Source organism: uncultured Shewanella sp., from assembly GCF_947491715.1.
Classification (GTDB): Bacteria; Pseudomonadota; Gammaproteobacteria; order Enterobacterales; family Shewanellaceae; genus Shewanella.
The window spans coordinates 1-57,671 of record NZ_CANLKR010000030.1 but is presented as its reverse complement, the minus strand read 5'-3'; the positions used below and the strand labels follow the sequence as shown (position 1 = coordinate 57,671).

General features: G+C 40.9%; 42 protein-coding genes (1 of these 42 running past the window's edge). 21 read left to right on the top strand and 21 right to left on the bottom strand.

What is annotated here, in order from left to right; all coding sequences use genetic code 11:
• From Q0779_RS17820 to Q0779_RS17805, 4 genes are all read right to left on the bottom strand, one after another.
• A protein-coding gene (locus tag Q0779_RS17820; RefSeq protein ID WP_298774646.1) for an A24 family peptidase crosses the window boundary here: on the bottom strand, positions 1 to 147 show its 5' end (the start). Its footprint begins 771 nt before the window's first position; the window shows 147 of its 918 coding nt (coding positions 1–147); it begins with the start codon at positions 145 to 147; its stop codon lies off the left edge, out of view.
• A 48-nt stretch (positions 148 to 195) separates the two neighbouring features.
• A complete protein-coding gene (locus Q0779_RS17815; protein ID WP_298774643.1) occupies positions 196 to 1,452 on the bottom strand; it encodes a type II secretion system F family protein in 1,257 nt (418 codons plus the stop codon).
• 17 nt (positions 1,453 to 1,469) lie between these two features.
• Positions 1,470 to 3,299, bottom strand: a complete 1,830-nt coding sequence (gene pilB / locus Q0779_RS17810; RefSeq protein ID WP_298774639.1) for a type IV-A pilus assembly ATPase PilB — start codon at positions 3,297 to 3,299, stop codon at positions 1,470 to 1,472.
• Between the two features lie 95 nt (positions 3,300 to 3,394).
• Positions 3,395 to 4,006, bottom strand: coding sequence for a prepilin-type N-terminal cleavage/methylation domain-containing protein (locus Q0779_RS17805; RefSeq protein ID WP_367180822.1), 612 nt, complete (start codon positions 4,004 to 4,006; stop codon positions 3,395 to 3,397).
• A 641-nt stretch (positions 4,007 to 4,647) separates the two neighbouring features.
• Here Q0779_RS17805 and Q0779_RS17800 point away from each other — a divergent pair.
• Positions 4,648 to 5,289, top strand: coding sequence for an outer membrane beta-barrel protein (locus Q0779_RS17800; RefSeq protein WP_298774656.1), 642 nt, complete (start codon positions 4,648 to 4,650; stop codon positions 5,287 to 5,289).
• 248 nt (positions 5,290 to 5,537) lie between these two features.
• On the opposite strand, the gene nadC is transcribed toward Q0779_RS17800, so the two are convergent.
• Positions 5,538 to 6,440: a carboxylating nicotinate-nucleotide diphosphorylase gene (gene nadC, locus Q0779_RS17795; protein ID WP_298774637.1), complete on the bottom strand. Its 903-nt coding sequence runs from the start codon at positions 6,438 to 6,440 to the stop codon at positions 5,538 to 5,540.
• A gap of 158 nt (positions 6,441 to 6,598) precedes the next feature.
• Here nadC and ampD point away from each other — a divergent pair, with 158 nt between their 5' ends.
• From ampD to Q0779_RS17750, 9 genes are all read left to right on the top strand, one after another.
• The gene (ampD, locus tag Q0779_RS17790) at positions 6,599 to 7,201 is read left to right on the top strand and encodes a 1,6-anhydro-N-acetylmuramyl-L-alanine amidase AmpD (protein WP_298774635.1); all 603 of its coding nucleotides are present in this window, start codon (positions 6,599 to 6,601) and stop codon (positions 7,199 to 7,201) included.
• Between the two features lie 117 nt (positions 7,202 to 7,318).
• Positions 7,319 to 8,170, top strand: a complete 852-nt coding sequence (ampE, locus tag Q0779_RS17785) for a beta-lactamase regulator AmpE (RefSeq protein ID WP_298774634.1) — start codon at positions 7,319 to 7,321, stop codon at positions 8,168 to 8,170.
• Positions 8,171 to 8,506: 336 nt separating this feature from the next.
• The gene (gene pdhR / locus Q0779_RS17780) at positions 8,507 to 9,259 is read left to right on the top strand and encodes a pyruvate dehydrogenase complex transcriptional repressor PdhR (protein ID WP_298774632.1); all 753 of its coding nucleotides are present in this window, start codon (positions 8,507 to 8,509) and stop codon (positions 9,257 to 9,259) included.
• 120 nt (positions 9,260 to 9,379) lie between these two features.
• Entirely contained in the window at positions 9,380 to 12,040 is a 2,661-nt protein-coding gene (gene aceE, locus Q0779_RS17775; RefSeq protein WP_298774630.1) for a pyruvate dehydrogenase (acetyl-transferring), homodimeric type, read from the top strand.
• A gap of 12 nt (positions 12,041 to 12,052) precedes the next feature.
• Complete coding sequence (aceF, locus tag Q0779_RS17770; protein WP_298774629.1) at positions 12,053 to 13,951, top strand: pyruvate dehydrogenase complex dihydrolipoyllysine-residue acetyltransferase; 1,899 nt, start codon at positions 12,053 to 12,055, stop codon at positions 13,949 to 13,951.
• A gap of 166 nt (positions 13,952 to 14,117) precedes the next feature.
• Positions 14,118 to 15,548, top strand: a complete 1,431-nt coding sequence (lpdA, locus tag Q0779_RS17765; protein ID WP_298774628.1) for a dihydrolipoyl dehydrogenase — start codon at positions 14,118 to 14,120, stop codon at positions 15,546 to 15,548.
• Positions 15,549 to 16,110: 562 nt separating this feature from the next.
• Positions 16,111 to 20,511 carry an EAL domain-containing protein gene (locus Q0779_RS17760; protein ID WP_298774625.1) on the top strand — a complete coding sequence of 1,467 codons (4,401 nt, stop codon included), beginning with the start codon at positions 16,111 to 16,113 and terminating at the stop codon, positions 20,509 to 20,511.
• 35 nt (positions 20,512 to 20,546) lie between these two features.
• A complete protein-coding gene (locus Q0779_RS17755) occupies positions 20,547 to 22,763 on the top strand; it encodes a patatin-like phospholipase family protein (RefSeq protein ID WP_298774623.1) in 2,217 nt (738 codons plus the stop codon).
• 182 nt (positions 22,764 to 22,945) lie between these two features.
• Positions 22,946 to 25,006 carry a M13-type metalloendopeptidase gene (locus Q0779_RS17750; RefSeq protein ID WP_298774622.1) on the top strand — a complete coding sequence of 687 codons (2,061 nt, stop codon included), beginning with the start codon at positions 22,946 to 22,948 and terminating at the stop codon, positions 25,004 to 25,006.
• Positions 25,007 to 25,084: 78 nt separating this feature from the next.
• Here the strand turns inward: Q0779_RS17750 and Q0779_RS17745 are convergent, their stop codons facing one another.
• Together Q0779_RS17745 and Q0779_RS17740 are read right to left on the bottom strand one after the other, a co-directional pair.
• Positions 25,085 to 26,590, bottom strand: a complete 1,506-nt coding sequence (locus tag Q0779_RS17745; RefSeq protein ID WP_298774620.1) for a glycine-rich protein — start codon at positions 26,588 to 26,590, stop codon at positions 25,085 to 25,087.
• Between the two features lie 458 nt (positions 26,591 to 27,048).
• Positions 27,049 to 28,278, bottom strand: coding sequence for an SGNH/GDSL hydrolase family protein (locus Q0779_RS17740; RefSeq protein ID WP_298774619.1), 1,230 nt, complete (start codon positions 28,276 to 28,278; stop codon positions 27,049 to 27,051).
• Positions 28,279 to 28,619: 341 nt separating this feature from the next.
• On the opposite strand from Q0779_RS17740, the gene Q0779_RS17735 reads away from it, so the two are divergent.
• Positions 28,620 to 29,444, top strand: a complete 825-nt coding sequence (locus tag Q0779_RS17735; RefSeq protein WP_298774615.1) for an enoyl-CoA hydratase-related protein — start codon at positions 28,620 to 28,622, stop codon at positions 29,442 to 29,444.
• A 49-nt stretch (positions 29,445 to 29,493) separates the two neighbouring features.
• Here Q0779_RS17735 and Q0779_RS17730 read toward each other — a convergent pair whose 3' ends face one another.
• On the bottom strand, positions 29,494 to 31,071 hold the full coding sequence (locus tag Q0779_RS17730; RefSeq protein ID WP_298774613.1) for an ATP-binding cassette domain-containing protein: 1,578 nt from the start codon (positions 31,069 to 31,071) through the stop codon (positions 29,494 to 29,496).
• A 302-nt stretch (positions 31,072 to 31,373) separates the two neighbouring features.
• Here Q0779_RS17730 and Q0779_RS17725 point away from each other — a divergent pair, with 302 nt between their 5' ends.
• A complete protein-coding gene (locus Q0779_RS17725; RefSeq protein WP_298774610.1) occupies positions 31,374 to 32,513 on the top strand; it encodes a methionine aminotransferase in 1,140 nt (379 codons plus the stop codon).
• Between the two features lie 17 nt (positions 32,514 to 32,530).
• On the opposite strand, the gene Q0779_RS17720 is transcribed toward Q0779_RS17725, so the two are convergent.
• Positions 32,531 to 33,229 (bottom strand): alpha/beta hydrolase, encoded by a 699-nt coding sequence (locus tag Q0779_RS17720; RefSeq protein ID WP_298774608.1) that lies wholly within the window; start codon positions 33,227 to 33,229, stop codon positions 32,531 to 32,533.
• A gap of 353 nt (positions 33,230 to 33,582) precedes the next feature.
• On the opposite strand from Q0779_RS17720, the gene Q0779_RS17715 reads away from it, so the two are divergent.
• The gene (locus Q0779_RS17715) at positions 33,583 to 35,253 is read left to right on the top strand and encodes a solute carrier family 23 protein (protein ID WP_298774607.1); all 1,671 of its coding nucleotides are present in this window, start codon (positions 33,583 to 33,585) and stop codon (positions 35,251 to 35,253) included.
• Between the two features lie 103 nt (positions 35,254 to 35,356).
• Here the strand turns inward: Q0779_RS17715 and Q0779_RS17710 are convergent, their stop codons facing one another.
• Together Q0779_RS17710 and Q0779_RS17705 are read right to left on the bottom strand one after the other, a co-directional pair.
• Positions 35,357 to 35,539: a hypothetical protein gene (locus Q0779_RS17710; RefSeq protein ID WP_298774606.1), complete on the bottom strand. Its 183-nt coding sequence runs from the start codon at positions 35,537 to 35,539 to the stop codon at positions 35,357 to 35,359.
• Between the two features lie 94 nt (positions 35,540 to 35,633).
• Positions 35,634 to 36,050 (bottom strand): hypothetical protein, encoded by a 417-nt coding sequence (locus Q0779_RS17705; RefSeq protein ID WP_298774604.1) that lies wholly within the window; start codon positions 36,048 to 36,050, stop codon positions 35,634 to 35,636.
• A gap of 696 nt (positions 36,051 to 36,746) precedes the next feature.
• Between Q0779_RS17705 and acnB the strand changes: the two genes are divergently transcribed.
• Positions 36,747 to 39,344, top strand: coding sequence for a bifunctional aconitate hydratase 2/2-methylisocitrate dehydratase (gene acnB, locus Q0779_RS17700; protein WP_298774655.1), 2,598 nt, complete (start codon positions 36,747 to 36,749; stop codon positions 39,342 to 39,344).
• Between the two features lie 73 nt (positions 39,345 to 39,417).
• Here the strand turns inward: acnB and rsd are convergent, their stop codons facing one another.
• Positions 39,418 to 39,885: a sigma D regulator gene (rsd, locus tag Q0779_RS17695; RefSeq protein ID WP_298774603.1), complete on the bottom strand. Its 468-nt coding sequence runs from the start codon at positions 39,883 to 39,885 to the stop codon at positions 39,418 to 39,420.
• A 467-nt stretch (positions 39,886 to 40,352) separates the two neighbouring features.
• Between rsd and hemE the strand changes: the two genes are divergently transcribed.
• Positions 40,353 to 41,417, top strand: coding sequence for a uroporphyrinogen decarboxylase (gene hemE, locus Q0779_RS17690; protein ID WP_298774602.1), 1,065 nt, complete (start codon positions 40,353 to 40,355; stop codon positions 41,415 to 41,417).
• Between the two features lie 106 nt (positions 41,418 to 41,523).
• Here the strand turns inward: hemE and Q0779_RS17685 are convergent, their stop codons facing one another.
• Entirely contained in the window at positions 41,524 to 43,251 is a 1,728-nt protein-coding gene (locus tag Q0779_RS17685; RefSeq protein ID WP_298774601.1) for a hypothetical protein, read from the bottom strand.
• Positions 43,252 to 43,388: 137 nt separating this feature from the next.
• Between Q0779_RS17685 and Q0779_RS17680 the strand changes: the two genes are divergently transcribed.
• The gene (locus Q0779_RS17680) at positions 43,389 to 43,790 is read left to right on the top strand and encodes a type III secretion system chaperone (protein WP_298774600.1); all 402 of its coding nucleotides are present in this window, start codon (positions 43,389 to 43,391) and stop codon (positions 43,788 to 43,790) included.
• A gap of 26 nt (positions 43,791 to 43,816) precedes the next feature.
• Here Q0779_RS17680 and Q0779_RS17675 read toward each other — a convergent pair whose 3' ends face one another.
• From Q0779_RS17675 to purH, 5 genes are all read right to left on the bottom strand, one after another.
• The gene (locus Q0779_RS17675; protein ID WP_298774597.1) at positions 43,817 to 44,569 is read right to left on the bottom strand and encodes a response regulator transcription factor; all 753 of its coding nucleotides are present in this window, start codon (positions 44,567 to 44,569) and stop codon (positions 43,817 to 43,819) included.
• Positions 44,570 to 44,740: 171 nt separating this feature from the next.
• Complete coding sequence (locus Q0779_RS17670; protein ID WP_298774596.1) at positions 44,741 to 45,478, bottom strand: spondin domain-containing protein; 738 nt, start codon at positions 45,476 to 45,478, stop codon at positions 44,741 to 44,743.
• Between the two features lie 11 nt (positions 45,479 to 45,489).
• Positions 45,490 to 46,191: a spondin domain-containing protein gene (locus Q0779_RS17665; RefSeq protein WP_298774593.1), complete on the bottom strand. Its 702-nt coding sequence runs from the start codon at positions 46,189 to 46,191 to the stop codon at positions 45,490 to 45,492.
• A 161-nt stretch (positions 46,192 to 46,352) separates the two neighbouring features.
• Positions 46,353 to 47,642 carry a phosphoribosylamine--glycine ligase gene (gene purD, locus Q0779_RS17660; RefSeq protein ID WP_298774590.1) on the bottom strand — a complete coding sequence of 430 codons (1,290 nt, stop codon included), beginning with the start codon at positions 47,640 to 47,642 and terminating at the stop codon, positions 46,353 to 46,355.
• Between the two features lie 104 nt (positions 47,643 to 47,746).
• A complete protein-coding gene (gene purH / locus Q0779_RS17655; RefSeq protein WP_298774588.1) occupies positions 47,747 to 49,336 on the bottom strand; it encodes a bifunctional phosphoribosylaminoimidazolecarboxamide formyltransferase/IMP cyclohydrolase in 1,590 nt (529 codons plus the stop codon).
• A gap of 367 nt (positions 49,337 to 49,703) precedes the next feature.
• On the opposite strand from purH, the gene zntR reads away from it, so the two are divergent.
• Both zntR and Q0779_RS17645 read left to right on the top strand, forming a co-directional pair.
• Positions 49,704 to 50,183, top strand: coding sequence for a Zn(2+)-responsive transcriptional regulator (gene zntR / locus Q0779_RS17650; RefSeq protein WP_298774585.1), 480 nt, complete (start codon positions 49,704 to 49,706; stop codon positions 50,181 to 50,183).
• A 70-nt stretch (positions 50,184 to 50,253) separates the two neighbouring features.
• Positions 50,254 to 51,483 carry an SO_0444 family Cu/Zn efflux transporter gene (locus tag Q0779_RS17645; protein ID WP_298774584.1) on the top strand — a complete coding sequence of 410 codons (1,230 nt, stop codon included), beginning with the start codon at positions 50,254 to 50,256 and terminating at the stop codon, positions 51,481 to 51,483.
• Positions 51,484 to 51,562: 79 nt separating this feature from the next.
• On the opposite strand, the gene Q0779_RS17640 is transcribed toward Q0779_RS17645, so the two are convergent.
• The 3 genes from Q0779_RS17640 to Q0779_RS17630 all read right to left on the bottom strand — a co-directional run bounded on the left by Q0779_RS17640 (position 51,563) and on the right by Q0779_RS17630 (position 54,235).
• Positions 51,563 to 51,769 carry a cold-shock protein gene (locus Q0779_RS17640; RefSeq protein ID WP_298774582.1) on the bottom strand — a complete coding sequence of 69 codons (207 nt, stop codon included), beginning with the start codon at positions 51,767 to 51,769 and terminating at the stop codon, positions 51,563 to 51,565.
• 692 nt (positions 51,770 to 52,461) lie between these two features.
• The gene (locus Q0779_RS17635) at positions 52,462 to 53,193 is read right to left on the bottom strand and encodes a YebC/PmpR family DNA-binding transcriptional regulator (RefSeq protein ID WP_298774580.1); all 732 of its coding nucleotides are present in this window, start codon (positions 53,191 to 53,193) and stop codon (positions 52,462 to 52,464) included.
• A 100-nt stretch (positions 53,194 to 53,293) separates the two neighbouring features.
• Positions 53,294 to 54,235, bottom strand: coding sequence for a LysR family transcriptional regulator (locus tag Q0779_RS17630; RefSeq protein WP_298774578.1), 942 nt, complete (start codon positions 54,233 to 54,235; stop codon positions 53,294 to 53,296).
• Positions 54,236 to 54,329: 94 nt separating this feature from the next.
• Between Q0779_RS17630 and Q0779_RS17625 the strand changes: the two genes are divergently transcribed.
• The 3 genes from Q0779_RS17625 (at position 54,330) to Q0779_RS17615 (ending at position 57,581) form a co-directional block, all read left to right on the top strand.
• Positions 54,330 to 55,454, top strand: coding sequence for an HlyD family secretion protein (locus tag Q0779_RS17625; protein ID WP_298774576.1), 1,125 nt, complete (start codon positions 54,330 to 54,332; stop codon positions 55,452 to 55,454).
• A complete protein-coding gene (locus tag Q0779_RS17620; RefSeq protein WP_298774575.1) occupies positions 55,454 to 57,046 on the top strand; it encodes a DHA2 family efflux MFS transporter permease subunit in 1,593 nt (530 codons plus the stop codon). Before Q0779_RS17625 ends, Q0779_RS17620 begins: the two co-directional genes overlap by 1 nt.
• Before the next feature lie 88 nt (positions 57,047 to 57,134).
• The gene (locus Q0779_RS17615; RefSeq protein ID WP_298774573.1) at positions 57,135 to 57,581 is read left to right on the top strand and encodes a GNAT family N-acetyltransferase; all 447 of its coding nucleotides are present in this window, start codon (positions 57,135 to 57,137) and stop codon (positions 57,579 to 57,581) included.
• The last annotated feature ends 90 nt before the right edge of the window (positions 57,582 to 57,671 follow it).

Here is a 57,671-nt window from a genome sequence, read left to right as displayed (position 1 = left end):
GCACTCTTGCTGCCACTGCCTCTTCATCATCACGGGTAAACGGTGGATCACAACGTTTAAAAAGCTGCCTAAAATGGCGGCAAACACACAGCTAATCGCAATAAAAAGCCAAGGATATTGATTGAGTAGCGCTACAAATTCGGTCATTTTCTTCTTATTTCTAGTTATTCAACGTTAAACTTTTAATCAAATGGCTTAGCTAACGATTTTTCCCATCTGAAAAATCGGTAAATACATCGCAACAATTAAGCCGCCGACTAAGGTACCGATAACAACCATCATGACTGGCTCTATCAGGCTAGCGAGACCATCTACGGCATCATCCACTTGCATTTCATAAATATTAGCGACTTTATTGAGCATGTTGTCTAAAGAGCCTGATTCTTCACCAATCATGACCATTTGAACCAGCATATCAGGAAATAAGCCTGTGGTATGCATCGCCGTATTCATTTGCATACCTGAAATCACTTGTTCTCGCATTTTCAAAACAGCATGGCGGTACACTGCATTGCCGGATGCGCCTGCCGCCGACTCTAAACCATCAATTAATGGTACGCCTGCGCCAAAGGTTGTAGCCAGTGTTCTGGCAAAGCGAGCCATAGCGGCTTTATGAAGAATTTGGCCTATTACAGGTATTTTTAATATGAGTGCATCGACTTTATCTCTGAAAAGTAATGAACGACGATGCAGTCGTATCAGTATAATACTACTGATAATAAAGCCTATGAGTAAAAAATGCCAAGAGGCCTGTAAGCCTTTCGATATGTGAATAACGACTTGCGTAAACGCGGGTAATTCGGCACCAAAGCCATTAAATATCTCCTCAAATTGAGGTACCACAAACAAGAGCAACATTGAGGTGACGGCAATGGCCACTATGATGACAGTGATGGGATAAAATAAGGCTTTCTTTATTTTTGATTTTAATTGTTCAGCTTTTTCTTTATAAAGCGCGATGCGATCAAATACCGTTTCAAGCGCACCTGCATGTTCTCCTGCAGCCACTAAGTCGACAAATAAATCATCAAAATAAAGTCGGTGAGCACGAAGTGCGTCAGAAAGCGGTGTTCCTGATTGAATATCATCAAGGATCTGCCCAAGCAGTTCACGCATTTTTATTTTTTCATGGCCCCTTGCAATAAGTTCAATGCTAGTGACTAATGGCACGCCAGCCGTTAGCATAGTGGCAATTTGACGGGTCATCATGGCAATATCCATGGCTGAGACGTTAGGAGGAGGGAGTTTAAAAAGCGGTTTGGATTGCCGATGAACGCGCTTAGGTCTGATGCCTTGAGATTTTAATTTACTGCGAATTTCAGCCATACTGCTGCCGCGTAACTGACCAGAGACTTTGTCGCCTTGTTTGTTGAATCCTTGCCATTCATAGAGAGTAATGATGGGCGCGGGCTTTGGCTGGCGTTTAGCACTGAGACTATTACTTGCGCTCATGAGATGTCCTTAATTGTTTACCATTGAGTCACGCGATTAATTTCAGCAAGACTGGTGACACCTTCTATGACTTTGAGTAATCCTGATAAGCGTAAGTCCTGCATGCCTTGAGTTTTGGCTTGATTGACTATATCGAGTGAATTGCCTCCTTGCATAATAGTATCGGCAATGGCGTTAGACATAGGTAACATTTCATAAATGCCCACACGCCCTTTGTATCCCCCTGAACAATGCTCGCATCCTACGGCTTGAAAGCATTGTATGTTTTGCCTAATTTGTGTACTGGTAAACCCTAAACTCAGTAATTCATGTTCAGGGATCGCCTCTTGTTGTTTGCAGTGTGAGCAGAGCCGTCTGGTAAGCCGCTGTGCAATTATAAGTGAGACTGAGCTGGCAATATTATAACCCGGCACACCCATATTCAGTAATCGTGTGAGGGTTTCTGCTGCAGAGTTAGTGTGCAAGGTGGATAGAACTAAATGGCCTGTTTGAGCGGCTTTTATGGCGATTTCGGCGGTTTCAAGATCGCGGATCTCACCCACCATGATGACATCGGGATCTTGGCGCAAGAATGAACGCAATGTTGATGCAAAGGTCAGCCCAGCTTTAAGGTTGATATGGACTTGATTTACGCCTTCAAGATTGATTTCGACGGGATCTTCGGCGGTGGAGATATTACGCTCTGCGGTATTGAGTCTATTAAGCCCTGTATAAAGGGAGACCGTTTTTCCTGAGCCTGTGGGGCCTGTGACTAAGATCATGCCTTGAGGTTTGGCAAGCATATTTTGGTATAATTGTTTTTGTTTATCGTCAAAGCCGAGTTTTTCAATGCCTAACTGCGCCGAAGAGGCGTCGAGAATACGCATAACGATTTTTTCACCCCAAAGCGTGGGTAAGGTGCTGACCCTGAAATCGATAGAATGGGCTTTGGTTCGTTTTTTATGTTGATCTTTTGAGGCGTTGAGGCTGAGCTTGATACGGCCATCTTGTGGCAGGCGCCGCTCTGCAATATCAAGCTTTGCCATGACTTTTAAGCGCGCTGCAATGCGCGCGGCAAGCGCCACTGGTGGCTCGGCAATGAGATGTAAAATACCATCAATGCGAAACCGTATACGGTAGCTATGTTCGTAAGGCTCAAAATGCAGATCTGAGGCGCCTTTATGTATGGCTTTAGCTAAAGTGTTATTGAGGTAAACTACTATGGGAGCATCTTCTTTAGGGGCGTCAGCAAGATTTTGCTCATCATCGTTTTGCTCGTTAACGCGGGGATTATCATCAAAGGCATCTAAGCTAAGTAAGGCTTCTTCATCCACTTGGCTTAAATAATGGCTTTCGGTGTCCAAGTCCAATAAACGATTGATGTTTTGTGTGAGTTTGTCTTCTTCAACTAATATGGCCTCGGTATGCATACTGGCGCTGAATTGAAAATCCTCTAACGCGGCAATATTGGTGGGATCTGAGGTGGCTAAATACAGACGATTATTTTTTTTATACAAAGGTAAGCAATTATGTTTTTCGATGAGTTTTTTATTGAGAATAGAATCATCTAAGCTGTCGAGCTCTAGCTCATTGAGATCATATAAAGGGGTGCCGTATTCTTGATGTAACACTTGGGCGATGTCATAGGCATTGATGAGTTCATGGTGCACTAAATAAGGAATGAGGTTTTGCTGCTGTGCTTTCGCCTGTTGCTGGGCTTGAAGGAGTAAGGAAGGCTCAATTAATTCATGGCGAATAAAGAGAGCTGCAAGACTGGAAAAAGAAGAATTGTAAGCGCTAGTCGTTGAGGTGTTATCAATATTCGTTGCTGTATTGGTTGGCGTTGAATTTATAGCGGAAGTGGGCATTGCTGCATACCTGTTATTTGATAACTAACTCATTAATACTGACTTGAAGGATATTCAAGCCAGTATTGATTTTATATGAGAGAGAAGGTCACATGTTATGCTGGATCTGGTGTTGTAGGTGCATCGGCGCCTGAACCTTCTTGACACTGAGCATCATCGGCAGCGGCATCTTCACTGCTTGCTACTGAGGTATAGGCTAACGTACCGTCATCAGCAATGGTAGCCATGACACTACAAGTTCCTTCATTAAAGGTTAGTGTGCCGCCTGTACCTTCATCGAATCCTGACGTTGGAGCCACTGTTAGCTTTGAATCAGCATTGATCTCAGTTAATAAAGATGCACAAGATATGCCTGATTGCACACAAGTTACTGCTTTGGTGGTGTAGGAAGCCACGCCTTTCATTGCAGCGGCACCATGAGCGGAAGCGGTGTAATCCCGATAAGCAGGCAGGGCCACGGCGGCGAGAATACCGATAATGGCGACCACTATCATGAGTTCGATTAAGGTGAAGCCTTGTTGGCGATGGGGTTTTGAATGAGTGCGCCTATGTGTTAACCCATGTTCTAACTTATGCTCTGGAGCATAATGCTGATGCTGATGCTGATGCTGATGGTGAATGGCTGATGGGCGAATAGTCGATGGATTGATGGTGCGATGAGAATGAGCAGGTGTGGTTTTCCTGTCATCCGTGACGTGTATACTCATAATGCGCTCTCCAGTTACATAATTTTTACTGAGTTGTCTTCATTAGGTTCGTGTTCTGAATAAGTTATCCAGTATCAATGCTTACTCTTTATCAATGTTTAGTATCTATCAATGCTTACTATCAATCGATAAATGCTTATGTTTGACTGATGTACTATTTAAGCATTCGAACAAGCTGTTGAGATAGTATAAAGGTAGTACAAAAAAACAGTTTTTGAGATTTTTCTATATAGAATGACGTATTCAAACCAATTAATTTGATGTTAAAACATATTTTTCAATTCAGGTATTACTTATGTTATTGAATATATATAAATAAAAATAAGAGCATTCCACTTTTGGCATTTATTACATCTTATTACCGCTTATTAAGTCTTGTTAGGGGGAAGAGTGTACCTGCTGACTCAGCAGGTGGGATAAAACGAGTGTGTATTTTATCTGTGATGTTTAGCCTAATACTTGTTGAAAGTTTGCAGTGTTTACGTCTTTTATGCGGCAGCTTTATTAAAAGTAATATGTAAAGGTTATTAACTAAACAATAAATAAAGGCTTAAAACCATTAAGTTGGCTAGATCCAGTAGGAGGACAATAAAAAAGCCGTTAAATTAGGCTGCAAATATTAAAAAGAGAAGAATGATGTGATGAAATCTAAACTGCTTTTCATGCTATTGCTGATGTGTGTGTCTGTGCCCAGTATGGCAAGATCTGGTGATAATAGGCCCTTTGAGCGCGGTCCTCACCACGGTGACTCAAATGCGGGTTTTTATATTGGGACTGAGCTGGGGTATTCTAAAAATAGTCAAACTAATGCCTCTTACCAAAGTATTGATAATGCAGATTTAAATTTATTTGGTTCTGATAATCTTGGTGGTCGTTTGTTTGCGGGTTATCAATTTGATCGAAACTATGCCTTTGAAGTGGGCTATAACAATACCGTCGACATGAATGGCAGTGCCGACGTAGGAAATAACAGTGCTAACTGGCATTATCAGGTTCAAGGTATTGATGGCAGTTTTATTTATAACTATCCACTCGCCAACCATTTTAGTGTGTTTGCTAAAGCGGGATTAGGGCTTTATCAAGCCGATGTACATGATGAGTATGTGTATTCGAATACGGTTATCGATAAAAATCAAACCCGTATTGTGGGTATTGCGGGGACGGGAATTAAGTATAACTTCAGAAATCATGTGGGATTAGGGTTATCGGTGACCTATCAAACGGCGAATGATTATATTCCGGCCAATACCTTAATTGGTGTGCGTGCGTCTTATCGTTTTTAGTTTGACCCTGACCACATGATGCCTAGCGATTATGATGAATCGTCAGTGATCCCTTAAACATTAAATACTTGTTAGCCAATAGTCGGGAAAGGTTATCGTCATCTTTTTTCTATTGGTGATTCAATATAGTGATTTGTTGGGCGGGCTAGGTCGAAAGAATGGATAAATTGCCGAGTTTATATTACTTATAAATATAAAAACCACTTTAATATCAAGTGGTTTTTATATTTTTAGTGCTAGCTGCCGTGCTAATTTTGTAATCGTAATGACAAATCTAATGCGCGAACATGCTTGGTGAGCGCACCTACGGAGATGTAATCTACGCCTGTTTTAGCAAAGTTTGCAATGGTGTCTAAAGTCACATCACCAGACACTTCTAGTTTTGCGCCTTGGTAGCCTTGTGGATCCTCAGGTGTTTTATATTGATTGTTAAGCTCAACGGCTTCTAACATCCTATTGATATCGAAATTATCCAACATGATGATGTCTGCTTGAGCGTCGAGTGCTTGACTCAGTTCGTCAATATTTTCCACTTCAACCTCAACCACTTTATCTTGGTGCAAGTTTCTTGCGGACGCCACAGCATTTTTGATGTTACCGCAGGCCATAATGTGATTTTCTTTTATCAAAAAGGCATCATACAGACCGATCCGGTGGTTAACACCGCCGCCACAGGTTACGGCATACTTTTGAGCGGTTCTGAGTCCTGGCAGGGTTTTACGGGTATCAAGCAGCTGTGCATGAGTTCCTGCGAGCTTATCGACATAAGTTTTGGTGAGCGTGGCGACACCCGACAGCGTTTGAATAAAATTCATGGCCGTTCTTTCGCCGGTTAGAATGGTTCTGGCTGAGCCTGATAATTCACAAAGTACTTGGTTAGGTATGAGTAAATCACCGTCATCAACATGCCAAAGCAAAGCGACTTCACCACCGAGTTGATTAAAAACTTGTTCTGCCCAAGCCTTACCACAAAAGACGCCTTCTTCTCGAGTGATGAGTTTTGCTTGTGCGTATTTGTCGCTTGGGATCAGTTGCGCTGTAATATCGGCTTGACTGCGGTGATCTGACGTTTGATTGTGATTTGCATCTTGATGACCTAAGTCTTCGTCAAGTGCGGCTTTGACTGAAAGTCGAATGTCATTTTCAAGCATGATGAAATGTCCTTGCTGTATTCAAGCATTTGAAGGCGAAATATTGGCTTTAGAGTAGCATAGAATTGATTTGAGTTCAGGCAGATTTATTCGCCTTTTTACTTTGTCTTATGAGAGGAATATTGATAGAGTCATTTAAAATTATCATGGTTTTTTTCATGTCTGACTTAAATAAAGTTGCTACTCAGTTAACGACAGTGAAGGAGTCAATTCAATATCAAGTTGAACAGGGTTGGGTGAGTGTTGCTCGGCGTGTCAATTCTCCTCATTTTAATGCCAGACCCTATGGTGAGGTGAGCTTATTGGTTGTGCATAATATTAGCTTACCCGCAGGTTGCTTTGGCTTACCTTATATTGATCACTTATTCTTGGGCTGTCTTAATTGCGATGACGATATGAGCTTTCAAGCGCTTGAAGGGCTTAAGGTATCGGCACATTTTCTCATTCGTCGAGACGGTGAGCTTGTTCAGTATGTGTCTTGTGATGACAGAGCTTGGCATGCTGGTGTGTCAATGTTTGAGGGACGGGAAAACTGTAATGATTTTGCATTAGGGATTGAGCTGGAAGGCACGGATGATATCGCTTATACGGATGAACAATATTGTACTTTGATTGCGCTTAGCAACACATTAATGAAAGTTTATTCTAAACTGAATAAAGAACGGATTGTTGGACATTGTGATATTGCGCCAAAGCGAAAAACCGATCCAGGGCAGAGTTTTGACTGGAAACGTTATTTGACGGGCGTAATGTCGTCATGAACTTAATAATCTATTTTAATCAACTTGCTCTACGGGCTAAATGAGTCAGATGTGCTTGTGAAATGATAATAGCAAAATGGCTCATTGGATCGTAGTTTCTATGGGATAGGTAGCGTTATGACACTATTTGTATTATTAGTGGCAATTTTGATTGAACGTTTTCAAATCTTGCCAGCTTTTTGGCAGTTTAACCCCCTGATGGCACGTTATCATGGAATGCTATTTGGCGATGAACAGTTAAAATCAAAAGTTATGTTAGTACTGGCGGTGATATTTCCTGCGTTAGTAGTAGCCTTGATCAGCTGGTTGATCAGCGATTTTCTCTGGGGTAGTTTAAATTTACTGTTATGGTTAATCGTGGCTGTTATTTGTTTCAGTCATCAAGATCAAAGAAAAGCGTTTAAAGATTATATGCAGTCTGCTTGCCGAGATGATGTGCAGGGGTGCTTTCACCACGCTGAAGAATTAGAACCTAATCAGAACCTTGAGGCTGTGACTGAGTATGAATTAGGGGCAAAAGTGGGGCAAAGCGTTGCATGGATTAATTATCGTTACTTCGGTGCTATTGCACTTTATCTGATTGTTTGTGGACCCATAGGGGCATTATTTTATGGCACTGCTAGGTTTTACAGTGATTTAAATAAACGTAATGGGTTGAATTTACCTTGGATTGACTGCTTGTTATTTGTACTCGATTGGATCCCAAGTCGTATTTTCGCATTTGGCTATGTATTAAGCGGCAAATTTAACCAAGGGGTTTCTATGTGGTTATCGACAGCGATGGATATTAAATGTTCCGCAAGAGATATGGTCACTAAAGTGGCGATGGCGGCAGAAACTGTACCGCATGAGTCCAAAGAATCGGTTTGTGTTCAAGCGACTCTGGCACTATTGCAATTAAGTAAACGCAATTTTATTCTACTGATTATTATCGTTGCCCTGCTGACAATCTTTGGGGTGATTAAATAAGAGCCGTTATTTTGAGTCTTACTCAATTAATGGGAACTCCTTAGGGATCTCATTTTTATATTTGTTTATTAGTATGAGTGATTTTTAAGTATTTGATGTTTTAGGTTAATCAAGTGTTTTTAGTTAATTGTATTAATAATCAAATATGTAGAGTTTCTTTGTCTTCATTAAGTATAATGGTCGGGCCCCTTTCTCGACCTGTGTCAGTTATTCTCCTGTAATTGCGTCCCATTTCATCTACTTTTAGTTGGCTGGACATATAAACCTTGATTTGCTAAAGTTTGCTCAATTTATTTAAATTGGTAAGACCAATTTACAATGGGAGCTGAAAGGCCGATGGCTTATAGTAAAATAAACCAGCCAAAAATTTCAGATGTGATCATGAGCCAATTAGAGCAAATGATCTTGGAAGGAAGCATTCAACCTGGGCAAAAGTTACCCCCCGAGCGAGAATTAGCCTTGCAGTTTGAAGTGTCTCGCCCTTCATTGCGAGAAGCAATTCAAAAGCTTGAAGCGAAAGGTTTGTTATTACGTCGACAAGGCGGTGGCACTTATGTCAAGCAACAGCTTTGGCAAAGTTTGGCGGACCCGATTGTTGAGCTGATGCATAATGACTCTGAAAGTCAGTATGATCTGCTAGAATTTCGTCATGCTACAGAAGGCATGATGGCATATTTTGCGGCATTACGAGGTACGGATGCCGACATGCAAAATATTAAGCGCTCTATAATGGAAGTAGAGGCTGCAGATGAGATTAGTGAGCAAGCCGGTGCGATTGTGCAATTTCATCGTGCTGTCGCTGAAGCGTCTCATAATGTGGCAATGCTGCATTTAATTTTAAGTTTGACGCCTGTGCTGCATAAGAATGTGGAACAGAATTTGGCGTTGCTTCGTCGTCGAGAAGAAGCCTCGACGATGGCAAATGAACATAGGCGAGCCTTATTGGCGGCCATTGTTCGTCGCGATCCCGATGCAGCAAGAGCGGCTTCTAATGAGCATTTGAGCTACATTGAAGAAGTCATGCTCTCTGTGCGGGAAGAAGATAGTCGGTTGCAGCGTAGTTTGCGCCGTTTAAAGAGCGAAAATTAGTTGATATTCAAGTTACTTGGAAATGTGATGCAAATTTAATGCAGTGTTTCCAAAGGGTTTGGGTAACCAAGCTTAACTGATTTTCCAATGATAACCCTGTATATAGGAAAGGACAGTGTCATGTCTGAACATATGCTACAAGATTTAGATCCATCTGAGACCCAAGAATGGCTAGCGGCGTTAGAGTCAGTTGTTCGTGAAGAGGGTGTTGAACGTGCACAATATTTACTAGAGCAAGTACTTGATAAAGCACGCTTAGATGGTGTGGATATGCCTACAGGCATCACGACCAATTACATCAATACCATTCCAGCATCACAAGAACCTGCTTATCCAGGTGATACGACGTTAGAGCACCGTATTCGCTCTATTATTCGTTGGAATGCCATCATGATCGTGTTGCGCGCCTCGAAAAAAGATCTCGAGTTGGGCGGACACATGGCATCTTTTCAGTCATCGGCTGCTTTCTATGAAGTGTGTTTTAACCACTTCTTCCGTGCGCCGAATGAGGTTGATGGTGGTGATTTAGTTTATTATCAAGGGCATATTTCTCCTGGTATTTATTCTCGTGCTTTTGTAGAAGGACGTTTAACGGAAGAGCAGTTAGATAATTTCCGTCAAGAAGTGGACGGAAAAGGGATCCCATCTTATCCGCATCCTAAATTAATGCCTGAATTTTGGCAGTTCCCGACTGTGTCTATGGGCTTAGGTCCTATTTCTGCTATTTATCAAGCTCGCTTTCTTAAGTACCTTGATGGTCGCGGCATGAAAGATACCAGTGCTCAACGCGTATATGCTTTCTTAGGTGACGGCGAGATGGATGAGCCTGAGTCGCGTGGTGCGATTTCTTTTGCTGCCCGTGAAAAGTTAGATAACTTATGTTTCTTAGTGAACTGTAATCTACAGCGTCTCGATGGCCCTGTGATGGGTAACGGTAAAATTATTCAAGAACTCGAAGGCCTGTTTAAAGGTGCGGGTTGGAATGTCGTCAAAGTCATCTGGGGTAATAACTGGGATTCACTGTTAGCGAAAGACCATTCCGGTAAATTGTTACAGTTAATGAACGAAACCCTTGATGGTGACTATCAAACCTTCAAGTCGAAAGACGGTGCTTATGTTCGTGAGCATTTCTTTGGTAAGTACCCAGAAACGGCGGCCTTAGTTGCTGACATGACTGATGCGCAAATTTTTGAGCTTAAGCGTGGTGGTCATCAGTCCTCTAAGTTGTATGCGGCATTTAAAAATGCGCAGGATACCAAAGGTAAGCCGACCGTGATCCTCGCTAAGACCGTTAAAGGTTATGGCATGGGTGATGCTGCTGAAGGGAAGAACATTGCTCACCAAGTGAAGAAAATGGACATGAGCCATGTGCGTCAGTTGCGTTCACGTCTTGGCTTAGAACATTTAATTTCTGATGGAGATGTGGATAATCTCTCTTATGTGAAGCTTGAGGAAGGTTCAAAAGAGTTCGAATATTTACATGCTCGCCGTCAAGCATTGCATGGCTACACGCCACAACGTTTGCCTAATTTCACTCAAGCATTGATTGTGCCTGAAGTTGAAGAGTTTAAGCCGTTATTAGAAGCACAGAAACGTGATATTTCTACGACGATGGCGTTTGTTAGAACGCTCAATATTTTGTTGAAAAATAAAAATATTGGTAAAAATGTAGTGCCTATCATTGCTGATGAAGCGCGTACTTTTGGTATGGAAGGCTTATTCCGTCAAATTGGTATTTACAATCCTCATGGTCAAGAATACACACCTGAAGACAGAGGTGTTGTGTCTTACTACAAAGAAGCCACTTCAGGTCAGGTTTTACAAGAAGGGATTAATGAGTTAGGGGCAATGTCATCTTGGGTGGCAGCGGCAACGTCATACAGTACTAACGACCTTCCTATGATCCCATTCTATATTTATTATTCTATGTTTGGTTTCCAACGTGTAGGTGATATGGCTTGGATGGCGGGCGATCAGCAGGCTCGTGGCTTCTTACTGGGGGCAACGGCTGGCCGTACAACCTTAAATGGTGAAGGTCTACAGCATGAAGATGGTCATAGTCATATTCTTGCGAACACTGTGCCTAACTGTGTCTCTTATGATCCCACATTTGCTTATGAAGTGGCAGTCATCATGCAAGATGGTATTCGCCGTATGTATGGTGAGCAAGAAAATGTCTTTTATTACTTAACGGTAATGAATGAAAACTACGCCATGCCAGCGATGCCTGAAGGTGCAGAGGAAGGTATTCGTAAAGGGATTTATAAGCTTGAGTCTTATGCAGGCACTAAGCAAGTGCAGTTAATGAGCTCGGGTACTATCATGAATGAAGTACGCAAAGCGGCGCAAATTCTCAGTGAAGAGTACGGTGTTGGTTCTGATGTCTTCTCAGTAACGTCATTTAATGAAATTACACGTGAAGGACAAGATGTTGAGCGTTATAACATGTTGCATCCGACAGAGACGCCTAAAGTGTCTTACCTTGCACAAGTGATGAGCTCAGCGCCAGCCATTGCGGCGACCGATTACATGAAAAACTATGCTGAGCAAGTGCGTGCTTTTGTTCCGGCTCAATCATTTAAAGTATTGGGTACGGATGGATTTGGCCGTTCAGACAGCCGCGAGAATTTGCGTCGTCACTTTGAAGTGAATGCAGGTTATGTCGTTGTTGCGGCTTTATCTGAATTAGCGAAAACAGGTGAGATAGAAGCCAGTGTGGTTAGCGACGCTATCGCTAAGTTTGATATTGATGCAGATAAGCGCAATCCACTTTACGCATAAGAGGCAAAAAGAATGACAATCGAAATTAATGTACCGGATATTGGTGCTGATGAGGTTGAAGTCACTGAGATTTTGGTTAATGTCGGTGATACTGTTGAGTTAGAACAGGCGTTGATTTCTGTCGAAGGCGATAAAGCTGCGATGGAAGTGCCAGCTCCACAAGCGGGTGTCGTGAAAGAGATTAAAGTCATTGTGGGTGACAAAGTCGAAACTGGCTCATTCATTATGGTGTTTGAGGCTGATGCAGGTACACAAGAAACTGAAGTGGTTAATACCCCTGCAGTTGAGGTTGCTGCTGAAGCGGCTCCTCAAGTGACAACCAGCGCGTTACAAGACATTTTCGTGCCGGATATCGGTGGTGACGAAGTTGAAGTGACTGAGATTTTAGTGGTTGTCGGCGAAACCGTCACAGAAGAGCAAGCATTATTGACTGTTGAAGGCGATAAAGCCTCAATGGAAGTGCCTGCACCACAAGCCGGTGTAGTGAAAGACATTAAAGTCAGTCAAGGCGATAAAGTATCGACAGGCTCTTTGATCATGGTATTTGAAATTGCTGGTGGTCAGAGTGTTCAAGTTGAAACCCCTGCACCTGTTGCTTCTACTCCAGCAGCGCCAGTGACGCAAGCGGCTTCAGGCGCGAAAGATGTGAATGTTCCAGACATTGGCGGTGATGAAGTCGAAGTGACTGAAATCATGGTCGCTATTGGTGATGTTATAGCAGAAGAGCAAGCAATACTCACCGTTGAGGGCGATAAAGCGTCAATGGAAGTGCCTGCACCTTTTGCCGGTAAAGTGACTGACATTAAAGTGGCTGTGGGTGATAAAGTCTCTACAGGTTCATTGATCATGGTGTTTGAAGTGGAAGGCGCAGCGCCGGCCCCTCAAGCGGCTGCTGTTGCCACGCCAACAGCGCCTGTAACACCAACGACGTCTGCGCCGCAAACTCAGAGCGCATCGAGTAATGACTTTGTTGAAAACAAAGAATATGCCCATGCATCGCCAGTGATTCGTCGTTTAGCACGTGAATTTGGTGTGAACCTTGCGAAGGTGAAAGGAACAGGCCGTAAGAATCGCGTACTCAAAGAAGACGTACAAAATTACGTTAAAGCTGCGGTTAAGCAAGTCGAATCAGGCAAAGCCCCTACAGGGCAAGCACAAGGTTCAGAGTTAGGCTTGTTGGCATGGCCAAAAGTGAACTTTAGTAAGTTTGGTGAAACTGAAATTAAGCCACTGTCTAAAATTCAAAAAATATCTGGCGCGAATCTGCACCGTAATTGGGTGAAAATTCCTCATGTTACTCAGTGGGATAATGCTGATATTACTGAATTAGAAGCTTTCCGTAAGGCGCAAAATGCCGCGGAAGCGAAGAAAGATTCAGGCATGAAGATCACCCCTTTGGTGTTTATCATGAAAGCGGCTGCCAAGGCATTAGAAGCTTTCCCTAACTTTAACTCTTCTTTATCGGAAGATGGTGAAAGCCTGATTTTGAAGAAGTACGTGAACATTGGCATTGCCGTTGATACGCCAAATGGCCTAGTGGTTCCTGTCTTTAAAGATGTGAATAAAAAAGGCATTCATGAACTGTCAGCTGAGTTGATGGTGGTGTCTAAGAAGGCGCGTCAAGGTAAGCTTACTGCGGCAGACATGCAAGGTGGTTGTTTTACCATTTCTAGCTTAGGTGGATTAGGCGGTACGGCCTTTACACCGATTGTGAATGCACCTGAAGTGGCTATTCTAGGTGTGTCTAAGTCTGAAATGAAGCCTGTGTGGAACGGTAGCGATTTCATGCCAAGGCTAATGTTACCATTATCACTGAGTTATGATCATCGTGTTATCGATGGTGCTGATGGTGCGCGTTTTGTTACATATTTAAATGGGTGTTTATCTGACATTCGCACCTTGATTTTATAGAAAAAAAGGCGACTCGACTAGGGTCGCCTTTTTAATACTCAGTCAAAGATTGTGATCAGTATCAAACACAGGTTAAAATGCGGCCACCCTACAAGATTTAGCAATATCTAAATGTCGATATCAGATCTTTGGTGCCGTCAACGTAATGAGAAGAATAGAGGAAAACATGAGTAACGAAATCAAAACTCAGGTCGTCGTACTAGGCGCAGGCCCAGGCGGTTATTCAGCAGCCTTTCGCGCAGCCGATTTAGGTCTAGAGACTGTCATAGTTGAACGTTTTGACACCTTAGGTGGTGTTTGCTTAAACGTTGGCTGTATCCCATCTAAAGCCTTATTACACATATCTAAAGTGATAGAAGAAGCGAAAGAAGTCGCTCATCATGGTGTGTCTTTTGGTGAGCCACAGATTGATTTAGATAAACTTCGTGGCTTTAAAGAAAAAGTGGTTGGACAGTTGACTGGCGGACTCGCTGGCATGTCTAAAATGCGTAAAGTGAATACTGTACAAGGTTTAGGTAAGTTTACTGGTCCTAATACACTTGAAGTGACCGCAAAAGATGGTACTGTGACTCTTGTCCAGTTTGAAAATGCCATTATTGCTGCAGGTTCTCGTCCTATTCAATTACCTTTCATTCCTCATGAAGATCCCCGTATTTGGGATTCTACGGATGCATTAGAGCTCAAAGAAGTGCCAGGTAAGCTGCTGGTTATGGGTGGGGGGATCATTGGTCTAGAAATGGGCACGGTTTACTCGTCTCTAGGCAGCCAAATTGATGTCGTGGAAATGCTCGATCAACTTATTCCTGCCGCCGATAAAGATATTGTTCGTAACTACACTAAGCAAGTTAAAGACAGATTTAACTTAATGTTGCAAACCAAAGTCACAGCCGTTGAAGCAAAAGATGATGGTATCTATGTGTCAATGGAAGGCAAGGGTGCACCTAGCGATCCTGTACGTTATGATGCAGTATTAGTGGCGATTGGTCGTACGCCTAACGGTAAGTCTTTAGATGCTGATAAAGCGGGCGTAAATGTTGATGAGCGTGGCTTTATCAATGTTGATAAGCAATTGCGCACTAATGTGCCGCATATTTACGCGATTGGTGATATCGTGGGTCAACCTATGTTGGCACATAAAGCGGTTCACGAAGCGCATGTTGCTGCTGAAGTGATCTCAGGTCTTAAGCATTTCTTCGATCCAAAAGTGATCCCATCCATTGCTTATACTGCGCCTGAAGTAGCTTGGGTTGGTTTGACAGAGAAAGAAGCCAAAGAGCAAGGTATTGCTTATGAAACGGCTAACTTCCCATGGGCTGCGAGTGGCCGTGCGATTGCATCAGATGCCAGCGAAGGTATGACTAAACTTATCTTCGATAAAGAGACTCATCGCGTGATTGGTGGTGCTGTTGTCGGTGTGAATGGTGGCGAGCTATTAGGTGAAATTGGTTTAGCCATTGAAATGGGTTGTGATGCAGAAGATTTAGCGTTAACTATCCATGCTCATCCAACCTTACATGAATCAGTTGGCTTAGCGGCTGAAGTCTATGAAGGTTCAATTACTGATCTGCCAAACCCTAAGGCAAAAAAGAAAAAGTAATTTCTTTTTGTTAGTTTTAATAATAAAAGGCGCTCATAGAGCGCTTTTTTTGTGTTCAATATTGTCGATATGTGAGTTTTTATGAGTGTTTTTTGAACGAAAATGATGTTTTTATCAGATTAACTTTTTTTAACCTTGAAGTTAACTCCCAAGTTATTGTTAATGATATGTTTGTATTTTTTTGCGTTTCTTTGTGGTCGATGATAAGAACTCAAGTTATTCAGATAAGACAACAAAAATTTACGTTGTTGTATTTTAAGGCCAGAAACAATCGATTATTGTGTTTTTTTATTTTTTACAGAATGTATTTCATTATTTATCAATATGATTTTTATTGTAAATATTTTCTTTGTCGTTTTTTAGCACATAGAGGCTTTTTTGTGCTTTTGATGCGCTATCATCGTTTTTCATATCCACTTGATGTTTTTAAAATGTATATCATATTTAATATAAAGGTGAATAAATATTCTCTAAATGATACATTTACACAATAGTTAAATCTGCTGTCAGTCGTATGAAAAAGAGAATAATAAAAATAGCACTAGGTCTGATCTGCATTTTTATGGGTCTGTTCAATTTAGTTCAGGCTGGCGATTTAGTGCAGCGAGTGTTTAGTGATCGTGATGGGTTGAGTAGTACAACGGTTCGAGATATTAGTTTTGATGTGCACGGGTTCACTTGGCTTGCAACTGAAGAAGGATTATATCGAGTCAGCAACACTAAGGTCAGGCGTATTGATAAGCGTGAGGCGGGCCTAAATTTAGACAGGAATATTTTTAATTTAGTCGAACCATTAAATGAGCAATATGTATTAGTCAGTACGGCTCATCAAGTGTATTTGTATGATGTGATCCAAGATAAATTTCTTCGTTTTGGTTCCAAGGCGTTATTTCCAGAATATCAAGCTGATGGGGTTGTTGATTTTGTTAAGCAACCAGATGGCAGCTATTTGCTACTGACTTATGATGGTGAGCTACTTAAATTTTCGTGCCAATCACTTGGGCTTGAATTACTCAGTTATTTGCCGTTTCACCCTGATATTCCTTGGCGCTACATGACGAATATGGGGGAGCAGATCCTTGTTGCGACAGAACATAGTTTACAAGTAAGAGATAAGTTTGGAGCACGTGAAGCACAAGTTGGTTGGGATGAGACTTTAGGCACAATCAAGCAACTTTTTACAGATACTAAAGGCCAAGTATGGATGGCGACAAGCCATGGGCTTTATCAGTTCGATAGTCAAAATTATAGTGTTAAGCCTATTACTCAATTACCTTATTATGTGGCAAAAATCACTGAAGATGATCAAGGTTTTTTTTGGCTGGCCACACGAGTAGGCTTACTTAAGTGGCACTCGAATCAAATTGAGGCTACAACCTTTAACGGTGAGCTACAAAATGCCACTGATTTAGATTATATCCATGCTATCAATATTGATGCTAATGGCTTGATTTGGATTGGGGGATCTGGTGATGGAGTGGCTATTTTGGCTGAGTCTCCTGACTTTTTGTTGGATGTTATTTCTCGCGCAGCACCTTATCAGCTTTCAAGTGAGCTTATTTGGTCAATTTTATCGGATGATAACATTTTATGGCTTGGCACGGATGGAGGATTAGTTCGCGTCGATAAGCAAAAACAGACTAGTACTAGGGTGATGCCAAAGGGACTTAAAGTCAGTAATAGCATTTATCAAATCCATAATTTTATGGAGGATCAATTGCTCTTGTCGACAACCAATGGGCTGATTGTGGTTGATAAAAGTGATGAAGTTGATGAGAAAAACCGATGGCAGGGGCAGCGTCACTTTTTAGAAAATAAAGTGATTTATAGCAGTTATCAAGATCCTCTCTATCCTGATAATTGGTGGATAGCAACCAGTACGGGTTTATTTTTGTGGGAACCTAAAACGGCTAAACCTAAAAAAATCAGATTAGGTTTATCTGAAAATAATCAAGGCTTGTATAAGGTTAATATTGTTTACCGAGATAATGATCGTTTATGGATAGGTGGTGACGATCTGTTTGGCTATTTAGATGAGAATAATCAATTTCATTCTTATTTAGAAGAAATATCAATTAATAATATGCCTTCAAGTGTGGATGTCATTGAAGAAATAAGACCAGGGGTCTTATGGTTAGGGACGGCTGTAAATGGCTTAATTGAGTTTCAGATTAATACCCAAAAAGCCAGTTCATTAGAGAAGTTATGGGGTGTTTCTTGCCAAAGTGTTTATTTTATTCAGCAAACGGATAAAGCGCGTATTATTGGCTGTTCATCTTCTATTATTCGTCAAGATAAGACCACACATGATGTGTTAGTGATTAATGATAATGATGGTTTGATCAGTAATGAGTTAAACCAAGGCGCCTACTTCTACGATTCCAGAGAAGGGCTATATGTCGGTACGCCCGATGGTGCCATGTTGTTAGACACCGATAGATTGAAAAACAGAGTGCAACAAAGTAGTGCGCTTATTGAGTCAATTAATGTGCATTATGACAACCGTGTTCAGTTAAGTCTATTACCAGAAAAAGCCAATGTGATCGCACCCGGTGCAAAATTGATTACTTTTCAGTTAAGTCGTAGTGATTATTTAGATGACAGTTTAATGGTGCTTAAATATCGCTTGATGCAAGCAGGAACAAGGAAAAACACTGATTATTTGTTGTTAGAAGGACAGCCCCAGCTGAATATTTTAGGGCTTAAAGCGGGGGATTATGTATTAGAAGTCTTGGTGCAACAAAATGGTATTTGGGCGAGTCGTCCTTTACTATTTTCTTTTACTGTTGAGGAATTTTGGTGGCAATCAGTTTGGTTTACAGTGTTTGTGGTGTGCATTTTATTGGGAGTTTGTCTTATAGGTTTTGGGCTACGCCGTCAGCATGGCTTAGCCTTTAAAAGTGTCAATAATGCCCTTTTAGAGAGTGAGGATAGATTACGTCAGTCTCTAAAGGGGAGTGATTCTGAGCTGTGGGAGTGGCGACGGGAAACGGATCTGTTTCGCCTTGGGAATGAAAGTGGAGTGTTGGGAGTTGAAGAGAAGCTGGTTTATTTAACTGAGAGTGAATTTCCAGTTCATAAAAAGGAAAAAAGTGCGGTTATTGGTGAGTGGCATGACATGTTGGCTGGACGAAAAGAGCGTTTTGATTGCGAATATCGTTATCGACGTCTGGATCGTTCATGGGGATGGATGAAAGTGCGAGGTCGGCCGGTTGAATGGAATGAAGTCTCTGGTGATATCACGCGGGTCGCCGGTATTTTTACTGATGTTACGCAGCAAAGACAATTAGAAGATGATATAAAATTGCTCGCGCAAGCTTTTGAGAATACTTCTGAAGGTGTACTCATTCTTGACAATCATGAGCAGGTTAAAGTCACCAATAAGGCGGCTAAAGAACTCATTGGCGCTGATGACACCTTAATTGGCTGGTCCTTTGCTGAATTGGTCTTACTTTATAATGGACGCTTTAGCACCATTGCTGAATTACTCTCTCAAAATACCACTTGGACGGGAGAGTGTGAATTAGTGCGGGAAAATAACTCACCTTGTCCCATTTGGTTGAATATTTCGGCGATTATTGGTGAGCGGGATGAAATCACGCATTTTGTTGCTGTTTTTTCTGATATTACAGAAAGAAAACGTGTTGAAGCGAATTTAAGGCAGTTAGCGAATTTCGATATGCTGACGGGATTGCCTAATCGCGCTTTATTTTCAAATCGATTATCAAAAGCCATTTACCATGCCCAGCGCAAAGATGAGAAATTAGCGTTATTGTTTTTAGATTTGGATCGTTTTAAACATATCAATGATTCCTATGGTCACAGTATGGGAGATGCCTTATTGGTTGAGGCGGCAAAACGATTGCAATCCTGTGTTTCTTCCGATTATTCACTGTGTCGCTTTGGAGGAGATGAGTTTGTCTTGCTTTTGCCTAATATTACTCATATCGACGTCGTTAATCAGGTGTGTCAACAGCTTTTGACTGCAATTGCTGCACCCTTTTCTTTATATGGGCGAGAGTTTTATATTTCTACCAGTATTGGTGTCAGTTTGTGGCCTGAAGATGCCAATCAAGCGGAGACGTTAATTAAAAATGCTGATCTTGCCATGTATCATGCAAAAGAAGAGGGTAGAGGTAATATTCAATATTACTCTGCCGAGCGTAATGAGCAAGCACTTTACCATATGGGGTTAGAGGTTGATTTGCGTAAAGCCATTGAGCGCAATGAATTGGAGCTTTATTACCAACCGCAAATAGATACAAGTCAGAGTAATCAATTGATTGGTATGGAGGCTTTATTAAGGTGGAAACATCCTAAAGAGGGATATATTCAGCCAGAACTCTTTATTAAAGTAGCTGAAGGGTGTGGGCTGATTATTGATATTGATCGTTGGGTATTAAAGCAAGCGTGTTCTCAATATCGGCAATGGGATAAGCCAGAAAATAGTCATATCAAATTGTCGATCAACATTTCGAGTATCCACTTTTTACAGAGTGATTTTATTGATTCAATAAAAGGGATTTTTGAGCAAACTCAGTGTCAACCATCGAATATTGTGCTTGAGATTACTGAAGGGGTATTGATGAAAGAGCTGAATGTTGCTAAAGCGCACTTATCGGCACTAAGGCAATTGGGCGTGAATGTGGCCATTGATGATTTTGGTACGGGTTATTCATCGTTGGCTTATTTACGCCATTTTGATGTAAGCAGTCTCAAAATAGATCGCTCTTTTTTAAAGCATATCACAGCCAATAAAGCGGATCAGGCTATTGTCAGTAGCATTATTGAACTGGCAAATAACTTACACCTGAATTTAATTGCAGAAGGAGTGGAAACCCAAGAGCAATTACAGCAAGTACTCAGTCGAGGTTGTTATCAAATTCAGGGCTATTATTTTTCAAAGCCGCTGACGTTTGATGATATGCAGGCTTATATGAAACGCTTCTCTTTAACGGCTTAACATTTTCATATTCATTAACATGTAAAGATTATCTTATGGCTTCTCGTTTATTGCTATTGATGTACTTACTGGTATTTTCATCTTTTTTGCCAGCACAAGAAAGACCAAGTATTGGTTTAGTGTTAAGTGGTGGCGGTGCTAAAGGTGCCGCTCATATCGGTGTATTGAAGATCCTTGAAGCGAATCGCATTCCCATTGATTATATAGCTGGAACCAGTATCGGAGCTTACGTTGGCGGCATGTATGCCTTGGGTTACAGTGCGGCAGAAATTGAATCAATCATGATGAATACAGATTGGACTAAAGGCTATTCTGATACCATACCTAGAGAGGAGTTAAGCTATCGCAATAAAGGGTTAAGGGATCAATATAATATTCCTATTAATATGGGATACAGTGATGACACGGCTAAATTTCCTGCAGGTTTATTACGTGGGCAGAGCATGTCACAGTTATTGCGAAAATCAACAAACCTCGTTCAGGAATTTTCAAGTTTTAATAATTTATCAATACCTTACCGTGCTGTGGCAACGGATCTTGAAACCAGTGATGCCGTTATTTTAGATTCGGGGAGTTTAGTGCAGGCGATGCAAGCTTCGGCATCGGTTCCGGGCGCATTAGCGCCAACAGTCATTAATGGAAAATTGCTTGTTGATGGCGGGATTGCTAATAACTTGCCTATCGATGTGGCCAAATCCATGCATGCCGATATTATTATTGCAGTTGATATTGGATCGCCACTGGTTGATAAAAAGCAGCTTAATAATACCATCGATGTATTGAGTCAGCTATCGACTATGCTCACCAATGCTAGTTCGATGAGGCAGAAGCAATTACTCACCCAAAAAGATGTGCTAATTCGGCCTGAAATTGATGATTTGAGTACGACGGATTTTTCAATTATGCCCACGGCATTATTGTTAGGACAAGAAGCCGCTCTGGGGCAGCTAGAGCAGCTACTTGCCTTTCAAGTGAGTGAGGATGACTACGCGGCTTATCTAGACCGTAAGCGATTACGCAGTGAGCTATGGCGTCAAGAATTACTCAAACCTGTGATCCGTGTTGTGATTGATAATGATGCGTATGTAAATGATTCTCTTATTCGAGAGACTTTCAATATTAAAGTGGGAGAGGATATTACCACTGAGCAGCTAGAGGAAGGAATTGAGCGTGTTTATGCTTTAGATTTATTTGAACGTGTTGATGCCGAATTTACTGATACCCAAGAAGGTCGGGTATTAACGCTAATAACTAAAGATAAGTCTTGGGGGCCGAATTACTTTCAACTGGGGTTCAGTTGGGAAGATGATTTTAATAATGATTCGATCATCGAAGTGGATTTGGCGTATACCTTGACCAATTTGACTGCAAATGGCGGTCAGTGGCGCAATGAGCTTTTACTTGGATATAACAAGAAGATAGCGACTGAGTTTTATCAGCCTTTAGATCCTAGGGAGCGTTATTTCAGTCGAGCGCGGCTTGATTTCTCCTCTACCCATATACAGTATTATCAAGATAACATTCTGTATTTAGAGGTCATACAGAAAACCTACGGTAGCGAGTTAGGGCTTGGAGTGAATTATGACAATGGTGGCAGTATCGAGTTGGGGGCGTTGGGTGAAATTGGTTCATTGAGTAATAATACCTTGGATGCATTTGAGCTGGATTACACTAGCTATGGTGCCTATTTGAAGTTTGGTTTTGATGATTTGGACAGTATCAATTTTCCCACGACTGGGAATCGATTTACATTGGATATGTATCTACGCCATGAAGATTACGAACAAACTACTGTGGTGAACAATGAGGGGTATTCATTTCAAATTGAGGCGGATTGGCGTGGAGCGATTAGGATAAGAAATCATGTATTCATGGGAAAAGCCTCTTTTGCGACGGTTAATACAGATACTTTCTTTACGGTGAATACGTCATCTCTAGGTGGCTTTTTAAATCTATCGGGTTACCATCAAGATGCTTTATATGGCTCACACAAAGTGTTTGGTGCTTTAGTGTATCAATATGATTTGGGACGAGATGTGTTGGGATTGACCCAATATCCGCTTTATTTAGGCACAAGTTTAGAGGCGGGTAATGTTTGGGATCAACGAGATGCTGTTGATTTAGGTGATTTAATTTATTCTGGGAGTTTATTTTTAGGGACGAATACAGGCATTGGTCCCACAGCACTGGGCTTTGGTTTTACCAATACTGGCGAGCAAAGTGTGTTCTTGTTTATGGGGAACACATGGTGATATTAAATGTTATTACCATGCTGTTTTGTAAACCTTGGGTTACATGGCTCTAGTTGTTTATTTTATGACTATCGAATAACATGCGAATAATTTTTTATATGAATAACATGTATATTTGAGCGATTTGTAATCAGGAAGGGTTAAGTTGCTTCTATATCGAAGAATAAAATTTGGGGACGATAATGAAAAAAGTGAGTCATTTAGCAATAACCGTAGCCTTGAGCTTAGGGTTAGTTGCTTGTGGAAGTAGCGGGTTATTTAATAGTGCGCCTGAGAAAAATCAATCTAACTTAGCGTCTGGCATTGATAAAGCTAATTTTGATCCTGCCATTCGTCCTCAAGATGATTTTTACTATAGCGTCAATGGCACTTGGCTCGCGACGCACCCTGTTCCTGCAGATAAATCAAACTACGGTGCATTTTCAGTGCTGTATGAGCAAAGTCAGGCAGCGCTAAAAGAGATTATCGAAAAGTCGGCAGCGAAAAAGAACACGGTTCCTGGTTCAGTAGAGCAAAAAGTCGGTGATTTTTATAAAAGTTATATGAATACCGCACTGATTGAGAATATGGGGGTTATGCCGCTTAAAAGCTTACTGAAGCAAATTGATATGGCGAAAGATCATGATGCGGTCGTAGGCATGATGGGAGAATTACTGACCAATGGGGTTACCATGCCAATAAGCTTTTATGTCAGCAACGATGCCAAAAATTCAACACAAAATGCGGTATATCTGGGTCAGTCAGGATTAACCTTACCCGATAGAGATTATTATTTAAAAGACACGAAAAAGTTTAAGAAAAATAGAGCTGAGCTTAAGCAGTATGTTGAAGATATTATGGCGCAGGCAGGCTACGTGTATTCAGAGCGAGCCAGTGAAAGCGTGTCAAAAATAGAAACCTTTATTGCTAGAAGCCAGTGGAGCCGTGTCGAATCCCGTGATGCTCATAAAACCTATAATAAAATGAGTGCTAAGCAGCTTAATGCTAAGTTAGCGGACTTTGATTTCCCTCAATTTGCTAAAGCGGTTGGCTTTAGTCATGCGAAAGACATGATTGTTGAGCAGCCTTCTTATTTTGTCGATTTGGGTAAATATTTTGACTCATTTAGTGTGGAAGAGTGGAAAGACTATATGGCTTTTCATTTAGTGGATGCTTATGCTGAGCTGCTAAGTAAAAACTTTGTTGATTTGCATTTTGATTTTCATGGCAAAACCCTAATGGGGATTGAAGTGCAAAAACCACGCTGGAAGAAAGCAGTTGATGCAGAAGACGAAGTATTGGGTGAGCTAGTTGGACAAGAGTATGTGGAAAAATACTTTAAGCCGGAAGCAAAAGCCAAGATGGAAGTGATGATCCAGAATTTGATCAAAGGCTTTGAAGTCAGTATTAATGAACTGGAATGGATGACGCCTGCCACAAAAGTAGCGGCTCAAGAAAAACTGTCTAAATTCACCTATAAAATCGGTTATCCTGATAAATGGAAAGATTACAGTAAGCTGACCATTAAAGCAGATGATTTAGTGGGTAACTATGAGCGTTATGCTAAGTTCGAATACGCTAAAATGATCGATAAACTGGGCAAGCCTATTGATCGCACTGAATGGCATATGACGCCACAAACAGTGAATGCCTATTACAACCCAGTGATGAACGAAATTGTCTTCCCAGCTGCTATTTTACAGCCGCCTTTCTTTGATATGAAGGCGGATGATGCGGTGAATTATGGCGGCATTGGTGCGGTCATTGGCCATGAAATCAGCCATGGATTCGACGATCAGGGCGCAAAATATGACGGTGATGGTAACCTGCGTGACTGGTGGTCAGATAAAGACAGAGCAGAGTTTAAAAAGCGTGCAGCCAAATTGGCGGCGCAATACTCAAATTATGAAGCCTTGCCGGGTGAATTTGTCAACGGTGAGCTGACATTAGGTGAGAATATCGGTGATTTAGGCGGCCTAACGGTTGCTGAGCGCTCTTATCGTTTAAGCTTAAAGGGTGAGCCTTCACCTGTGATTGACGGTTTAACTGGCGAGCAACGCTTGTTCATGGGCTGGTCACAAGTGTGGCGCCGTAATTATCGTGAAGAAGAGCTTAAGCGTCGTTTGCTTGTGGATCCACATTCACCGAGTCATTTCCGCGCTATGGGCACACCGAGAAACATACCCGCGTTTTATCAGGCCTTTGATGTACAGCCCAGTGACAAAATGTTCTTCCCAGAAGAGCAGCGAGTGAAAATCTGGTAGGCTTTGATGAGTGATTGTTAGGTCGAAAATAAAAAGCGCATTCAAAGGAATGCGCTTTTTGGTTTGTCAATAATTAAGTTAATTGTAAGCCCCAACTTTTAAGTAACTGTTTTGAATATTACCATTAAACAGATTGAACCCTTGAAAATGAAGTATTTTTTCCAAAGGATCGTAGTCTATTTTATTAAAGTTAGTGACAATCAGGCTGCCAAATGCAGGGGTACAAGAAATAATCGGTGTAGCATCATTTTGTTCCACATCAGAGCGGTTCTCCATGATGAGCTCACCTTTTGGTTGGTATCGTACTATGGGGTTGTTATTGGTAATGATTTCTTCTGCTGCATTGATTGTTAATTGAATATCTGCAATTTCAATTTTTTCAGCACATTGAGAAATGATTTCTTTGTATTCACTTATCTGTTCTGGGTATTGCTCTTCACTGTGATAGAGCATCATAATATCGTTTTCATGATCTAATAATAAATAATTCAGATTAGTTAAAAGGCCTTCTTTGAAAATATCGATATCTCCATTACCTTCTTCATTTGGACCTATCAGTACTGCTAGATGACCTTGATCTAAGGTGATGAAGTCGTTAGAGGTTTCTATATTAGCCGATTGAACATGTACAGGGAAACGCTCGTGCGTGTGATCATTGTATCTGGTATCTAAGAGTACAGATACGTGGCCTTGGGTCGTGGTGTGATCTTGTGTACCATCTTTTCTAACTGTGTTATCAACGATGGTGACGAATTGAGGATTGATATAGCTGCTACCTCCTTTACCTGAACCATTATTTTCTCTGCCTGACAGACCGCCACAATAACCACCGCCACCACCTGAGTGGCAAAAGAGACCTGTTACAGCACCGCCGCCGCCAAAGCCAAAGCCGCCTTGAATGCGATTACCATCTTTTTGACCTTGACTGCCTGCTGGATAACCACCTAAGAAGCCTTCAACGGAACCGCCGTGTTCACCATAAATGGGAATGTTGCCACCATCTTGTTCTTTTAAATCTACGCGGCAGACTCGTTGTTCACAGACACCAAATTGACAGGATGCTTCCCAGCCAACCCCATTACCGCCATGGTTTGAACTTTTATTTGAAGGGCCACCTGTTGCGCCGCCTCCGCCACCCGCAACGGCAAGAATAGTCCATTCTGGATCATCAATATGCCTTTTCATTAGTAGTGCACTACCACCACCTCCGGCGCCACATGCAGTTCCTAGAGTATAGGCTCTGGAACTTCCCGCAGCGGCTGCCACTAACCGTAAAACGGCGCCCGGGTTGATTACATTCTCTCCGTCTCCAATGAAGAAGAAGGTTTCTATAGTAGCGCCACCGCCACCTTTACCATAGTTACTTTTTACTCCAAAGTTGACGCCATAGCGATAGCCACCATCTCCTCCTCGTAGAGTGACTGAGATCCCTTCTGCAGTAGTACTTTCCGGAATATAATAATCAACAGTCTTTCCCTGACTATAGAGGATTAGTTCATCATCTACTAACAGTTTTACTTCATTTGCTTTTAAACTTGTTGATATGGCAAACAGCGCACAACAAGCAGTTATTAATTTAATCATGAGGGTTACCTCTTTGGCATTAAAACAGATCGTGTCGTGTATAACCGTTTTAAGGCTGTATTGGATTCATTTGTTAGAGTAAAAACTTAATAATTAGTGTTATTACTCAATTACTTACCTTGTTAAGGTTTATTTGAGTGTTATTTAAGTCAGAGTGCTTTTCAATATTTTTAAATTGTTTCTAAATATGTTTTAAAGGATGTCTTGTGTTGTAAAGATGTGTAAGTCTATGTAAGTATGTGTTGTGTTATTTGTTGGATCTGTCAAATTAAACTCATATTAAACAATGTTTATTTTAGAAATATATGCTTGATAAGTGTGGTTTTATGTTTTTTAGGTAAAGTAAGGTGAGTTAAAAATGTGTGATAAAAGCTGGATAAATCGGTAAAACAAGCCAATTTTTGATATTTGACTTGTTTTATTTTGCCTTCATTTTTGTATTAGGTGTTTACTTGGACTTAAAAACTAAAATTGTTTAGTGCATTTTCTAATACATCGTCTGCGATGATTTCATGGATTTTTGTCGTCGGGTGACTTACTCCCCAAAAAAGATAGCTGTCTGATCCATTAACGACACAATCATCTCTTAATGCATGGGTTTGTAGGTAGTTAATTGAGGAATTTTCATTAATATTCAAACAAGAGTCTTTGACATTGTGCAGTCCAAAGTCTTCTGGAGTGGTAATGATCTGTTCAAAAAAACGTTCTGTATCATAGAGGGTGATGTTCAAACCTTGAGATTGAAGCTCGGGGACTAATGCGTCAATAAAGGTATTAAATTTTTCCACTCTTTTTTGTACTTTTTCGATGTCGTCGTTACTGGCATATTTAAATTGCGGGGCGGTGCTGGCATCAATAAGATTTAATAGCAGTACATTTTCGATACCATTATCCATTAATAAATCGATGGCGTGTTCTAAATCTTCACTGACTGCGGCAACGGTGCGATCGTAACTCACAAAATCGTTGAGCCCAACTTCTAAAGTGACTAAAGTGTTTTGTGGTTGATAATTTTTTGCAACCTGAACTTGTTCTAAATAAGTCTCAATTTGCCCTGTGATCCCTTTGATGATGACATACTTGTCTTCACCTGCCGCCCCGCCGATAGCCCAGGTATACAGGGGGAGTTTAAGTGCCTTGGCGAGATATTCTGTCCAAACAAAACCATTAGAAAAGTGACCTAAGAACCAAGTGCTGTCGTTGGGAAAGATTTCTTGAGAAAAATTATAAAAATTGCCAGTGTCTGAAATACTGTCACCAAAGCTGATAATTTTATTAATTTGCGTGGGCTGCGCTGATGCTTCGTTAGTCCAAATACTGTGATTGTGTGATAGGCGGTTGTCGGCGGCAAAAAACGTAATATCGGCATTGTCATTATCAAGTGCTAACGTCGCTTCACAGCGTTCCTGTATCTCATTTACTGCTGTATCGGTATAAAAAATATCATTCCAGTCATTGGCAGAATACCAGTACCCCTTCAATTTGTAATAATTCCCATTTTCTTTTAAAGCCCATTCCCAATCTGTGGCTGCTTGATCATGGCTATCATCGGTTCTATACCAACATTTCACATAGGTTTTTGTTTCATCTTCTTGAATTGAAGTGATTTCTTTTGTGGATAGGATATTAGTATCTGCATTTGCATAAAAAGACAGACACAAGAGTGATAGTAAAGAATACTTTTTCATTTATACACCTTCAATCTAACCGAGTTATTATTGTTAAGTCATCTGAGTGACTCTAATTGCCTTCGAAGAATAGGAACTTTGAAGTCATTGTGTGTTTTTTGTAAACACCTTGTTTTCTTTTAACACTAATAATACTTTTAGCGAAGGCTAAATTTAGGATTACTTATTTTATTAATTAGAGTTAACATTCTATACATATAAAAATTAACTTTTGTTAATATAAGTTAACTCTAATGGAACTTAATTGATTAAATTTGTTAACGGTATTGGAGAATGATTCGGGGCCTGAAGGCCCTAGTGAGTTGATGAACACTATTAATGAAGATTTAAAGGGATATTTTATGGATGTTTTACCTAAGCTTGTTGATTCAATGTTATCGTTTGAAAATCATATACTCACTCTAACGTTCAATCGTGATGATGTACGCAATGCATTGACGGGCACACATATCGTGGATGATATTGTGCAGACCATTACTTGGGCTAATGCTTGTAAAGACGTGGCGGTTATGATCATTACAGGTACTGGTTCAGTTTTTTCGTCTGGTGGCAATGTAAAAGATATGGCTAATCGTCAGGGGGATTTTTCGGGTAATGTGAGTGAGCTTGAGCTGCGTTATCGACAAGGTATTCAGCGTCTCCCCTTAATGATGGAGCAGGCCGAAATGCCAGTGATTGCTGCGGTGAATGGCGCAGCCATTGGCGCTGGATTTGATTTGGCGAATATGTGTGATTTACGAGTGGCATCTAACAAAGCCAAGTTTGGTGAAACTTTTATTAATCTTGGGTTGATCCCAGGTGATGGTGGGGCTTGGTTTATGCAGCGCTTGATTGGTTATCAAAAAGCGGCAGAATTGACGATGACGGGAAGAATTATTGATGCTCAAGAAGCTAAGGAGTTAGGTATAGTATTAAAGATTGTTGAACCAGACTCTTTATTGGCTGAGGCCAATACATTGGCACTGGAAATGGCCAATAAGCCTGCGGCGGCATTACGATTAACAAAAAGGCTGATGAAAATGGCTCAACGCACTCAGCTGCCTGATTTTTTGGAGATCTGTGCTGCTTTCCAAGGCATGGCTCATCAAGAGCCTGATCATTTGAGGGCGGTGAGTCAGCTTATTGATAAAATGAATAAGCCGAGCTCAAAGCCGTATAAAAAATAATGGATCTCAAAATATCGATTTTGAGATCCAGTACAAATCATATCGTTGTTTAGATGTAGCCTAATGACAGTGATTGTGTGATCCCGCATTGCTTAACAAAATCATCATCGTGACTAATGAGCATAAAAGCGCCTTTATAAGCGGCTAACATATTTGCAAGAGTCTGTTTTGAGTCGATATCAAGATGATTATCAGGTTCATCGAGCAGCATGAGAGGTACTGGGACTTGTAAGTTAACGGTGAGTAAGGCGAGTTTTACCTTTTCGCCTCCACTTAATTGCTTGACCGTGCGATAAACCGTGTTCGCTCTAAAGCCGATACCCGCCAGTAAGGTACGGATCTGTGTTTCATTGGTTTCATTGCTGTGATGTTGAACATAGTTCAAAACAGATTGGTGTTGGCAGGATAATTCTATATGTTGATTTAAAAAAAACAGGGGGGTATTGAGATTGACGCCGCCTTGTTTGAGGCGTGTTGTTTCAAGTAGCACATGAAATAGAGTGGACTTGCCACAGCCATTTGCACCTCGTAGGTGAACTTTGTCATTTGAATGGAGGATGAGTTGAATTGGCAAGTTGTAGCCATAGGGTAATACGCCGTCATCGATATGCAGTAATGTGCATTTCTTACCAGATGGGTTGGGTAAATATAAGTGTTGTTTTTGAGTAGACTGCGTATGTGCGTTAAGGTGATTGAGAGTTTGCTGCAAAGACGCATTCTGGGATTGATATTGTTTTATGCGATTGGAAGTCCGTGAAGTGGCTTTATCTTTTTTGGCATTGAGTAACATTTTGGATTGACTGCCTTTTTGTCGAATTTTTTTACCCATCATGGCGCGTTTATCTGCTTTTTCCTTATTGGATTGATGTTGTGCTTGTAATTGCTGTTGTTGTTTTTTAACATTGAATAATTGACGTTCAACTGACTGTTGCTGTTGTTTTTTTTGGTTGAAATAAAAGTCGAAATTGCCACCATACTCTTTGAGTCCCAATGAGCTGAGTTCCCAGATATGTTCCATTTCTCTGAGTAATAAACGATCGTGGCTGATCAGCAAAATAGATCCAGTGAAAAGGTGGATTTGTTTTATGAGCCATTGTTTGGCGCGAAAGTCTAGATGATTACTCGGTTCATCTAAAATTAATAAACCCGCATTGGATTGGAATAGTTTCCACAACCTTAAACAAGAAAGTTGACCCCCACTGAGGTTTGAACAAAGCATATGAGGATTATTAGGCAAGTTAATCTGCAAGAGTAACTGTGAAACTTCATCTTCTAAAAGCCAATTGTCGGCAATAATATCAAACCATTTATCCTCACTATGGCCTTGCTTAATTTTATTGAGAGCGTTAAGAATATTCTCAACATCTAGATATTGCGCAATGGTGAGTTGAGGTGCAATATCATTCAATGGGAATTGATGATAGCACTGTACTTGAGTATTGAGATTGACTGAGCCTGATGTTGGAACGCGCTGCTGCGCCAATAGCGCAGTTAAAATGGATTTTCCTGAGCCATTTTGCCCGATTAAACCTGTTAGACGAGCTTGCAAGGTACAAGAAATATTTTTCAATATGTAATCACCATTCTCAAATTGATAAGAAAGGTGGCTGGCTTGTAATAAAGGCATAATAATCCTCCTAAAAAATAGAGGATAAGGCGCTGATTTATAAACTCTATATATGAGTTTACTTTGTCGTTAAGAGAATGGTTAAACTGATGTTTCTATCGATATGAAATAAGCATACAGATCATCATGAAACCGCGCCTAATCCTATTAGTCCAAATAAAAATACAAAAATGGATAACAGGCTTAGTTGTTCATGTTGGCATCATCTGTGTGTTTGAGAGAGTATTAATACTAACCGTTTGGTGGATATAAAATCAAGCGATGCTTATTTTATAAAGGGAGATTATTAATGGAGGTGAGCAATGAACAGTAAATTACCTAATGTGGGTACGACGATTTTTTCAGTGATGACGCAATTGGCTAATGAGCATAATGCGATTAATTTGTCTCAAGGTTTTCCTGATTTTCAATGTCCGGACGAATTAATGGAACGCGTTTATTTTTATATGAAGCAAGGAAAGAATCAATATGCACCAATGGCTGGCTTACCTGTATTACAGCAACAAATTGCCGATAAGATAGACAATTTATATCAGTTACAAATTAATGCGATTGATGAGGTAACGATTACTTCTGGTGCTACCGAAGCATTATTTTGCGCGATTCATACGGTCATAAAACCGGGAGATGAGGTCATTATTTTCGATCCCAGTTATGACTCTTACGAACCTGCTATTCTATTAGCGGGTGGAAAGGCGGTACACTTACCTCTGATCGCCCCCGATTACCATATTGATTGGGAAGCAGTAAAAAAATCGGTGAATGAACGGACACGCATGATCATTATTAATAATCCCCATAATCCGACAGGTTCAGTGCTCACTGAGGATGATATGTTACAGTTATCCATAATCGTGAAGGTTAATGATTTATTTGTGTTATCAGATGAGGTGTATGAGCATATCATTTTTGATCGAAAATTCCATCAAAGTGTACTTAGATATCCAGATTTATATCAGCGATGTTTCGCTGTTTTCTCATTTGGTAAAACTTATCATGTAACGGGCTGGAAAGTGGGATATTGTATTGCGCCACCCATGCTAACGAGTGAGTTTAGAAAGGTACATCAATTTGTGACTTTTGATACTGCCACGCCCCTGCAGTATGCATTAGCCGACTTTATGAAAAGCTGTCCACAGCATTATTTGGCATTACCTGATTTTTATCAACAAAAAAGAGATTTGTTCTGCCGATTATTAATTGACTCCAAGTTTACCTTGATACCCTCTCAAGGGACTTTTTTTCAGCTACTTGAATACACAGCGATTACGACACAAGATGATGTGGATTTTGCGAGAGCTTTAACGATCAATCAGAAAGTGGCCAGTATTCCTGTTTCCGTTTTTTCAATGCAACCTGTGAGGGAAAAATACTTACGTTTCTGTTTTGCTAAGGATGATGCCACTTTAGTAAAAGCCGCTGATATATTAAATCAATTATAGGGGGGCTGCGTGAATATTTAGGTTATTTTGAGCCAATTCATCAGATGGCTGGATAATATTGAAGGCTCTTCTAAGGGAAGCATATGTCCTTCACTTTCATTGGGCAGTAATGTGCAATTATGATAGATGTCGGCAAATTTGGTTAACCATTCTGTGTTAACTAATGGATCGAGAGTATTGTAAAAAAAGGTGATATTGATAGAAAGATTGGCTAATTTTTCAAATAAGTCTTCTCTATTAGTTGTCCATGTGAGCTGGCTTTTCAGGGTTTTTTCTCCCAGTTCCATATCCATTCGCATGATAGTGTCGATAATTTCTTCATTTTGAGTTTGTGTATTTAACATGCTATTGGCTTTTTGGCGAGTGACCCCCTTGTAGCCATAGGTATTGATGTAGTCTAATGTTTTTTGACGCCCTGCGATTTCATTGGAAGATAATGGGCAAGGTGAATTGGAAATAATGAATATTTTGTTGACTCTATGCGGATATTTAGTCGAAAAATGGGCGGCAATATACCCGCCCAGCGAGAACCCTACGATATTGACTTTTTGTTCTTGAATGATTTCTTCTAATGAGTCGGTAATGCTGTCTAAGTCTAGACCACTTAAAATGGGAATATGCAGTAATTCATATTCTTTATTTAAGATTATAGAGAGCTTATCCCATAACTTTGCATTACACATTGTACCAGGGAGCAAGTAAATTTTTTCTTTCATTGATCCACCGCTTGAGATGATCCTTACTTCATTAAGCCTATTTATACTCAATACAGCGCTTAAATGCAGAGATCAAGCATTATTAAATATTTTGTGACTTATTTTATCTTAGCAATATTTTAATAAAAGATGATTAATTAGATGTCTTCAATGCTAAATAAGTGCTGTAGATGCTACCTTAATCAAGCATTCATCTCTGCTATACTAAAAGTATCAAGTTGGTTTTTTTACTATTTATTTAGTTGAAATATAATGATTTTTATATTTAATTTTCGATTAGGTTTTAACAGTGTGTTTATTATTGATGTGAATTTTTAAAAGGTTAATCCATAAACGGTTAGGCATGGAGTGCGATGACTCTTTCACGTTCAAAGTTAATGAGTATGACTGCGCAGCAGTCGTTGATTGGTTTTTTAGGACTGGCATTTTCGGTGGTGATTTTTCGCCAAAGTGGATTAAGTGATGAGTTAATTGTTCAAAAACTGCAATGGGTGTTAGTGGCTTATGCTATAGGAACCTTACTACAAGCTGTCTATTGGAAAAAAATTGCTATAGGAACGGGATTAATGTTGCCCCCGATAAGCGGGGCGATTTATGTTCAGCCTTCTATTCTGGCTATTGCTATTGCTATTGGTGGAATACCTTTGTTGATTGGTATGACCATTTTTGCGGGGTTTTGTGAGTTTGTTTTGTCATTTATCTTACGACGAACCCGCATTATTTTTCCGCCAGAAATTTGTGGTTTGGTTTTACTGTTAGTTGGGTTGGAGTTGGGGGTTACTAGTATCCATGCTGGAGCTGTTGAGCCGTATATGAGTAATGGAGCCATTCTGGTGGCGACACTTATTCCTATATTGGTGCTTAGCGTATGGGGAAAAGGCTATATTCGCCATATTTGCAGCATGATAGGAGTGCTATTTGGTTTTATCATGGCACTTTATTTAGAAGGGGGTGCCGATTTCAAAGCCTTGCAAGTTCCTTTTTTGACCTTGCCATCGCTTGAGGTCATTAAAGAGCAAAAAATTGCATTTGATTGGTCACTCAGTCTCCCTTTTTTCCTAGTGGGATTCGCCGCGACGATTCGAAGTTTAGGGTTAACGATGAGTGTGCAGCAAGCGAATGATCCCCATTGGCGAAAACCTGATTATGATTCGCTTCAACGTTCTATTCGAACCGATGGTTTAGCTGCTATGATTGCGGGAATGTTAGGAGTCAATGGCATCAATGTTTCCCCTACATCAACGACAATGGCAATAGCCTTTAGGTGTACAGATGTGGTGCTCAGTTATGCTATGAGCATTGTTTTTCTCCTGCTTTCTTGCTGTACTGGGCTACTTATTTATATTGCCACTTCCCCTTTACCCATTGTTGCGGGGTTATTACTGTATTATGCGGCATTTATTTTTACAGGAGGGATCCGAACAATTGGAGCGCAATCTTTTGGTATTAGGCAAGTTTTTATCATTGGTATTTCGTTTTTTGTGGCGGTCAGTACCTATATACTTCCTCAAGCGTATCAAGCATTACCCAGTCCTTTGGATGTGTTTGGGCGTTCTAGTTTAGCATTGGGGTTGATTTTTGCTGTAGCGTTAAATATGATTTTTTCTATCGGTTCAAGAAGAAATGCGAGATTTATATTAAGAATGGACAGCTTGCCAGATAGGCAAATCCATGAAAACATCAATACTTACGGTAATTCATGGGGACTGAAGCAAGATTTAGTTGAAGATACAATTTTGATTGCGAAGGAAATAGCCCATGATATACATCATGCTAATTTGGCTGAGAGTGATATTATTGTTGAGACAAAAGACAATACTATCGCGTTTTGTGTTTCTCTTTCTTACACTGGAGCCCCTTATAAAATGATGCCATTGCAAACCGTGAACATGGAAAAAATACTCGATGAAGAGATGTTTATTGAAGGGCTAAAAATTTACTTGCGAGGTATGATGCCTGATAAAGTGTCGACATCTCTAACCAATAATGATCAGTGTTGTGTGATAGTCAGCTTTAATCATTGAAGGTTTAACCTTGGCTAATGAAAGGTGTCTGTGTGAAGATAAGTGCTAATGGCAATGTTCAGGCGTGTATCATTGCCATTAAGGTGACATAACTAAAGGGCTTTTAAGATATTTTCAGGCGATTCATTTTTATTTTTCTGACTAACAAGTAAACAACAAAGGCAAACCAAGAAATAAAAATGATGGCAACTACCCAAGCTATTTTTTCAAACTTAGATATTTTAGAAGAGCAGGCAATAAAGGCCATTGGTGCAATCCATGCAATGATATAAATTAATATTAACATTTTAAAACACTTACCTTGATAGGTTCCCTGTTGGATGATATTTCCCTAAGTTGGGGCGTATTGATTTTATTGGTTTTTTATTGAAAAGCAAAGGTTATTTTTGTTTAGCATTTAAAAATAATGTGATGAAAGCGGGCAAATTGATGAGCCAGATCAAAATGGTACCAAATGTATAGGTTGTGCTTGGGGAGTTCTCATGGAGAGTGATATGAGTGAGGTAGGTATAGAGAATATTTTCAGATAAACAAAATAAACCGATAAATATCCAACCATATGAAGAAAATAGTCTTTTTTTATAAGTATAACTAAAGATAGCAACCAGTAAGGCGCTGCTTGCCAATGTATCTAAGATGTCAATTAAGCGAGCTTTTTCTCCCATTAGTCCTGCGTAACTTAACAGTGTCATACATAAAAAAGCATAGAAATATACTTTCCAAGCAATGATTTTCTTGTGTCCCTTTAACCAAGAAATACCTGAGGACGAGCGAGGTGAAATATGACTATCTAGCACGATGGCCCCTTATTGTTATCGTTATTGGGAAAGACGCTTGTGACTACTAAAACGTGTAGAGTCTACTTTTGACGGCAGTAAGGATACCACAGCTAGCGTAGATATTTTATTTTTTGTTTAAATATCGCCCATTTTGAGCAAAGGAATTAAGGTCAATGAATTTTAACGGGTATTGTTTAGCGTGACTCGGGTTATTCATCATGAAGTATAAATTAAACTTATAATATAAAGTGTATTTTAATTACTCTCATTATTCTTTTTCAATATAAATTGTTTTAATTTTCAGCACTTTTGTGAATATTGCTCAATATTTAAAGTGGCGTTTTTGTGTTATTTTCATTATAACTTTGATGAATAATAGGCTTGAAGGTATGAAAAGTACATGTTGCTGATAATGTGAATTTTTTGATTTATAAGCGTATTTAAAATAAGTGTTTCCATATAAAGTTTTGTTTATATTGTTATTATTCCACTTCCCTTTAACCTTTGTTAAGTTGGTATTATGTTGGTAAGTTTTGTTGTTTTTCATTTTTATTTTCTATTTTAGCGCGAAAATCGAGCAACCCCTTCGCCGACTTTTTGAGTGGAATGTAGTATAATGGTTCCGAAATGAGCGCGAGCCTGCCTAAGTCGATAGAGATTATCAAAGTGTGAGCAGTGTCGTTGTTCGAACGCCAAAAAAAGAGGAATGTTGCCGTGCTAGAAGCATATCGCAAACACGTCGCAGAGCGTGCTGAAGAGGGCGTAGTCCCTAAACCACTTGATGCTCAACAGGTATCTGAACTTGTTGAATTAGTCAAAAATCCCCCCGCAGGTGAAGAAGCGTTTATTCTTGATTTGTTAGAAAACAGGATCCCACCAGGAGTTGATGAAGCCGCTTATGTGAAGGCGGGTTTTTTAGATGCACTTGCAAGAGGTGATGCGCAGTCTTCCATTATTTCTTCAGCACGAGCCGTTGAATTATTGGGTACGATGCAAGGTGGTTATAATATTGAGCCATTGATTGCACAGTTAGACAATGAAGCTCAAGCTGATTTGGCTGTGGCTGCTTTATCTAAAACATTATTGATGTTTGATTCTTTCCATGATGTGGTGGAAAAAATGCAAGCGGGTAATGCGTCGGCTAGAAAAGTAGTTGAGTCATGGGCCAATGCTGATTGGTTCTTGAATCGTCCTAAATTGGCTGAGAAGATTTCATTAACGGTTTTTAAAGTCTCAGGTGAAACAAATACCGATGATCTTTCTCCCGCACCCGATGCGTGGTCTCGTCCTGATATTCCATTACATGCTTTAGCTATGCTAAAGAATGCTCGTGATGGCATTGTGCCTGATGTGTCTGGTAGCGTTGGCCCCATCAAAGAAATCGAAGCATTGAAAGCGAAAGGTTTCCCGTTGGTTTATGTGGGTGATGTTGTCGGTACGGGGTCTTCTCGTAAATCTGCGACCAACTCAGTGTTATGGTTCATGGGGGATGATATTCCTAATGTACCAAATAAGCGCGGTGGTGGTTTCTGTTTTGGTGGTAAAATCGCCCCTATTTTCTTCAATACTATGGAAGATGCAGGTGCATTACCCATTGAACTTGACGTCAGTCAAATGGAAATGGGGGATGTTGTTGACATTTACCCCTATGAAGGCGTGGTTAAGCGTCATGATAGCGATGACGTGATTTCCCAGTTTGCATTGAAAACTGATGTATTAATGGATGAAGTGCGCGCGGGTGGCCGTATTCCTTTAATTATTGGTCGCGGCTTGACCGACCGTGCTCGTGAAGCATTAAACTTAGAGGCGTCGACTGAATTTGTCCGCCCTCAAGATGTGGCCGATACGGGTAAAGGTTTCACTCTCGCACAGAAAATGGTGGGTAAAGCTTGTGGCGTAACAGGCATTCGCCCTGGCCAATACTGCGAACCTAAAATGACATCTGTCGGCTCACAAGATACCACAGGTCCTATGACCCGTGATGAGTTAAAAGACTTAGCTTGTTTAGGTTTTAGCGCCGATTTGACCATGCAATCTTTCTGTCATACGGCGGCTTACCCTAAGCCTATTGATGTGAACACTCACCATACGTTACCTGATTTTATTATGAATCGAGGTGGTGTGTCATTACGTCCAGGGGATGGTGTTATCCATTCTTGGTTAAATCGCATGCTATTGCCAGATACTGTGGGTACAGGTGGTGATTCTCATACACGTTTCCCTATTGGGATTTCATTTCCAGCAGGTTCGGGCCTAGTGGCGTTTGCTGCGGCAACCGGTGTTATGCCGCTTGATATGCCTGAATCTGTATTGGTACGTTTTAAAGGTGAAATGCAACCTGGGATCACCTTACGTGATTTGGTGCATGCCATTCCTCATAAAGCGATTGAGCAAGGCTTATTGACGGTAGAGAAGAAAGGCAAAGTGAATTTCTTCTCGGGTCGAGTGTTAGAAATTGAAGGCCTTGAACAATTAAAAGTTGAACAAGCCTTTGAACTCTCTGATGCATCTGCTGAGCGAAGTGCAGCGGGTTGTACGATTAAGTTAGGGCAAGAGCCTATCATTGAGTATCTAAACTCAAACATCGTCATGTTGAAATGGATGATCGAAGAAGGCTATGGCGATCGTCGAACTATTGAGCGTCGTATCATAGCGATGCAAGAGTGGTTAGCTAATCCTGAGTTAATGGAAGCCGATGCCGATGCAGAGTATGCTGCGGTTATTGAAATTGATCTCAATGATATCAAAGAGCCTATTCTTTGTGCGCCAAATGATCCTGATGATGCAGTATTGCTGTCGGATGTCGCTAATACGCAAATTGATGAAGTGTTTGTGGGTTCATGTATGACGAACATTGGTCATTTCAGAGCCACTGGTAAGATGCTTGATAAATTTGCGACGAGTTTACCGACGCGTCTCTGGATTGCTCCACCAACGAAAATGGATAGAGATCAGCTGACTGAGGAAGGTTATTACGCCATTTTCGGTCGCGTAGGGGCGAGAATTGAAATCCCTGGCTGTTCATTATGTATGGGTAACCAAGCACGTGTTGCTGAGGGAGCAACGGTGGTATCGACATCCACTCGTAATTTCCCGAATCGCTTGGGGACGGGGGCAAATGTGTATTTGGCGTCTGCTGAATTAGCCGCTGTAGCTGCACTGTTAGGGCGTTTACCGACAACAGAAGAGTATCAAACTTATGCGAAAGAGTTAGATGCCACAGCTGCTGATACTTATCGTTACTTAAACTTTGATCAGTTACCTGCTTATACTGAAAAAGCGGGTAAGGTGATTTTTCAGTCCGCCGTTTAATTTGATGATGTGATGTAAAAAGCCTGCTATTGAGCAGGCTTTTTTATGGGCGAAAGATTGAAGATAAGAGTCATTAAGAATATTTTGTGTGTAACACTTCGAGTAATTTATCTTCTAATGCGAAGCGTGTTTCCATCGCATGACCTAAAGAAGACAAATCTTTGTCTAAATGAAAGAGCACGTTATCGTCGGCGGCTTCTGTGTATTTATCATTAAAATCTAAAGCGGTATCCGTTGTTTCACTAATTTGAGGAACCAATTGCTGGGCAAGGACTTGGCTTGAAGTGCCATTTTTTTCACAAGCAGTGACAACCTGATCGAAAATTTCGAAATGTCCTTCGGATACATAGTCCATCAATAGATCACAAAATGCTTTAATGGAACCAAAAGTGGGAAGTGTGTTTTCAATAGGATCGTAGGGAGGTAAGCCTGCAATTTGACAATAATTAACCAATAAATTTCGACGGTTATTAAGCCATTGATCGATGAGTGTATTGGAACCACCCCATTTTTTTTGGGCTCTTTCGAGTTTTTTTAACATTTTCGTTCCCATGTCACACGGTTTCCATTAACTCTAATGTAGAGAGATCCAAAAGGTTTATCAACTGTTTTTTGATTGTTTTTTAGTCGAAATTGTTATTGGAATTATATCGAAAAGTTATAGCGCGAGAAGGGGGATAATAAAATGCCCAGAGGTAGCGAGCTATCTCTGGGCGAGTAAGTTTTATACTGGCTCGATGTAACGAGCTCTTGATTGTTTTTGCTAGCGCAGAAAGTTTATATCAAAGCTGAGAGCTCTGTGCAACCTTTTTGTAATATTTCTGTACATTGGTTTAATATTGAGCACATTCTAATTTAGTGCTTTTGTGTGACTTATCATGGGAAGTGGCTAAGCGAATTTAAATCGATAGCTATCACATAAATTTGCTGAGAAAGGTTACTTTATCTGCGTAAATGCTAAACTAGCGGACATAGTGGATCCCATAATTAGTTTAGGAATTGAGCCAAATGGCAGAATTAAAGAATGATCGTTACTTACGTGCTTTATTGAAACAGCCTGTAGACAGGACGCCTGTATGGATGATGCGCCAAGCGGGTCGTTATCTTCCTGAATATAAAGCGACTCGAGCACAAGCTGGTGATTTTATGTCTTTATGTCGAAATCAAGAATTAGCCTGTGAGGTAACACTACAACCTTTGCGTCGTTATGACTTAGATGCGGCAATTTTGTTCTCTGATATTCTGACTGTGCCTGATGCTATGGGATTAGGGCTTTATTTCGAAACGGGTGAAGGCCCGCGCTTTGAAAGACCGACTGATACCATTGAGTCAATTAAGAAGTTAGCCATTCCCGATCCTGAAGATGAGCTAGGTTATGTAATGCGTGCAGTTAGCACCATCAGAAGAGAGCTAAAAGGCGAAGTGCCACTCATAGGCTTTTCGGGTTCACCTTGGACATTGGCCACTTACATGGTGGAAGGCGGATCCAGTAAGACGTTCGAAAAAATTAAGAAAATGGCTTATGCAGAACCTGCGGCATTACACATGTTACTCGATAAGTTAGCCGATTCGGTGATCTTGTATTTGAATGCACAAGTGGCCAATGGTGCTCAATCTTTGATGATTTTTGATTCTTGGGGCGGCGCTTTATCTCACCATGCATATCGAGAGTTTTCATTACGTTATATGCAAAAGATTGTCGATGGGTTAACCCGTTTTGCCGACGGTCGCCAAGTGCCTGTGACGTTATTCACAAAAGGCGGTGGATTATGGCTTGAATCAATGGCTGAAACCGGCTGTGATGCACTAGGGCTTGATTGGACTGTCGATATTGGGGATGCACGTCGCCGTGTTGGGCATAAAGTGGCGCTGCAAGGCAATATGGATCCGTCAATGCTTTATGCGTCGCCTGAGCGTATTGAACAAGAAGTGGCACAAATACTCGCCAGTTATGGCAATGGCACGGGCCATGTATTCAATTTAGGTCATGGTATTCATCAACATGTGGATCCTGAGCATGCTGGAGCGTTTATCAAAGCCGTGAATCAGTTGTCAGGGCAATATCATAAGTAAGCACATAGTGATGATTGATTAAAAGCCATAGATGCATTGAGTCATGTCACAAACCATACATAATGTATGGTTTGTGACTTATGTTCAACAACGATACTAATAATAACTAATGTAAATTAATGAGTGATTTTGTTTGCGCTGTTGCTCTTGCTATATCTGCATTTTTTTGAGCGAGATTAAGCTTTTCCTCCCATGAGGATATCTTTGTAAGTATAGCGTTAACTTCTTCTCTGCTTTTGTGTGTTTTTAGGCGTAAAGCATCGAGATTATTGCCTGTTAACTGCACTTCTACTTTTGCTTTTGAGAGTTTTGTCGTCAATGTAGGTGAATTTTGGCTTGTTGTAGCCGTAAGCTCATGCTCTAGTCTTTGATGTACTTGTTTGGCATTGTTCCAGAATGCTACTGCCTGATTTTCATTATTTTCATTAAGCTTTAAATTTTTTGTCGCAGTTTCCAGTTCTTTTTTAGCATACTCAATTCGACTTTTTGGAAATTCAATCAGATCTTCAACTTGTCTTTGTTCATAAGCAAAAAGTAAGCGAGCTCTGGCTTCTTCAACTTCATAATCACGGCGTGCAGTATGGGATAATTCAGATACTTCATTAGTGAGTTCATTAAAAGCGGCTACTTCATTACCTTCATTTCTGATGATGCGGGTAGCCAGTTCAAAGACATAAGCTCCACAACTTGAGCCTGTTTTATTTTGAATTTGTCCTTGCAGTACTTTAGTGGATAGTGACATATCTTCTGATTGTGGTGCCAGAGGTTTTATGGCATCCATCATATTTTGCATTGATTTTGTAAAACCTGAAGATGTTGATAGCCCGGTAAATTCTATATGATTTTCCGTACGTTTTGCAGTAATTAACATCCAATGTCCTCCTTTACAAAAGGGGAACTGCGCTGTTTGTCCGGGGGTTAATTCTTTTAAAGCATCTTGAATAGCTGCTTTCTGTTTTGCCGAAGCGCTGGCTTCGGGACTGCTATTTGGCACATCGGATGATTGCATGAGATCTAATGTGAGTGGGTTAGAAAAGGATGTGACGTTTTCCTGATCTCTTAATGTTTCAAAGCTTGAACGTATCACTTCATGAGAAATAGTTTGTCCTGAAGTGACAGTTTCATGCTTAATATTATCGACTTTTGCATTTCTGATTGCTTCAGGGTTATAAGTGATAAAAGGGGTATATCCGGCAAGAAACTCTTTAATATCTGCTTTCCATTGAGATGCTTTCATACTACAAAAATTAAGCCCATCCCTAAGTAGATTAGCATTAGTAAAGCTAATATTATCTTTTGAATTATACGAATCTTTAATAGTACTAGCATGACTAAGTTGATGCTCTTTTTGTATTACCTTACTTGCAGTAGATAATGATGGAGATTGAGCGTTTGATTCTTTAGCAGAGTGAAGTTCTTGTGGAATATTTATAAGGTGTGCGGCTTTAGCTGCTTTTGCCATGGTACAAAGTCTAAGAATATCGCCTTCTTTGAGGGGGGATGCTGTGCCATTTTGTTGCCTAGTTATATTGCTAAAAAATTCATCTAATGGTTTTTGATCTAGCCCTGCTTTTGCATACAAGTTTTTAAAAGCAGTTTGAGTTGCTTGAAATGCGCGTTCAGGGTTTTCTTTGCTTAATGAGCCTTGTTGACTGGGGTATAGGCTTCCAGTTTTTGTTGTGTCTCTTGCGTATAAAACAACGGAATTGCCTTTTTGCTGACCCGCTAGTTGAATATCATGGTGATTACTGGCCGAAGCAAGGTTTCTTACACTTGAGCTCAAATTATCAACATCACTCCATGAGAATGATTGAGGTGTGAAACTAACAGTCATAAGGCATTCCTTATCTTTCTTGAAATGTATTATGTTAAATTATTGAAGGTTGTTTTTTGATCAGTATAAGACCTGATATTAGCCTTTTGTCGATACTGGTATAGTGGTTGAAATTTGAAATGGGTATGAAGATTGAAATGTATAATGTAAAGCAAATAGACATGATGTTTTCAGAGTTAGGTGCATTGATTGATGCCGAAAGTATTATTAGATTTGATGATCATCATTGGAAAATTGTGTTTGTAGAAGGCCAAGTGGTCGATATTATTCATACATTAGATTCCCATAAGCTCACATTAGAGTCTGCTATGAGTCCTCGTATGCCAATTAAGCTAGAAGCATTTTATACAATGCTTCTAGAGTATAATTATTGTTGGCGCGATACGGGGGGGATCCGTATCGCGATACATAATGATAATATTATTCAGCTATTTGATTTATTTACTCAAGACTTAAATGTGAATGTATTAGTCGATGTTTTAAAACGTTTTGTTGAGCGCTTAAGCGTTTGGAGAACAATATTAAATGAGTTTTATTAGTGAGAAAACTGCTTTTAAAACCGACATTATTGTTGGTTGAATGGTAAGTTTACCGGTGGCGAAAATTTGTATCCGACTCCCCAAACTGTTTCAACTAAGTCTGAGCAGCCAGGCTGCTTAAGTAATTTAGAGCGCAATCGGTTAATGTGAGTGTTTACGGTATGCTCGTAGCCGGAATATGAATACCCCCATACAGCTTCTAGTAATTGTACTCTACTGAAGACTTGTTTTGGGTAGGTTGCTAAATAAACTAAGAGATCGAATTCTCTTGCCGTTAATGTTAAGACTTGTTCAAGTACCATAACTTCGCGGGTTTGTTTATTAATTTGAATACCATTATATTCCAATAAATCAAAGGAATGGCCTTCGTTGATACTCCGTCTTAATAGTGCGTTGACTCTGGCTCTTAATTCCAGAGCTCGAAAAGGTTTAGTAATATAGTCATCGGCACCAGAATCTAACCCTAATACAATATCAGCTTCACTACTATAGGTTGTCAATAACATACAGGGGGTGGGGTTGGCGTCGATGTTTATTTTTTGACAAAGCCAGATCCCATCTCCATCAGGAAGCTGTCGCTCCATGATAATGAGATCTATGTTATCTTGTGCCAATTGTAAGTTAGCACATGCTAAATGAGTACAATGGCTGATGCGAACGTTGAGTGTTTGAAGGTTCAAAATAATCTGATTTGCAATCACTTTATCTTGTTCAATGAGAAGAATATGTTTCTTCATTTTTTCAGCGATATAAGGGGGCATTCCATTCATAATTTGCATCCAAAGTCGGTCCTAGAAAATTAGACCCGTGTTGAGTGCTTTTAATTTCAGTGCTGAAGGAGATAATTTGAATCGGGGAGTGTAATGTAATAGGACTGAGGCTGTTGAGGGCAAAATAGCAACAGTTTATCGCCTGCGCTCATCACACAGGCGATAGTTTAGTCCAAGAACTTATTGTATACGCTGTATTTTGATATTAAGGCTTGGATTATCAAATCTGTGATAAGCGGATAAAACAGAGTCAACTAATCCGTCATCAAGACTAATCACACCCGAATGGAGGTGCACTCTATTAAGATCATCTCGAGTGATATTAAACCCCTCTCCATTATCAACAGGTCCTGGAATCGTTCCCTTTTCTTCAGAATTGGCTTCTGTTCCTGCATCATATACCACAGTTTGCCATTCCATGGTTTCATTGAGGGATAAATGCTTTAATGTGATATCACTAAAACCGGTGAAGGCATCGTTAGTATTGACTAACATAGTAACGAGTGAAATCGTTTGGGCGTTCGTGTCTGCTAGAGTGAGGGTAAGGGTGTCACTTTCACCCGGTAAGAGAATGTTTTTACTCGTCATATTGTCTTTAATTGACGCTAGAGCAAGTAGATCGCTATTGTCTCCAGATTCCGCTATTTTTTCAATGGCTAGGCTACTCGGTTGTCCTTGCTGCCAAAGTTGAGTATTCGCTTCATGTATGACTAAGGTGAGTGGTGACATGGGCTGAGCGGCGGTTAAATTGGTAACGGTTACATTGTATTGTTGAATGTTGTTAGTGAGTTTGTCCTCTGGATTAGGTGAGATTATGCTGTCAGTATCGTCATTATCAGAGCATGCGCTTAACCCTAAGCTTGCGAGTATGATGCTAAAGATAAGAATAGATTTTTTGGGGGTCACAGATAAATTCATTTTATCGCCCTCTATTTTACAACAACAGTGACTTGCGCAACAGGATTTAACCAGCGGTGAACACGGCTATCAAGATCGCTTATACCACCGTTGGGATCCATATCGCCTAAAATTCCTGGGTGAATATGAATATTGGAATTGGAGCTCATATCAGTTAGGCCCGTTCCATTACTTCCGCCATCCCCCTGAGGAGCCGCAGGGAGCCCCGGTGTGCCTAGTGTTCCACCGCCATTAATGAGTTCGTCATTCGCTTCAGTACCAGCGTCATAAGCATTCAAGGTGAAAGAGTAGGTGCCAGCAGTGGAAGGAATAGGCCATGCATCTAGGCCTATAAAAGCATCATTTGTTGGCAGCATCATAGCAGTGATGGATAAATGAGACTGATTTTTGGCATCTAATATGATGTGTTGAATATTGACGCCTGGCGCTAATAGTCCCTCAGCGGGATTAACAAGTGTTATGCCATCATTCGCTATGATCATGTTATCAAGATCGTTAATATCACCACCTTCAGCCATTTTTTGCAATGCAGTACTCGCCATGGTGCCCACTTCAAATAGATGTGTGTCGGCATCATGAGCAGCAATGAGAATTGGAGTAAAGTCATTACCATGGGTAAGGTTAGTAATACTAATGGTGAGCTCTTGTGCCATGATGGGTTGGCTAATAATACCGCTTAATACCAGTGCCGTTGTGATACGTTTTAATGTCATGATAAATCCTAATATGAAGTGAGTCACTTCATATTGGCAAAGAAATATCATGTAAAAATAACGTAATTATCACAAAAGTATAACTTTATCGAGGGGCTGATTTGGCAGGATAAAGAAAGAAGGAGGCCATTCTATCCTTTGATGATAAAATGACCGTTTGATTAATCTTTTAATTGTTCACGTTGAATGGCGCGGTAGCCTATATCTGTGCGAAAATACACATCGTCCCAATGAATAGTCTCAACTAATTGATAAGCATTAGCTTGCGCTTGCGTGACCGTGTTTCCAAGGGCGGTTGCGCATAACACTCGACCGCCTTTTGTCACCGTAAGGCCATCTTGTAATGCGGTGCCAGCATGAAAAATTTTGGCATTGTTGTCACCTAAGTTAAGGCCTTGAATGACATCACCTTGGCGATATGCTTCAGGATAGCCTCCTGCTGCAAGTACGACACCGACAGCGGCGCGATCATCATATTTTGCAGTAACACTATCAAGTTCGCCTCGCGTAGCCGCTAAGCAAAGTTCAACTAAGTCAGATTGTAATCGCATCATGATAGGCTGAGTTTCTGGATCACCAAAACGGCAATTGTATTCTAATACTTTTGCGCTTCCATCGGGGGAGATCATTAGGCCCGCATATAAAAATCCTGTATAGGTATGGCCTTCAGCTGCCATGCCGTCGACCGTGGGGCGAATGACATGCTGCATGGTCCAATCATGGACTGCTTGCGTGACCACAGGTGCTGGGGAATAAGCCCCCATTCCGCCGGTATTTGGGCCATTATCACCATTATCGCGCGCTTTATGATCTTGGCTGGTGGCGAGAGGCAGTATGTTTTTACCGTCAACCATGACAATGAAGCTGGCTTCTTCGCCAACAAGAAACTCTTCGATGACAACGCGAGCGCCGGCTTCACCAAATTTATTTCCTTCAAGCATATCCTCAATGGCACTGTCAGCTTCGTCCTGATCTTGAGCGATGATAACGCCTTTTCCAGCGGCTAATCCATCGGCTTTAATCACAATCGGGCAGCCCATTTCTTTGACAAAAGCCTTGGCTGGCGCTATCTCGGTGAAATTTTGATAAGCCGCCGTTGGAATATGATGTCGAGCAAGAAAATCTTTGGTAAATGCTTTAGAGCCTTCCAATTGTGCCGCGCCTTTGGTTGGGCCAAAGATGGCAAGCTGTGCATGATTAAAGGCATCGACGATACCTGCCACCAGCGGTGCCTCAGGGCCGACAATCGTCAGTGCAACTTGATTTTCTGTTGCAAATTGAATTAAGGCGTCGATATCCTTGTTATCGATGAGCACATTTTCAATTTTAGGTTCAAGAGCGGTCCCCGCATTGCCTGGTGCAACAAAAACGGTATCAACTTGATTGGATTGAGCTGCTTTCCAAGCAAGGGCATGTTCGCGGCCACCGCCACCAATGATTAATACTTTCATTTCAATAACCTTATCGTTTTGTCTTATGCATTCATTGTCAAAGAGAAGCAGAGCCTAAAGTCGATAATTTAAGGCTCTCTTGAGCGTCATTGCATTCAGTATTGTTAATGGCGGAAGTGACGCATACCAGTGAAAATCATGGCGATATTGTGCTCATCGGCTGCAGCGATAATTTCCTCATCGCGTATTGAACCACCGGGTTGAATAATGCAGCTTATCCCTGCGTCTGCTGCGGCGTCAATGCCATCACGGAAAGGGAAGAAGGCATCCGATGCCATAACCGAGTTTTCGACGACTAAGCCTTCATCGGCGGCTTTAATATTGGCGACTTTAGCGCTGTAGACTCGGCTCATTTGTCCCGCTCCAACGCCAATTGTCATGCCATTTTTTGCGTAAACAATGGCATTGGATTTTACAAATTTAGCGACTTTCCAGCAAAATAGCAGGTCTTTCAGTTCACTGGCGGTGGGCTGACGTTTAGACACGACTTTGACTTGGTCAAGGTTGATCATACCTTGATCTCTGTCTTGAATTAATAAGCCCCCGTTGACGCGTTTGTAATCTAAGCTGGTGGTTTTATTGTTCCACAAGCCACACTCAAGAACACGTACATTGACTTTGGCAGCGAGGACATCACGGGCTGCTTGGCTAATATAAGGGGCAATAATGACCTCGACAAATTGGCGTTCAATAATGGCGCTCGCGGTATCTGCATCCAATTCTTGGTTAAAGGCAATGATGCCACCAAAAGCGGAAGTTGGGTCAGTTTGAAAGGCACGTTCATAGGCCTCAAGCAAATTGTCCCCCAAGGCCACGCCACAAGGGTTGGCATGTTTGACGATGACACAAGCGGGTTGTTGGAATTCTTTCACACATTCAAGTGCCGCATCGGTGTCGGCAATATTATTGTAAGAAAGTGCTTTGCCTTGAAGTTGAGTGGCGGTTGCAACTGATGCTTCATCAATGCGTGTGTCCACATAAAATGCGGCATTTTGGTGGCTGTTTTCGCCGTAGCGTAAATCTTGCTTTTTAATCAGCTGAGTGTTGTAACTTCGAGGGAATTTTGATTCAACTTCACTGTCATCTTGATGGTGAGCGGGTACCATAGTACCGAAATAATTCGCTATCATGCCATCATAGGCAGCGGTATGTTCAAAAGCCGCAATGGCTAAATCAAAGCGAGTGCTCGCATAAGTGCTACCTTGGTTTTCTGCCATTTCAGCCAGTACTTTGGTGTAGTCTTTACTATTAACGACAATGGTGACGTCTCTATGATTTTTTGCGGTAGCGCGCACCATAGTCGGGCCGCCAATATCAATATTTTCAATGGCGTCTTCTAGGCTGCAATTCTCTTTCGCGACCGTATTGGCGAAAGGGTATAAATTGACGACGACTAAATCAATGGGTTTGATGTTATTGTCACGCATGACGGCTTCATCCTGACCACGACGAGCCAGAATACCGCCATGAATTTTGGGGTGGAGTGTTTTGACACGCCCATCCATTATTTCAGGATGACCTGTATAATCAGAGACTTCTGTGACAGGGATATGATTATCTGCGAGTAGACGGGCCGTACCGCCAGTAGAAAGCAGTTCGACACCTTGAGCATGAAGGGCTTGAGCTAACTCAAGGATCCCTGTTTTATCTGAAACACTTAATAGTGCGCGGCGGATCGGTTTGACATCATTCATTTGGCTAGAGGTCCAGTGGTTATTTTTAAGGAGCTTTAGGAAAAAAAGCATTTAAAGAATATCTTGTTTTCCAAAAGTCCCTCAAATCAATATTAACCGCTTAATAATGATGAGCTGCATGTTTCAATACTCTACCCCATTCTACTTAAGTTAGTTTGGGGATCACTCAGCGTGGTACCAATCGATAAAAGCGCGCGTATTTTATCGTAAAATGACCATAATAACTGTTTTTTATATGCGTATTCACAATACGTAAATCAGAACAACGGCAGTTAGAGACCGTTGACGTTAAATACGGTATCGATTCGCATCTTGCAGTCGCTTGAGTATAATGAGGTTATCATTTGGGGTGAAGGATAGGTTTCATATGTACCGAATTGGTGAGCTTGCTAAATTGTGTGAAGTGAAAACGGATACGTTACGTTTTTATGAAAAGCATGGTTTACTGTCGCCTTCATTTCGCAGTGAAGCGGGTTATCGAATGTATACAGAACCTGATGCAGAGCGTTTACGGTTTATCTTGCGGGCAAAAGCGGTTGGTTTTAGTTTATCTGAAATCATTGATTTATTGTCCATTGAGCTGGATAAATCTAATTGGGCTTGTGTTGATGTTAAAGCCTTAGTCGATGACAAATTGGAAAATGTAAACAATAAAATTAATGAGTTATTGCATTTTCAGCTATCTTTGCAGCGATTATCAGACGCCTGTTGCGGCGGACCAGAAAGTGCTGAACATTGCTCTATTCTCGAAGCATTAGAATCGAGTAGTACAAAGATACAATGCGAAAATGTTGAGCATCATCATGATGCGAAGCAATATACGAAACATTGTAATACGCATAAATAACCATTCTCATAGAGAAGAAGATGTACCATTGTGACTCCCGTAGTAATTTGATCTTAGGTGAACCAAAAGAATGTTATTTGCAAATTTTATCGATTTATTTTTAGAGTCCGCGCCTTGGCTGTTATTAGGTTTAGTATTGGCGGGTATGCTAAAAATGTTTGTTCCTATGACTTGGATGCAAAAGCAGTTAGGGGGTCATGGATTCAAAGCGACGATAAAAGCCGCCGTGTTAGGCGCCCCCTTGCCTTTATGTTCTTGTGGTGTCATTCCTGCTGCGGTAGGGCTTAGACGCTCTGGTGCGTCAAAAGCGGCGACAACCTCTTTTTTAGTCTCCACTCCTGAAACCGGAGTGGATTCTGTGACGGTTTCTTATGTGCTTCTTGGCCCTTTTATGGCGATTATTAGGCCCATTGCCGCCATTACGAGTGCGATCGTGGCGGGAATGCTGGTTGGGCGCGATGAAGACGTCTCGAAGCCTAACGGTGCCGACGAGCAAAAAAATACAGCGAAAATGACGTCATGTTGCAGTCCGCAAGTGCAAGTGAAGGAAAAACCTCAGCCGAAAAAAGAGGTGAGCTGTTGTTCCAGTCAGCAAACTGAAACGGTCAAAAAGAGCTGTTGTGCCAGTGATGGGCCTACAGTGATGGAGACATGCTTGAGTGATGAAAGTGAGAGCGATACGTGCTGTAGCCAAAAAGATGAAGCTTCGGCCACAATACAGCAAGACTCAATATTAACCCGCATTGTGAAAGGCTTACATTATGCAGCAACGGATTTAGTGCGTGACACGACGATTTGGTTACTCATTGGATTACTGTTCGCAGCCGTTGTACAAACTTATGTGCCCAGTGACTTTCTTGTTAAATGGGGCAACGGATTATTGGCGATGTTAGTTATGGTTATTATTTCCGTTCCTATGTATATATGTGCAACCGCATCGACGCCGATTGCGGCAGGCTTGTTACTGGCGGGAGTCTCTCCAGGGGCAGTGCTGGTATTTATGCTGGCGGGACCTGCAACCAATATTGCAACCTTAGGCGTGGTAAGCAAAGAGCTTGGTAGGCGAGCACTAATGGGGTATTTAGGTGGTGTGCTTGGCGTTGCTTTGGCATTTGGTCTGCTAGTGGATGAATTAGTGGCACGGTTTGGTTTTATCGTTGAGCCACAAATTGGTGAGCATTATAGTTTATTGCCTAATTGGGTCGTTTACAGCTCAGGAATCATTTTAGCGGCGTTAATGTTAAAGGTATTGTTTGCCAAATTACCCAAAAATTGGTGGCGCCGGGATTGCTGTTCTTAATGTGAAGTGATTTTTGAATCAATAAACGCCACGATCTTATTTAATACAATGGTGGCGTAAGTTGTATCATCTTATTTTACTAGATGGCGACGACATTATTTGCACAGGGGCCTTTTTGCCCTTGACCCACTTCAAACTCAACAGCTTGACCGTCATTTAAAGTTGCATAACCACCACCGTTTCTGATCTCTGAATGGTGAACAAAAAGGTCCTTTGTGCCATCTTCTGGGGTGATGAATCCAAAACCTTTATCTGCATTGAACCACTTTACTGTGCCTTTACTCATAATTTACTCTTCACATTAGTTGATGATTGACTACTGAACTAGTAGTAAGATAAGGGATAGCAGCTTATATGCGTTTTTGTAAATATAATTGTGCTAATATAATGGCTTAAAGATGGTGATTGCTATTTTGTGATTAACCCATAAGGATTAATTGCCCTTTTTTGTAGTGAAAAGTCATATTTATTTTATCGCAATGGGATAGAGTGGTTGATCCCAAAAGTAAAAATACTGAATGTGAATTAATCGCTGTTTTACGCGCGATGCTTTTTAACTTGTTTGTGTCTCGACTATACTCCTGTGGCTCACTGAATCGTCAGTGATGGCTCCTCCATGTAGTGATCTCCCCCTCTTTAAATTCGTGTTATCTAATATGGAATGACTTACGATTAAGGTCATATTTATCGGTGAGCAAAGCCATAAAATTATTTTTAATGATAGCGATGCATATAATGAACAAGGAACAGATTTCTCAATATCTATCGATAATAGGCTTACAACAGGAGGGCAGTGTAAGCAATTAAAAGTCGATGTAAGCTATCACGTTGATAATGAATATGAAAAAAGTTATTTCGATTTGAATCATATCAATTTAAAGTTGATAGTAATGGGCATTTATTAATAGCCAAAAGGCGCTCAGAGTTACTGGCTTAGAGCGCCTTTTTCATGAGTCGGTTATTATGGCAATCCGACAATTAGCTGTCTGCTATTTCCGCATTGTGATAGACATTTTGCACATCGTCACAATCTTCTAATGCCGCGAGAAACTTCTCAAACTGGGCGACATCTTCGCCACTGACTTGGGTGTGATTTTGTGGTACGAAAGTGATTTCTTCCACTTCAAAATGCCGATCCGGTGTGTCGTTTGTCAGGGCTGTTTTGGCTTTAAAAAATTCGGTGTGGGGCGTAAACACATTGATCATGCCATTGTCGACTTCTATGTCACTGACATCCACATCGTCCATCATGAGTGTTTCAAGAACAGCATCTTCATCTTCACCTTCACTTTTAAATACAAACACGGCTTGATGATCAAACATGTGGCCCACTGTGCCTGGACCGCCAAGTTTGGCATCGTTTTTCACAAAGGCTTGGCGCACTTCTGTAAATGTGCGCTTCATATTGTCGGTGAGGCAATCGACGATAACCATGCAGCCGCCGGGGCCAAACCCTTCGTAGCGCGCGGTATCATAATCTTCCCCGCCACCACCAATGGCTTTTTCAATGCCGCGTTCTATGACATGGGTGGGGACTTGATCTTTTTTTGCTTTATCAATGAGGCGACGCAACGCAAGATTGCCATCGGGATCGGTACCGCCATTTTTAGCGCAAACATAAATTTCTTTGCCATAGCGTGAATAAAGTCGTGTTTTTTGACCCGCTGTCTTGGCCATGGATTCTTTTCGGTTTTGGTAAGCTCTGCCCATTCGATGCAATCTCATTAATGCAAAATTGTGGCAATGTTAGCAGTTTTAGCCTGCTTTGTGCAGCGAATGGGAAAGTTTTTGAGCGACGCTACGCTTATTTTTATGTCTGATTGGATAAATGGATGTAATCGGGCACTTCTAATAATTCATCTTCCCATCGATGATAAAACTCTTGGTACAAGCACTCAATAAAAATGCGGTATTTCTTGGGTAAATAGGCACCTTGAGGATGGCTTAGAATGATTTGGGCTTGACTCATGGGGAAATCATCTAAGACGGGGATTAATAACTTTTTGTTAAGAGCTTGCTGAGCAATTTTATCCACTAAGCTGGCGATCCCGAGCCCTTCTATCGCCGCCTCTCTTGCGAGCGTTATATTATTAACAGTGAGCTGAGCTTTAGGGGTTACATTTGTCCATTGCTTACCGTTGAATAAACGCCATTGACCGACAGTATGCGGTGATTGTAATTGAATGGCTTGATGTTGTTCTAAATCGCTGAGTGTTTTAGGTGTGCCATGTTTTGCGAGGTAGTCAGGGCTGGCCATGAGTCGTTTGCTGGTGTTAAAGAGCGCATAGCTGGTGAGGTTAGGATCTTTATTTTCAGTGATTTGAAACACTATATCCACTTCTTCATTCACCGCATCAATTTGTCGGTTGGTGAGTTCAGTGTTAATCGTCATTTCCGGATAATGAGAGAGAAATTTGGCCAAAATCGGCGCTAAAAATAATTGTCCCAGTTCAATGGGGCAGGCAATGTTTAAATTGCCTTTAATGACTTCTTGATTTGCTGTGAGGATATTCTCAGCATCATTTAAATCCAGTAATATGCGTTGCACCTTATGGAAATAATTAGCGCCTGTTTCCGTTAATTTTAATGCTCTAGTGGTGCGATATAATAGCTGTGCGCCCACATCAGACTCTAGCTCTGCAATTTTTCGACTTACCGTGGCTTTGGTTAAGCCTAACGCTTTAGCTGCTTTAGTAAAACTGCCTTGTTCAACAACTTGAACAAACATTTGAATGCGATTGAGATCTATCATTGTTACACCTAAGAAACAGTGGGGTGATTTTTAGCTATCTAATAAACTTATTAGAACAGTAGTAAAATGAAGCCATTATTTCAAGGAGTTTACTATGTCGTCTCACATTTCTCATGCTCATTCTGATCCGCAAACGCATCAAGCACAGAGGCTTCCTCGAGTTTATATTATTGTTGCTTTGTTTATTTTAACCCTTTCGAGTGCGGGATATTATTGGTGGATGCAAATACGCTTTGTCGAATCGACCAATAATGCTTATGTGGAGGCTGACATCTCTAATATTAGTGTTCAAGTACCTGGCTACATCACTCAAATTTTTGTGACTGATAATCAACATGTTGAAAAAGGCCAACTGTTAGCAACATTGGAAGACAATCAATATGCAGCCAAAGTGGCTCAAGATGAAGCCGCTTTGGGATCGGTTACGGCAGAGTTAGTGACGTTGACGGCAAAAATTGAATTGCAGCAAAAATTGATAGCACAGGCGCAGGCTGGGATGGCGGCGGCAACTGCAGATAAATTGCGAGCTAAACAACAATTGAGGCGTGAAACTCAACTTAAAATAAAAAATTACAGTTCACAAGATACAGTTGATCAAATGCAAGCGAGTTTTGATTCTGCCCTAGCGAGGTTAAATGAAGCAAAAGCCAATGTTGAAGCGAAGCAGGGCGAATTAGCGGTATATCAAGCGCAAGAAATAGAAACGAGTGCTAAAGCAAAGCAAGCAAAAGCCGTATTAGAGTTATCGCAAATCCAACTGAATGATACGCAAATAAGAGCACCGTTTTCAGGAATAATCGGTAAGCGAGGAGCCTTGTCTGGGCAATATGTGCAGCCCGGTCAATCCCTGTATAGTTTGGTTCCGGATGGGGCCGTATGGATCACGGCGAACTTTAAAGAAACCCAAATCCAACAAATGATGCCTGGACAGCCGGTACAAGTTAATCTCGATGCGTTTCCCGACAAAACCTTTATTGGTATTATCGACAGCTTGTCACCGGCTTCCGGAGCCAAATTTAGTTTACTACCCGCTGAAAATGCCACTGGAAATTTTACCAAAATAGTACAGCGTATTCCGGTTAAAGTTCGCTTGAATATTGATAGTAAGGATTTTAATAATGAGGCTGCTAGGATAGTGCCGGGATTAAGTGCGGTCGTGAGTGTGGATACTTCAAAACCTGGTAACCGTCATTCTGTTATTGCTAAGGTAATGAGATAATGACGCAAGTATTATTAGAGGAGCCAAGTGTTTTAGGCGTAAAAGCCTTTAATAAAGTGGATTATTCTCAAGGCAGTAAACGCGCATGGATTGCTATTTTTGGGGGGTTGATAGGCGCCTTTATGGCGATTCTCGATATCCAAATTACCAATTCATCATTGAAAGAAATTCAAGGAGGCCTTGGGGCGACGGTTGAGGAAGGTTCTTGGATTTCAACTTCATACTTAGTGGCGGAAATGATAGCCATTCCATTGTCAGGGTGGTTAAGTAAAGTCTGTGATGTACGCCGATATGCCATTATTAATACCGTATTATTTATTATAGCCTCTCTATTATGTTCACTATCATGGAATTTAGAGTCCATGATAACTTTTCGTGCTATGCAAGGTTTTTTTGGGGGAGCGCTGATCCCGATGGCTTTTAGCCTTATTCTTGAAAAATTACCGATTGAAAAACGATCCATCGGCATGGCACTTTTTGGGCTGACGGCGACTTTTGCTCCGTCGATTGGCCCTACCTTCGGCGGCTGGCTAACAGAGCAGTTTAGTTGGTCTTATTTATTTTACATTAATGTGCCCCCTGGGATCATTGTCATTGCAATGTTGAGCTATGGCTTACCAAAGCGTGCAGGCATGTGGTCAGAATTTAAAAAAGGCGATTTCAGTGGAGTGTTCACGATGGCATTGGGCCTAGGTTCTTTAGAGGTGGTGCTGGAAGACGGCAACCGTAAAGGCTGGTTCGATTCGGATTTGATCCGTAATTTGGCGATCATAGCGGTGATTAATATTATTCTTTTTGTCTATATCCAATTGAAAAAAGCTAACCCATTAGTGAATTTACGCTTGTTTGCTAAACGAGATTTTGTATTGTCGACTTTGGCCTATTTCTTTTTAGGTTGGGGGCTGTTCGCTGGAATTTATATGGTGCCTCTGTATTTGTCTCAAGTACAAAATTACAGTGCAATGGACATCGGAGAAGTATTAATGTGGATGGGGTTTCCACAGTTACTTTTGTTACCTTTACTGCCTAAAATAATGAAAAAAGTCGATAGTCGTTATTTAGTCAGTTTTGGGTTTTTAATGTTTGGTATGAGTTATTATTTGAACAGTCATATGACGTTGGATTTTGCTGGCGATCAAATGATCCTTTCCATGGTCGTTAGAGCCATGGGCTTACCTTTTGTCATTGTTCCGCTAGGAACGTTAGCCACTGATTATTTAAAAGAAGAAGAAAATGCATCAGCCTCGACATTGTTGAATGTACTTCGGAATTTAGGGGGGGCATTTGGTATCGCATTAGTGGCGACTTTTATTGATACCTTAACTCGCATGCATTTATCAATCATGAGGGAAACGATCCCAGCGGTGAGTGTACAAGCGAGTCAATATTTACAACAAACGGCACAAACTCTGCAAATGGCAGGGTCAAATGCGGTGACGGCGAATGATCAGGCGAGTAAAATATTACTGCAAACGATGCAGCAGCAAGCCAATATTCAGGCATATAATGATGTCTTTTTGATTGTTAGTGGTATTTTGGCATTGGCAGCGGTGATTGTATTAGGCATTAGAAAGCCAATGGAGTCACCTTAATAGGCTATTTATGAGTGAAGCGTTATTCAGTTTTTCCTGGTGTATGTGATAAAGTGCTTGTGATGTTTATTATCAGGGGAATTGAATCGTGAATTGGAAAGATGTGACATTTTCACAGTTAATGCTTGATGAATTATATGAATTAATGCAGTTGAGAGTGGATGTGTTTGTGGTGGAGCAGAATTGTCCTTATCAAGAGCTGGATGATAAAGATAGATTACCCGGTTCGCGTCATTTAATGGGAATGGATGATGAAGGAAAGCTGATTTGTTATGCCCGTATTTTAGCGCCTGGTGTAAGTTACCCAGATTGTTCTATTGGCAGAGTATTGGTGAAACAAGAGGCTCGTGGCGGCGGCAAGGCGGCTCAATTAATGAAGCAAGCAATGAAAGTGGCGTTAACTTATTGGCCTGATCACAGTATTCAATTGGGGGCGCAAGCTTATTTGCAAGATTTTTATCAGCAGCTTGGTTTCAAACCTGTATCTGAGGTTTATTTAGAAGATGGTATTCCTCATCTGGATATGTTGTATTAGCCTGAGATTTGATTTATACCCAAACCACTTGAAGATGCAGGATTCAGCTGGAATTAAAACGCGTTTAGGCAAGGCATTGAGTTGAGGGCT

Coding starts and splice junctions, on each gene's coding strand:
- Q0779_RS17675 (WP_298774597.1), bottom strand. CDS start 44,569: ATGCAAATTATGAATGGAATGCCCCCTTATATCGCTGAAAAAATGAAG.
- nadC (WP_298774637.1), bottom strand. CDS start 6,440: ATGCTTGAAAATGACATTCGACTTTCAGTCAAAGCCGCACTTGACGAA.
- Q0779_RS17625 (WP_298774576.1), top strand. CDS start 54,330: ATGTCGTCTCACATTTCTCATGCTCATTCTGATCCGCAAACGCATCAA.
- Q0779_RS17815 (WP_298774643.1), bottom strand. CDS start 1,452: ATGAGCGCAAGTAATAGTCTCAGTGCTAAACGCCAGCCAAAGCCCGCG.
- aceE (WP_298774630.1), top strand. CDS start 9,380: ATGTCTGAACATATGCTACAAGATTTAGATCCATCTGAGACCCAAGAA.
- Q0779_RS17755 (WP_298774623.1), top strand. CDS start 20,547: ATGGCTTCTCGTTTATTGCTATTGATGTACTTACTGGTATTTTCATCT.
- Q0779_RS17620 (WP_298774575.1), top strand. CDS start 55,454: ATGACGCAAGTATTATTAGAGGAGCCAAGTGTTTTAGGCGTAAAAGCC.
- Q0779_RS17740 (WP_298774619.1), bottom strand. CDS start 28,278: ATGAAAAAGTATTCTTTACTATCACTCTTGTGTCTGTCTTTTTATGCA.
- zntR (WP_298774585.1), top strand. CDS start 49,704: ATGTACCGAATTGGTGAGCTTGCTAAATTGTGTGAAGTGAAAACGGAT.
- Q0779_RS17760 (WP_298774625.1), top strand. CDS start 16,111: ATGGGTCTGTTCAATTTAGTTCAGGCTGGCGATTTAGTGCAGCGAGTG.
- lpdA (WP_298774628.1), top strand. CDS start 14,118: ATGAGTAACGAAATCAAAACTCAGGTCGTCGTACTAGGCGCAGGCCCA.
- Q0779_RS17730 (WP_298774613.1), bottom strand. CDS start 31,071: ATGCCTTTATTACAAGCCAGCCACCTTTCTTATCAATTTGAGAATGGT.
- aceF (WP_298774629.1), top strand. CDS start 12,053: ATGACAATCGAAATTAATGTACCGGATATTGGTGCTGATGAGGTTGAA.
- Q0779_RS17670 (WP_298774596.1), bottom strand. CDS start 45,478: ATGAATTTATCTGTGACCCCCAAAAAATCTATTCTTATCTTTAGCATC.
- Q0779_RS17710 (WP_298774606.1), bottom strand. CDS start 35,539: ATGTTAATATTAATTTATATCATTGCATGGATTGCACCAATGGCCTTT.
- pilB (WP_298774639.1), bottom strand. CDS start 3,299: ATGCCCACTTCCGCTATAAATTCAACGCCAACCAATACAGCAACGAAT.
- Q0779_RS17800 (WP_298774656.1), top strand. CDS start 4,648: ATGAAATCTAAACTGCTTTTCATGCTATTGCTGATGTGTGTGTCTGTG.
- Q0779_RS17665 (WP_298774593.1), bottom strand. CDS start 46,191: ATGACATTAAAACGTATCACAACGGCACTGGTATTAAGCGGTATTATT.
- pdhR (WP_298774632.1), top strand. CDS start 8,507: ATGGCTTATAGTAAAATAAACCAGCCAAAAATTTCAGATGTGATCATG.
- purH (WP_298774588.1), bottom strand. CDS start 49,336: ATGAATGATGTCAAACCGATCCGCCGCGCACTATTAAGTGTTTCAGAT.
- Q0779_RS17750 (WP_298774622.1), top strand. CDS start 22,946: ATGAAAAAAGTGAGTCATTTAGCAATAACCGTAGCCTTGAGCTTAGGG.
- Q0779_RS17685 (WP_298774601.1), bottom strand. CDS start 43,251: ATGACTGTTAGTTTCACACCTCAATCATTCTCATGGAGTGATGTTGAT.
- Q0779_RS17635 (WP_298774580.1), bottom strand. CDS start 53,193: ATGGGCAGAGCTTACCAAAACCGAAAAGAATCCATGGCCAAGACAGCG.
- hemE (WP_298774602.1), top strand. CDS start 40,353: ATGGCAGAATTAAAGAATGATCGTTACTTACGTGCTTTATTGAAACAG.
- purD (WP_298774590.1), bottom strand. CDS start 47,642: ATGAAAGTATTAATCATTGGTGGCGGTGGCCGCGAACATGCCCTTGCT.
- Q0779_RS17645 (WP_298774584.1), top strand. CDS start 50,254: ATGTTATTTGCAAATTTTATCGATTTATTTTTAGAGTCCGCGCCTTGG.
- Q0779_RS17735 (WP_298774615.1), top strand. CDS start 28,620: ATGGATGTTTTACCTAAGCTTGTTGATTCAATGTTATCGTTTGAAAAT.
- Q0779_RS17680 (WP_298774600.1), top strand. CDS start 43,389: ATGTATAATGTAAAGCAAATAGACATGATGTTTTCAGAGTTAGGTGCA.
- rsd (WP_298774603.1), bottom strand. CDS start 39,885: ATGTTAAAAAAACTCGAAAGAGCCCAAAAAAAATGGGGTGGTTCCAAT.
- Q0779_RS17720 (WP_298774608.1), bottom strand. CDS start 33,229: ATGAAAGAAAAAATTTACTTGCTCCCTGGTACAATGTGTAATGCAAAG.
- Q0779_RS17630 (WP_298774578.1), bottom strand. CDS start 54,235: ATGATAGATCTCAATCGCATTCAAATGTTTGTTCAAGTTGTTGAACAA.
- Q0779_RS17715 (WP_298774607.1), top strand. CDS start 33,583: ATGACTCTTTCACGTTCAAAGTTAATGAGTATGACTGCGCAGCAGTCG.
- Q0779_RS17745 (WP_298774620.1), bottom strand. CDS start 26,590: ATGATTAAATTAATAACTGCTTGTTGTGCGCTGTTTGCCATATCAACA.
- ampD (WP_298774635.1), top strand. CDS start 6,599: ATGTCTGACTTAAATAAAGTTGCTACTCAGTTAACGACAGTGAAGGAG.
- Q0779_RS17725 (WP_298774610.1), top strand. CDS start 31,374: ATGAACAGTAAATTACCTAATGTGGGTACGACGATTTTTTCAGTGATG.
- ampE (WP_298774634.1), top strand. CDS start 7,319: ATGACACTATTTGTATTATTAGTGGCAATTTTGATTGAACGTTTTCAA.
- Q0779_RS17805 (WP_367180822.1), bottom strand. CDS start 4,006: ATGAGTATACACGTCACGGATGACAGGAAAACCACACCTGCTCATTCT.
- Q0779_RS17640 (WP_298774582.1), bottom strand. CDS start 51,769: ATGAGTAAAGGCACAGTAAAGTGGTTCAATGCAGATAAAGGTTTTGGA.